The 54,570-nt window shown below is 71.8% G+C and carries 57 protein-coding genes (2 of these 57 only partly in view); 37 read left to right on the top strand and 20 right to left on the bottom strand.

Annotated features, from left to right (window positions below):
* From ABD140_RS16230 to ABD140_RS16215, 4 genes are all read left to right on the top strand, one after another.
* Positions 1–725, top strand: partial view of a S1C family serine protease gene (locus tag ABD140_RS16230; RefSeq protein ID WP_344241584.1) — the 3' portion only. 169 nt of this gene lie to the left of the window's left edge; only the last 725 of its 894 coding nucleotides appear in the window; the start codon falls outside the window, past its left edge; the stop codon is at positions 723–725.
* A gap of 54 nt (positions 726–779) precedes the next feature.
* Positions 780–1,268: a DUF2617 family protein gene (locus ABD140_RS16225; RefSeq protein ID WP_344241582.1), complete on the top strand. Its 489-nt coding sequence runs from the start codon at positions 780–782 to the stop codon at positions 1,266–1,268.
* Between the two features lie 56 nt (positions 1,269–1,324).
* Positions 1,325–2,467, top strand: coding sequence for an acyl-CoA dehydrogenase family protein (locus tag ABD140_RS16220; protein WP_344241580.1), 1,143 nt, complete (start codon positions 1,325–1,327; stop codon positions 2,465–2,467).
* A 368-nt stretch (positions 2,468–2,835) separates the two neighbouring features.
* Entirely contained in the window at positions 2,836–3,648 is an 813-nt protein-coding gene (locus ABD140_RS16215; RefSeq protein WP_344241578.1) for a mycofactocin-coupled SDR family oxidoreductase, read from the top strand.
* 159 nt (positions 3,649–3,807) lie between these two features.
* Here ABD140_RS16215 and ABD140_RS16210 read toward each other — a convergent pair whose 3' ends face one another.
* Together ABD140_RS16210 and ABD140_RS16205 are read right to left on the bottom strand one after the other, a co-directional pair.
* Entirely contained in the window at positions 3,808–4,401 is a 594-nt protein-coding gene (locus tag ABD140_RS16210; RefSeq protein ID WP_344241576.1) for a pyridoxamine 5'-phosphate oxidase family protein, read from the bottom strand.
* Positions 4,402–4,763: 362 nt separating this feature from the next.
* Complete coding sequence (locus tag ABD140_RS16205) at positions 4,764–4,901, bottom strand: hypothetical protein (protein WP_344241574.1); 138 nt, start codon at positions 4,899–4,901, stop codon at positions 4,764–4,766.
* Positions 4,902–5,344: 443 nt separating this feature from the next.
* Here ABD140_RS16205 and ABD140_RS16200 point away from each other — a divergent pair, with 443 nt between their 5' ends.
* Entirely contained in the window at positions 5,345–5,662 is a 318-nt protein-coding gene (locus tag ABD140_RS16200; protein ID WP_344241572.1) for a hypothetical protein, read from the top strand.
* 162 nt (positions 5,663–5,824) lie between these two features.
* Entirely contained in the window at positions 5,825–7,723 is a 1,899-nt protein-coding gene (locus ABD140_RS16195) for a protein-arginine deiminase family protein (RefSeq protein WP_344241570.1), read from the top strand.
* Between the two features lie 30 nt (positions 7,724–7,753).
* Here ABD140_RS16195 and ABD140_RS16190 read toward each other — a convergent pair whose 3' ends face one another.
* On the bottom strand, positions 7,754–9,229 hold the full coding sequence (locus ABD140_RS16190) for a flavin-containing monooxygenase (protein WP_344241568.1): 1,476 nt from the start codon (positions 9,227–9,229) through the stop codon (positions 7,754–7,756).
* A gap of 82 nt (positions 9,230–9,311) precedes the next feature.
* Here ABD140_RS16190 and ABD140_RS16185 point away from each other — a divergent pair, with 82 nt between their 5' ends.
* The 3 genes from ABD140_RS16185 to ABD140_RS16175 all read left to right on the top strand — a co-directional run bounded on the left by ABD140_RS16185 (position 9,312) and on the right by ABD140_RS16175 (position 11,203).
* Entirely contained in the window at positions 9,312–9,953 is a 642-nt protein-coding gene (locus ABD140_RS16185; RefSeq protein ID WP_344241567.1) for a TetR/AcrR family transcriptional regulator, read from the top strand.
* Between the two features lie 75 nt (positions 9,954–10,028).
* Positions 10,029–11,057: a hypothetical protein gene (locus ABD140_RS16180; protein WP_344241565.1), complete on the top strand. Its 1,029-nt coding sequence runs from the start codon at positions 10,029–10,031 to the stop codon at positions 11,055–11,057.
* Positions 11,057–11,203, top strand: coding sequence for a hypothetical protein (locus ABD140_RS16175; protein ID WP_344241563.1), 147 nt, complete (start codon positions 11,057–11,059; stop codon positions 11,201–11,203). The genes ABD140_RS16180 and ABD140_RS16175 overlap by 1 nt, the downstream gene beginning before the upstream one ends.
* A 16-nt stretch (positions 11,204–11,219) precedes the next feature.
* Here the strand turns inward: ABD140_RS16175 and ABD140_RS16170 are convergent, their stop codons facing one another.
* Positions 11,220–11,795, bottom strand: coding sequence for a TetR/AcrR family transcriptional regulator (locus tag ABD140_RS16170; RefSeq protein WP_344241561.1), 576 nt, complete (start codon positions 11,793–11,795; stop codon positions 11,220–11,222).
* Positions 11,796–11,879: 84 nt separating this feature from the next.
* On the opposite strand from ABD140_RS16170, the gene ABD140_RS16165 reads away from it, so the two are divergent.
* Together ABD140_RS16165 and ABD140_RS16160 are read left to right on the top strand one after the other, a co-directional pair.
* The gene (locus tag ABD140_RS16165; protein ID WP_344241559.1) at positions 11,880–12,788 is read left to right on the top strand and encodes a zinc-binding dehydrogenase; all 909 of its coding nucleotides are present in this window, start codon (positions 11,880–11,882) and stop codon (positions 12,786–12,788) included.
* A 75-nt stretch (positions 12,789–12,863) separates the two neighbouring features.
* On the top strand, positions 12,864–13,733 hold the full coding sequence (locus tag ABD140_RS16160; protein WP_344241557.1) for a helix-turn-helix domain-containing protein: 870 nt from the start codon (positions 12,864–12,866) through the stop codon (positions 13,731–13,733).
* On the opposite strand, the gene ABD140_RS16155 is transcribed toward ABD140_RS16160, so the two are convergent.
* Positions 13,620–14,807: an MFS transporter gene (locus ABD140_RS16155; RefSeq protein ID WP_344241555.1), complete on the bottom strand. Its 1,188-nt coding sequence runs from the start codon at positions 14,805–14,807 to the stop codon at positions 13,620–13,622. The two genes, ABD140_RS16160 and ABD140_RS16155, sit on opposite strands and share 114 nt — an antisense overlap.
* A gap of 119 nt (positions 14,808–14,926) precedes the next feature.
* On the bottom strand, positions 14,927–15,571 hold the full coding sequence (locus ABD140_RS16150; protein WP_344241554.1) for a hypothetical protein: 645 nt from the start codon (positions 15,569–15,571) through the stop codon (positions 14,927–14,929).
* 27 nt (positions 15,572–15,598) lie between these two features.
* Between ABD140_RS16150 and ABD140_RS16145 the strand changes: the two genes are divergently transcribed.
* A complete protein-coding gene (locus tag ABD140_RS16145) occupies positions 15,599–15,934 on the top strand; it encodes a hypothetical protein (protein ID WP_344241553.1) in 336 nt (111 codons plus the stop codon).
* A gap of 138 nt (positions 15,935–16,072) precedes the next feature.
* Here ABD140_RS16145 and ABD140_RS16140 read toward each other — a convergent pair whose 3' ends face one another.
* Together ABD140_RS16140 and ABD140_RS16135 are read right to left on the bottom strand one after the other, a co-directional pair.
* Positions 16,073–16,732 (bottom strand): LuxR C-terminal-related transcriptional regulator, encoded by a 660-nt coding sequence (locus ABD140_RS16140; RefSeq protein ID WP_344241551.1) that lies wholly within the window; start codon positions 16,730–16,732, stop codon positions 16,073–16,075.
* On the bottom strand, positions 16,732–18,162 hold the full coding sequence (locus ABD140_RS16135; RefSeq protein ID WP_344241549.1) for a sensor histidine kinase: 1,431 nt from the start codon (positions 18,160–18,162) through the stop codon (positions 16,732–16,734). Before ABD140_RS16135 ends, ABD140_RS16140 begins: the two co-directional genes overlap by 1 nt.
* Positions 18,163–18,271: 109 nt before the next feature.
* Here ABD140_RS16135 and ABD140_RS16130 point away from each other — a divergent pair, with 109 nt between their 5' ends.
* Together ABD140_RS16130 and ABD140_RS16125 are read left to right on the top strand one after the other, a co-directional pair.
* Positions 18,272–19,177 (top strand): ABC transporter ATP-binding protein, encoded by a 906-nt coding sequence (locus ABD140_RS16130; RefSeq protein ID WP_344241547.1) that lies wholly within the window; start codon positions 18,272–18,274, stop codon positions 19,175–19,177.
* A complete protein-coding gene (locus ABD140_RS16125) occupies positions 19,174–19,908 on the top strand; it encodes an ABC transporter permease (RefSeq protein WP_344241545.1) in 735 nt (244 codons plus the stop codon). The genes ABD140_RS16130 and ABD140_RS16125 overlap by 4 nt, the downstream gene beginning before the upstream one ends.
* Positions 19,909–19,944: 36 nt before the next feature.
* Here ABD140_RS16125 and ABD140_RS16120 read toward each other — a convergent pair whose 3' ends face one another.
* Positions 19,945–20,481 carry a copper chaperone PCu(A)C domain-containing protein gene (locus ABD140_RS16120; protein WP_344241543.1) on the bottom strand — a complete coding sequence of 179 codons (537 nt, stop codon included), beginning with the start codon at positions 20,479–20,481 and terminating at the stop codon, positions 19,945–19,947.
* A gap of 87 nt (positions 20,482–20,568) precedes the next feature.
* Entirely contained in the window at positions 20,569–21,711 is a 1,143-nt protein-coding gene (locus ABD140_RS16115) for a phosphatidylinositol-specific phospholipase C1-like protein (protein ID WP_344241541.1), read from the bottom strand.
* Positions 21,712–21,921: 210 nt separating this feature from the next.
* Between ABD140_RS16115 and ABD140_RS16110 the strand changes: the two genes are divergently transcribed.
* The 11 genes from ABD140_RS16110 (at position 21,922) to ABD140_RS16060 (ending at position 31,406) form a co-directional block, all read left to right on the top strand.
* Positions 21,922–22,905 carry an urea transporter gene (locus ABD140_RS16110; RefSeq protein ID WP_344241539.1) on the top strand — a complete coding sequence of 328 codons (984 nt, stop codon included), beginning with the start codon at positions 21,922–21,924 and terminating at the stop codon, positions 22,903–22,905.
* A gap of 34 nt (positions 22,906–22,939) precedes the next feature.
* Positions 22,940–23,248, top strand: coding sequence for an urease subunit gamma (locus ABD140_RS16105; RefSeq protein ID WP_106399441.1), 309 nt, complete (start codon positions 22,940–22,942; stop codon positions 23,246–23,248).
* Positions 23,248–24,051, top strand: coding sequence for a sirohydrochlorin chelatase (locus ABD140_RS16100; RefSeq protein WP_344241535.1), 804 nt, complete (start codon positions 23,248–23,250; stop codon positions 24,049–24,051). Before ABD140_RS16105 ends, ABD140_RS16100 begins: the two co-directional genes overlap by 1 nt.
* Positions 24,044–24,484, top strand: a complete 441-nt coding sequence (gene ureB / locus ABD140_RS16095; RefSeq protein ID WP_425544120.1) for an urease subunit beta — start codon at positions 24,044–24,046, stop codon at positions 24,482–24,484. The genes ABD140_RS16100 and ureB overlap by 8 nt, the downstream gene beginning before the upstream one ends.
* A 5-nt stretch (positions 24,485–24,489) precedes the next feature.
* Complete coding sequence (ureC, locus tag ABD140_RS16090; RefSeq protein WP_344241533.1) at positions 24,490–26,211, top strand: urease subunit alpha; 1,722 nt, start codon at positions 24,490–24,492, stop codon at positions 26,209–26,211.
* Positions 26,208–26,951, top strand: coding sequence for an urease accessory protein UreF (locus tag ABD140_RS16085; RefSeq protein WP_344241531.1), 744 nt, complete (start codon positions 26,208–26,210; stop codon positions 26,949–26,951). The genes ureC and ABD140_RS16085 overlap by 4 nt, the downstream gene beginning before the upstream one ends.
* Before the next feature lie 11 nt (positions 26,952–26,962).
* Positions 26,963–27,598, top strand: a complete 636-nt coding sequence (ureG, locus tag ABD140_RS16080; protein ID WP_344241529.1) for an urease accessory protein UreG — start codon at positions 26,963–26,965, stop codon at positions 27,596–27,598.
* A 74-nt stretch (positions 27,599–27,672) separates the two neighbouring features.
* Complete coding sequence (locus tag ABD140_RS16075; RefSeq protein ID WP_344241527.1) at positions 27,673–28,548, top strand: urease accessory protein UreD; 876 nt, start codon at positions 27,673–27,675, stop codon at positions 28,546–28,548.
* A 43-nt stretch (positions 28,549–28,591) separates the two neighbouring features.
* Positions 28,592–29,107: a fluoride efflux transporter CrcB gene (crcB, locus tag ABD140_RS16070; RefSeq protein WP_344241525.1), complete on the top strand. Its 516-nt coding sequence runs from the start codon at positions 28,592–28,594 to the stop codon at positions 29,105–29,107.
* Entirely contained in the window at positions 29,104–29,460 is a 357-nt protein-coding gene (crcB, locus tag ABD140_RS16065) for a fluoride efflux transporter CrcB (protein ID WP_344241523.1), read from the top strand. Before crcB (ABD140_RS16070) ends, crcB (ABD140_RS16065) begins: the two co-directional genes overlap by 4 nt.
* Before the next feature lie 17 nt (positions 29,461–29,477).
* Entirely contained in the window at positions 29,478–31,406 is a 1,929-nt protein-coding gene (locus ABD140_RS16060) for an FUSC family protein (protein ID WP_344241521.1), read from the top strand.
* Positions 31,407–31,416: 10 nt separating this feature from the next.
* Here ABD140_RS16060 and ABD140_RS16055 read toward each other — a convergent pair whose 3' ends face one another.
* Both ABD140_RS16055 and ABD140_RS16050 read right to left on the bottom strand, forming a co-directional pair.
* Positions 31,417–32,100: a YoaK family protein gene (locus ABD140_RS16055; protein ID WP_344241519.1), complete on the bottom strand. Its 684-nt coding sequence runs from the start codon at positions 32,098–32,100 to the stop codon at positions 31,417–31,419.
* Positions 32,101–32,119: 19 nt separating this feature from the next.
* Positions 32,120–33,334 (bottom strand): ammonium transporter, encoded by a 1,215-nt coding sequence (locus ABD140_RS16050; protein ID WP_344241517.1) that lies wholly within the window; start codon positions 33,332–33,334, stop codon positions 32,120–32,122.
* Positions 33,335–33,497: 163 nt separating this feature from the next.
* Here ABD140_RS16050 and ABD140_RS16045 point away from each other — a divergent pair, with 163 nt between their 5' ends.
* The 4 genes from ABD140_RS16045 to ABD140_RS16030 all read left to right on the top strand — a co-directional run bounded on the left by ABD140_RS16045 (position 33,498) and on the right by ABD140_RS16030 (position 38,492).
* Positions 33,498–34,667 (top strand): acyl-CoA dehydrogenase family protein, encoded by a 1,170-nt coding sequence (locus ABD140_RS16045; RefSeq protein WP_344241516.1) that lies wholly within the window; start codon positions 33,498–33,500, stop codon positions 34,665–34,667.
* Positions 34,668–34,688: 21 nt separating this feature from the next.
* On the top strand, positions 34,689–35,846 hold the full coding sequence (locus ABD140_RS16040) for an acyl-CoA dehydrogenase family protein (protein WP_344241514.1): 1,158 nt from the start codon (positions 34,689–34,691) through the stop codon (positions 35,844–35,846).
* Between the two features lie 10 nt (positions 35,847–35,856).
* Positions 35,857–36,585 (top strand): 3-oxoacyl-ACP reductase FabG, encoded by a 729-nt coding sequence (gene fabG, locus ABD140_RS16035; RefSeq protein WP_344241513.1) that lies wholly within the window; start codon positions 35,857–35,859, stop codon positions 36,583–36,585.
* Positions 36,586–36,860: 275 nt separating this feature from the next.
* Positions 36,861–38,492, top strand: coding sequence for a GMC oxidoreductase (locus ABD140_RS16030; protein ID WP_344241512.1), 1,632 nt, complete (start codon positions 36,861–36,863; stop codon positions 38,490–38,492).
* A gap of 52 nt (positions 38,493–38,544) precedes the next feature.
* Here the strand turns inward: ABD140_RS16030 and ABD140_RS16025 are convergent, their stop codons facing one another.
* The 3 genes from ABD140_RS16025 to ABD140_RS16015 all read right to left on the bottom strand — a co-directional run bounded on the left by ABD140_RS16025 (position 38,545) and on the right by ABD140_RS16015 (position 41,069).
* Positions 38,545–39,024: a carboxymuconolactone decarboxylase family protein gene (locus tag ABD140_RS16025; protein WP_344241510.1), complete on the bottom strand. Its 480-nt coding sequence runs from the start codon at positions 39,022–39,024 to the stop codon at positions 38,545–38,547.
* Positions 39,021–40,103 (bottom strand): NAD(P)H-dependent amine dehydrogenase family protein, encoded by a 1,083-nt coding sequence (locus ABD140_RS16020; RefSeq protein ID WP_344241508.1) that lies wholly within the window; start codon positions 40,101–40,103, stop codon positions 39,021–39,023. The genes ABD140_RS16025 and ABD140_RS16020 overlap by 4 nt, the downstream gene beginning before the upstream one ends.
* A gap of 327 nt (positions 40,104–40,430) precedes the next feature.
* Positions 40,431–41,069 (bottom strand): TetR/AcrR family transcriptional regulator, encoded by a 639-nt coding sequence (locus tag ABD140_RS16015; RefSeq protein ID WP_344241506.1) that lies wholly within the window; start codon positions 41,067–41,069, stop codon positions 40,431–40,433.
* Positions 41,070–41,126: 57 nt separating this feature from the next.
* On the opposite strand from ABD140_RS16015, the gene ABD140_RS16010 reads away from it, so the two are divergent.
* Both ABD140_RS16010 and ABD140_RS40130 read left to right on the top strand, forming a co-directional pair.
* Complete coding sequence (locus ABD140_RS16010) at positions 41,127–41,873, top strand: SDR family NAD(P)-dependent oxidoreductase (protein WP_344241504.1); 747 nt, start codon at positions 41,127–41,129, stop codon at positions 41,871–41,873.
* 265 nt (positions 41,874–42,138) lie between these two features.
* Positions 42,139–42,450 (top strand): hypothetical protein, encoded by a 312-nt coding sequence (locus tag ABD140_RS40130; protein ID WP_425544119.1) that lies wholly within the window; start codon positions 42,139–42,141, stop codon positions 42,448–42,450.
* 87 nt (positions 42,451–42,537) lie between these two features.
* On the opposite strand, the gene ABD140_RS16000 is transcribed toward ABD140_RS40130, so the two are convergent.
* Together ABD140_RS16000 and ABD140_RS15995 are read right to left on the bottom strand one after the other, a co-directional pair.
* Positions 42,538–42,729: a DUF397 domain-containing protein gene (locus tag ABD140_RS16000; RefSeq protein WP_344241502.1), complete on the bottom strand. Its 192-nt coding sequence runs from the start codon at positions 42,727–42,729 to the stop codon at positions 42,538–42,540.
* A complete protein-coding gene (locus tag ABD140_RS15995; protein ID WP_344241500.1) occupies positions 42,726–43,607 on the bottom strand; it encodes a helix-turn-helix domain-containing protein in 882 nt (293 codons plus the stop codon). Before ABD140_RS15995 ends, ABD140_RS16000 begins: the two co-directional genes overlap by 4 nt.
* 334 nt (positions 43,608–43,941) lie before the next feature.
* Here ABD140_RS15995 and ABD140_RS15990 point away from each other — a divergent pair, with 334 nt between their 5' ends.
* Positions 43,942–44,391 carry an ATP-binding protein gene (locus ABD140_RS15990; RefSeq protein ID WP_344241498.1) on the top strand — a complete coding sequence of 150 codons (450 nt, stop codon included), beginning with the start codon at positions 43,942–43,944 and terminating at the stop codon, positions 44,389–44,391.
* Positions 44,392–44,455: 64 nt separating this feature from the next.
* Here the strand turns inward: ABD140_RS15990 and ABD140_RS15985 are convergent, their stop codons facing one another.
* The gene (locus ABD140_RS15985; protein WP_344241496.1) at positions 44,456–45,778 is read right to left on the bottom strand and encodes a glycosyltransferase; all 1,323 of its coding nucleotides are present in this window, start codon (positions 45,776–45,778) and stop codon (positions 44,456–44,458) included.
* The gene (locus tag ABD140_RS15980; RefSeq protein ID WP_344241494.1) at positions 45,771–46,829 is read right to left on the bottom strand and encodes a TetR family transcriptional regulator; all 1,059 of its coding nucleotides are present in this window, start codon (positions 46,827–46,829) and stop codon (positions 45,771–45,773) included. Before ABD140_RS15980 ends, ABD140_RS15985 begins: the two co-directional genes overlap by 8 nt.
* A 248-nt stretch (positions 46,830–47,077) precedes the next feature.
* Here ABD140_RS15980 and ABD140_RS15975 point away from each other — a divergent pair, with 248 nt between their 5' ends.
* The 3 genes from ABD140_RS15975 (at position 47,078) to ABD140_RS15965 (ending at position 51,111) form a co-directional block, all read left to right on the top strand.
* Positions 47,078–48,922: a PstS family phosphate ABC transporter substrate-binding protein gene (locus tag ABD140_RS15975; RefSeq protein ID WP_344241492.1), complete on the top strand. Its 1,845-nt coding sequence runs from the start codon at positions 47,078–47,080 to the stop codon at positions 48,920–48,922.
* A gap of 76 nt (positions 48,923–48,998) precedes the next feature.
* Entirely contained in the window at positions 48,999–49,478 is a 480-nt protein-coding gene (locus ABD140_RS15970; RefSeq protein ID WP_344241490.1) for a MarR family winged helix-turn-helix transcriptional regulator, read from the top strand.
* A 52-nt stretch (positions 49,479–49,530) separates the two neighbouring features.
* Positions 49,531–51,111, top strand: a complete 1,581-nt coding sequence (locus ABD140_RS15965; RefSeq protein WP_344241488.1) for an MFS transporter — start codon at positions 49,531–49,533, stop codon at positions 51,109–51,111.
* A gap of 61 nt (positions 51,112–51,172) precedes the next feature.
* Here the strand turns inward: ABD140_RS15965 and ABD140_RS15960 are convergent, their stop codons facing one another.
* Positions 51,173–52,180 (bottom strand): sugar phosphate isomerase/epimerase family protein, encoded by a 1,008-nt coding sequence (locus ABD140_RS15960; protein ID WP_344241486.1) that lies wholly within the window; start codon positions 52,178–52,180, stop codon positions 51,173–51,175.
* 217 nt (positions 52,181–52,397) lie between these two features.
* On the opposite strand from ABD140_RS15960, the gene ABD140_RS15955 reads away from it, so the two are divergent.
* A complete protein-coding gene (locus ABD140_RS15955) occupies positions 52,398–53,906 on the top strand; it encodes a sugar ABC transporter ATP-binding protein (RefSeq protein ID WP_344241484.1) in 1,509 nt (502 codons plus the stop codon).
* On the top strand, positions 53,903–54,570 hold the 5' portion of the coding sequence (locus tag ABD140_RS15950) for an ABC transporter permease (protein WP_344241482.1). Its footprint extends 328 nt past the window's final position; the window shows 668 of its 996 coding nt (coding positions 1–668); the start codon lies at positions 53,903–53,905; the stop codon falls past the right edge of the window. The genes ABD140_RS15955 and ABD140_RS15950 overlap by 4 nt, the downstream gene beginning before the upstream one ends.

The raw sequence follows: 54,570 nt of genomic DNA, 5'->3' as shown, positions 1-54,570 counted from the left end.
GCGAGATCATCGCCGAGCTGCCGGGGCTGCCGCCGCGGCCCGCGAAGGCCGTCGGAGCCGACCGGCTCACCGACCTGGCCGTGCTGGAGCTGGAGGGGGAGGTCCCCGGGCACCTGGAGCTGCGGCTGGAGCCCGCGCGGCTGGGCGAGCTGTGCCTGGCGCTGGGCTCGCCGCTCGGCCTGTACCCGGAGTCCGTCTCGCTGGGGATCATCAGCGGGCTGGCCCGTTCGCTGCCGACCCGGGGCGCCGCGCGGTCCCTGGAGCGGGTGCTGCAGACCGACTGCGCCATCAACCCCGGCAACTCGGGCGGGCCGCTGGTCGACGTCCGGGGCCGGGTCCTGGGCGTGAACACCGCGATCCGGGCGGACGGGGCGGGCATCGGCTTCGCCGTCCCGGCCGGGACGGTCCGCGCGATCGCCGCCGAGCTGATCGCGCACGGACGCGTCGCCCGCGCCTCGCTGGGCGTCGCGATCGCCGAACGGCACGTGGAGATCGGCGGGCGGACGGTCAAGCGCCAGGTCATCACCCGGATCGGCCGGAACGTCGACCACGGCCTGCGGGTCGGCGACGCGCTGCTGGCCGTCGACGGGGTGGAGATCGACGGGCGGGCCGCCCTGTACGACCAGCTCGGCGGCGACCGCGTCGGCCGGGAGCTGACGCTGGCCGTGCACCGCGAGGGCCGGATCCGCAACGTCCGGGTGGTGCCCTCCGCGCTGGAGGACTGATTCCTCCCCGGACGCCTACAATCCGGGGGAAATCCGAGATTTTGGAAGGTTCCCATGCTGGAGCTGGTTCGCCCCGCCGTCGACGTGCGCGCCGACGGCCTGGCGTTCACCCTGGACGCCGCGCCGGAGGAGGCGCTGGCCGTCCGGTCCTGGCGGGTGGCCGGGGTCGCGGTGGAGGCGCGCCTCCTGGGCAACGGCCACCAGGTGGTGGCCGGCGAGGTCGTCGAGACCGTCGCCCAGCTCCCCGGCCGCGACGGGCCGCTGCCGTACAAGCTGCACCGCGACGTGGGCGGCTGGTCGTACGGCTTCACGGCCGACGTCTACAAGCGCGACTACGTCGACTTCGACCGTGCGGTGAAGTTCCTCCGCGGCTACCTGGACGGCCGTGACGACACCGTCGCGGGGGTCTTCGTCCGCGACCGGGACGAGCTCAGCGGGGTGCTGGTCCGGCAGATCAAACGGGGTCTGGAGTGGCGCGCCTGGCAGACCTTCCCCCGGACGCGACAAATTGTCAGTACCCGGACCCGGATGCTGATCGGGTGAGGAACCGGGTGCTACCCTGACGCTGTCAGTAAGCACTTACCTTGGGAGAGTGGCCCGTGGCGCGCGAGATCTTCAACGAGGAGCACGAGGCGTTCCGCGACATGGTGAAATCCTTCATCGAGAAGGAGATCGCGCCGTATCACGAGCAGTGGGAGAAGGACGGCATCGTCTCCCGCGACGTGTGGCTGGCCGCGGGCCGGGCGGGCCTGCTCGGCATCGACATGCCCGAGGAGTTCGGCGGCGGCGGCAACGACGACTACCGCTACTACGTCATCTTCAACGAGGAGCTGGCCCGCGCCGGCGTGCACGGCCCCGGCTTCGCCGTCCACAACGACATCAACGGCGGCTACCTGCGCCAGCTCGCCAACGACGAGCAGAAGGCCCGCTGGTTCCCCGGCTACTGCTCCGGCGAGATCATCACCGCCATCGCGATGACCGAGCCCGCCGCCGGCTCCGACCTCCAGGGCATCAAGACCACCGCCCTCAAGGACGGCGACCACTACGTCCTCAACGGTTCCAAGACCTTCATCTCCAACGGCATCCTCTCCGACCTGGTCATCGTCGTCGCCAAGACCGACCCGTCGGCCGGCGCCCGCGGCGTCTCCCTCCTGGTCGTCGAGCGCGGCATGCCCGGCTTCGAGCGCGGCCGCAACCTGGAGAAGGTCGGCATGCACGCCCAGGACACCGCCGAGCTCTTCTTCGACAACGTCCGCGTCCCCGCCGCCAACCTCCTCGGTGAAGAGGGCCTCGGCTTCATCTACCTCATGCAGAACCTCGCCCGCGAGCGCCTGTCCATCGGCACCACGGCCCTGGCCGGCGCCGAGACCGCCTTCGAGCAGACCGTCGAGTACTGCAAGACCCGCACCGCCTTCGGCAAGCCCATCGGCGCCTTCCAGAACACCCGCTTCAAGCTCGCCGAGATGAAGACCGAGCTCACCTTCGCCCGCGCCTTCACCGACCAGTGCATCATGGCCGACACCGCCCACGCCCTCACCCCCGAGGACGCGGCCATGCTCAAGTGGCGCAACACCGAGATGTGCAAGACCATCGTCGACACCTGCGTCCAGCTCTTCGGCGGCTACGGCTACATGACCGAGTACCCCATCGCCAAGGCCTACCAGGACGTCCGCATCCAGACCATCTTCGGCGGCACCACCGAGATCATGAAGGAGATCATCGGCAGGAGCCTGTTCCGCTGACGCCGCCCGGACGGGACGCCGGTCGGCGTCCGGGTTCTGGAACAACTCGTGCGCACCGGAGTGCGGGGGAACCGGAACCCCCGGTCTTCCTCCGATGGGCTGTGACGAAGGGCCCGGCCGCCGACCAGCGGCCGGGCCCTTCGCGGTGTCGGCGGCCGGGTTCCGGCGGGCTCCCCGCGGACCGCCGCCCGCCGGGGCCGGACGACGACCGGCCAGAGCCGGACGACGGCCGGCCGCGGGGCCGGGGGGCGCGTCGGCGTGCCGGCGGCTACGGTTGCTCTTGATCAACTCCATGCGTCAGTGCTCGACCCCGAGAAGCAGCCCCCGTAGAGATCGCACGTGATCGCTTCTGAGCAGCAAGGATCGTCATGAACAGAGTGCAGGGCAAAGTCGCCTTCATCACCGGTGCCGCGCGCGGCCAGGGCCGTGCGGAGGCGGTCAGGCTCGCCGAGGAGGGCGCCGACCTGATCCTCACGGATCTGTGCGCGTCCGCCACTGAGACCGACTACGCGGCGGCCACGCCCGAGGAGCTGGCCGAGACCGTGGCGCTGGTGGAGAAGCTCGGCCGCCGCGTCGTCCACGGCATCGCCGACGTGCGCGACCTCGACGCGCTGGAGGAGCTCGTGCGGCGCGGCGTCGAGGAGTTGGGCCGCCTCGACGTCGTGGTCGCCAACGCCGGCGTCGTCAACTGGGGGCGCTTTTGGGAGATGAGCCCGCAGCGCTGGCAGGACATGATCGACATCAACCTCACCGGCGTCTTCAACACCCTGCGCGCCGCCGTACCGGCCATGATCGCCGCGGGTAACGGCGGCTCCGTCATCGCCACCAGCTCCGTCGCGGGCATCAAGTCCCTGCCCGGCCAGTCCCACTACAGCGCGGCCAAGCACGGCGTCGTCGGCTTCGCCAAGTCCGCGGCCATCGAGCTCGCGCCCTACCAGATCCGCGTCAACACCATCCACCCGTGGGGCGTGCGCACCCCGATGGGCGAGATGGGGCCGGAAGCCCAGCAGATCTTCACGGACCACCCCTCCTACGGGGCCTCCATGGGCCAGGTCCTGGCCGACCCGGTCTTCTCCGAGCCCGAGGACATCGCCAACCTCGTCCTCTTCCTCGCCTCCGACGAGTCCCGCACCATCACCGGCGCGCAACTCCCCATCGACCACGGCGCGACCAAGGTCTGACCCGGGCCTCGCCTGTCCCGTTCCCGGCCGGGGACGGGACGGGCACGCGCGTGGCGCCGGCCGCCGGACCGTCCGGGACCGCGGCGGCCCTGCCGTCGCTCCGCACGCGCGTCCTCGTGATCGGCGACCGCCGGCGCGGAGGACCGGTCGCGGCCGGTGTCACGGGGCGGGCGGGAGCGGGGGCAGCGGCAGGGGCAGGCCCGGGAGGCCGTCCATGCTGGTCGCTATGTACTCCTTCTTGTGGAAGTACGCGTCGAGCGTGTCGTCGGTCTCGCGGGCGAAGCGCGAGGCGTGCAGCGGGCGGTCCTCTTCGTAGGTCATGAACGGGACGGCGTATCCGCAGGTGTCGCGGATCTTCTCGGCGGTCACGACGATGATCGCGCGCAGGCCGTGCGGGGCGGGGTCGATGTCCGGGAAGCGGGCCAGCAGTTCGGCCCAGCGCGCGTCGTCGCGGAAGACGGGCTCCCCGCGGCCGTGCACGCGCACGATGTTGGGCGGTCCGTCGAAGGCGCACCACATCAAGGTGATGCGGCCGTTCTCCCGCAGGTGGGCGATCGTTTCGGCGTTGCTCCCGGCGAAGTCGAGGTACGCGACGGTGTGCTCGTCGAGCACCGCGAACGAGCCGTTCAGCCCCTTGGGCGACAGGTTGACGGTGCCGTCACCGTCCAGCGGCGCCGTCGCGGTGAAAAAGATGTGCTGCGCCTCGATGAAGGCGCGCAGCCTGCCTTCGATCCGCTCATAGCTCTTCCCCATGAACTGATTATGGCGGAATGTCGCCTTCTGCGTGGAAGGGGCACGCGCGTCCGACGTGCAGGACAGGGGCCGGAACACCGGCCGAACCCGGCCGCCACGGGGAGGACGGCTCTGGTCGGGCGCCGCCTCGCGGCGCGAAAGTGGAATCAGAACTCTGCGGCCGGAGGGAGAAGTGCCGTTTCCTCTCCATGTCCTTGGACGTGCCCGCCGAAGAGGACGGCGACCACTTCGCCGGACCCGGCGAAGTGGCTCGGGGATATTCCGGTGCGCGGAAATGAAATACCGATATGGCGGTGCCGATAACGGTTTCCGGTCGATGGGGTTCTTCACATGATCGACACAGGGCGGCCGGGGGCCGGGGGTCAGTAGCGGCGGCTCCAGCGCCTGTCCTCGTCGGGGCGGCTCTGGGGGTCGTCGAAGTAGAAGGCCATGACCAGGACGAAAATCGTGATGGTCAGCACGGCGAGGAAAGCGGCCGGGGGGAGAATGGAGCCGGTCATCATGCCCTTCTCTCATGGGTCGAGGTCGGAACGGATGTGCTTTCTTCTATTGTGCGCGTTCCGGCGGGGCGGCCGTGCCGTGCCGGAGTCGGGGGGGCGGAGACGGCGGTCACATGATTGGCGGAATGGTCCGAGGGGTATATGCGGTGACCTGCCCCGTTCCGTATGGCGTGTGACGGGCCGCACAGGAAAGGCGCGGTCCGGTTGTAACGAAGACCACGTAAGAGGTTTCGGCCATCGGGCCGAGGCGCCATCGGCGGCCGTTCCGGGCCCGATCGCAGAACGGTTTTCGTGCGCATTGTGCACGTTTTGAGCAGGCTCGAAGACCGGGTCCTCGGCCGCCGGTGGGGCGCGGCCCCTCGGGACGTGGACGAAATGTGTCTCTTGTCGCGTTGGTCGGCAGTCCTTAGGCTGGGCCGGTTCGCCGATCGAGGAGGATGGCCGTGTCCGAGGAAGCCCGCGAGTTCCGTGCCCGCTATGAGCGGCATGTTCAGTTCGTTCTGGACGGTGACCTCACCTCCGCCCTGGCGGACATGGTGCAGGAGAACATGCCGAAGATGTTCGAGGGCGTCACCGTTCCCGGCGGGAACGTCGTCTCGCTGCGCGTCCTGGACGTGCGCAAGGAGGGGGAGGCCTGGGTCGGGGACACCGTCTACGTCACCGAGGACGGGCCGATCGGGCTGCGCTCGTTCTGGGAGTCGCGCGACGGGGTCTGGCTGGCGGCCGCGCTGGAGAACTTCCCGGTCCCGCAGGACGCCTGAGCGGGGAGGCTCCCACCGAGAAGCGCGAGACGGAGGCGCCCGGGTGGGCGGGCGCCTCCGTCATGCCGGTGGTCCGCCTCGAACCGGGCGCGGTGACCGCTGGTGAAAGATCTGCCGAACGGCAGATGTCCCGGTAAGGCGGCGGGTCCGAGGCTTGACCCCATGAGAGATCACAAGCGAATCGCCGGGATCGGGACCTGCGCGGTCGTGCTGGCCCAGCTCACCGCGTGCGGTCTGACGGCCGCCGCCACACCGGCCGAGGTGCTCCTGCGCGCCGACACCGACCGCGACGGGCGGCTGACGTCCGCCGACGACGACCGGCGGGACGGCTGGACGGACGCCCGCGGCGCGATCATGTTGCCGAACCTCGACGACGACACCTCGCGCTGTCCCGTGAAGGGCCGGGGCGGCGAGCGGCTCACCGACGCGGCGCTGGCGGCCTGCAACGACGCCGCGGACGAGGTGGTGAACGGCGAGGACGACGCCGCCGACCTGGCACCGCTGGAGATACCGGCGGTCAAGGGCGTCTCGTCCGCCGCGCGGGCGACGCTGCTGCCCGACGCCTCCTCGCGGGACAGGGTCAGAATCTTCATCGACCGCGGCGGGCGTCTCACGGCGCTCGGCGCGGACGGCGGGATCCGCGCGGACGAACTGCGCCGTGGGGTCCGGCTGGCGGTCGAAGCACGGGACTTCGTCCGCGACACGGCCGTCTGGTCCGGATTCGGCGACCTCACCCTCACCCTCACCGACGGCGGCCGGACCCGGAGCGACACCGTGCGGCTGCGCGTGGCCCCGGTGCTCTTCCAGCACGACCTCCTGCGCCTGGACCAGGCCGTGGTGGCGAGCCCCGCGGCACCCGTGACCCTCGAAGGCGGGAACGCGCCCGCCGAGCGCACCCCGGGAGCGAAGGAGTACCGGCGCGACCTGCGCCGCGGCCTCAACGCCGAGGGCCTGCGGAAACCGTTCATCGAGTCGCCGGCCGGCGGCGACCAGTGGATGGGCGACATGTTCAAGTCCGGCTACGCGTCCATGCCGGGACCGGACGGCAAGGAACACCACATCGTGGTCAATCTCCGCTCCCCGGCCGTGCCCCCGGACTTCCCGGCGCGCGACCGCCCGCTGCGCGACGCCTCCCGTCCCGTCTTCACGATGATGCGGGGACCGGGCGTCGCGGGCCTCCAGCAGTTCGACGCCGAGGCCGTCGACCGCCCCGACGACAACCTGTACTACGGCTCGGCGAGCTCCAGCGGCAACTTCGGGACGATCCCCCCGTACGGCGAGTACCCCACCGGCCGGATCCTCTACGGCGGCGAAGGCGACTTCACCCCGGACAAGACGTTCATCCGGATGCTGGAAGCCCAGGGCCATCAGGCCCCGCTCGCCGTCGACACCAGCTGGCTCGGCGTGGGGCACCTCGACGAGTTCCTCCACTTCGTCCCCCGGCAGGGCGGCAAGGGCTGGTCCATGATCGTCGCCGATCCCCGGCTGGGCATGGACCTCCTGAAGCAGGTCGCCCGCGACGGCGGAGGCAGCCAGCCGCTGGTCGGCGGCATCGCCCCGGCCGACACGCCGTTCCCCGGCCTCACCGTCGCCCAGGCGCTCACCAAGCCGGAACTGGTGAACGGCACCCGCATCGCCACCGCCGGCGTCGAACGGGCCCTGCGGCAGCTCCGCGACGGAGCGGGCATCACCGAAGCGGACATCATCCGCCTCCCGGCACTGTTCACCCGGCTCGACCTGCCCGACGACTACCCGCGCAAGGACCTCACCGTCACCTACCTCCCCGATGTCGTCAACGGCATCAGCACCGGAACCGGCGGCTACCTGGCCCCCGCCCAGCACGGACCGCGGCACGACGGGCGGGACGTGTTCCAGCACGCCACCGAGCGGGCCCTGGAGCGGGCCGGCGTCCGCGTCCACTGGATCGAGGACTGGGACTACTCGCACAACGTCGGCACCGCGGGCGGGGACATCCACTGCGTCACCAACGTCCAGCGCGACCTGACCGGGACCACCCCCTGGTGGCGCTCCACCGGCGGACGGACCCCCGCGAAGAACTGAGCAGAAGCCGCCCGGAACCCCCTGAACCGCTCAGGCGTAGGTGTAGTCGGTCAGGGGGAAGCCGACGGCTTCGCGGTGGGCGTTGACCGTCGAGGTGGGGCGGAGGAGGGTGGCCTCGCCGTGCTGGTTGAAGTAGTAGCTGTTGGCGGTCGCGCACTGGCCGAGGGCGAAGACCGACTGGCCGACCTTCTCGGTCATGCGGGCGAGGAAGTCGTCGTTCGCCCGCTGGGTGACCTCGAAGACGCGGGAGCCGCGGCGGCGCATGGCGGTGAAGAGGCGGTCCATGTGCTTCATCTGGGATTCGATGGTGGTGAAGTACGAGAGGCCGCTGTAGGAGTAGGGGCTGTTCAGGGACAGGAAGTTGGGGAAGCCGGGGACGGCGACGCCCTCGTAGGCCTGGAAGCGGTTCTCCCGCCACCATTCGCCGAGGTTCTTGCCGTCGCGGCCGATGATCTCGAAGGCGGGGAAGTTGACGTCCCAGAGGTTGAAGCCGGTGGCCAGGACGAGGACGTCGATGTCGGTGCGGCGGCCGTCGGCGGTGATGACGCCGGTCTCGTCGATGCGGGAGATGCCGGACGTCTCCAGGTGGACGTGCGGCCGGGTGAAGGCCGGGAAGTAGTCGTTGGAGAAGGTGGGGCGCTTGCAGCCGAACGAGTAGTCGGGCAGGAGCTTGCGGCGTAGTTCGGGGTCGCTCACCTGGCGGCGCAGGTGGGCGCGGCACCAGCGTTCGGCGAGGCGGTTGGCGAGCCGGAACCGCCTGTAGTGGATCACGCCCGAGATCATCATCAGTTCGAGGACGGCGCTGCCGAGCAGGCGGACGAGGCGCTGGGTCTGCGGGATCCGGGCGAACGCCGTCTGCAGGGCTCGGGGGACGGCGTAGTCGGGCTTCGGGCTGACCCAGATCGGGGTGCGCTGGTAGACGGTCAGCTCCGCGGCGGCCTTGGCGAGTTCGGGGATGAGCTGCACGGCGGTGGCGCCGGTGCCGATGATCGCCGCCCGCCTGCCGGCCAGGTCGCAGGCGTCGTCCCAGGCGGCGGTGTGGACGACGTCGCCGCGGAAGGTGTCGATGCCGTCGATGTCGGGAGTCCTGGGCTGGGAGAGGAAACCGGTCGCGGCGAGGAGGTACGTCGCGGTGACGGTCTCGCCGCCGTCGAGGCCGACGGTCCAGCGCGATCCGTCCCACTCCGCCCGGGTCACGGTCGCGCCGAAGCGCATCGACCGGCGCAGGTCGTACTTCTCGGCGACGTGCAGGGCGTAGTCCTTCAGCTCCGCCCCGGGCGCGAACAGCCGCGACCAGTACGGGTTGGGCTCGAACGAGTAGGAGTACGTCGACGACGGGATGTCGACGGCGAGGCCGGGGTAGCGGTTCACGTGCCAGGTGCCGCCGAGGTCGTCCTCGCGGTCGAGGATGAGCAGGTCGCGGTAGCCGAGCCGGCGGAGCTGGATCGCGGCGCCCATGCCGCCGAAGCCGGCGCCGACGATGACGGCGTCGTACTGCTTGCTCATGCGTCACTCCCGGGGGGCGGAATCGTGTGTCAGCAACGGAACCGTATGTCATTCTCCGGGCGCCGACAATAGACTGCGGTCCATGAAGCCCAGCGCAGGACCCGTCAGCCGCGCCGAGCGCAAGAAGGAGGAACTGCGCCGCGAGATCATCGACGCGGCCTTCGACTGCTTCGCCGAACGCGGGTACCACGCGACCGGGATCGCCGACATCGCCGCCCGGCTCGGCATCGGGCACGGCACCTTCTACCGCTACTTCGCCAACAAGCGGGACATCGTCGACCACGTCATCGACGACCTCGTCGCACGGGTCGTCGCCGCGCTCACCGAGGAGAACGCCCCGGATGCCGTGGCGACCCTGCGCGACTACCGCGCGCAGGCCGCGCGCATCGGCGAGTCCCTCATCCGCATCTTCGGCGCCGACCCCCGCGTCCCGCGCCTGCTGCTGTTCGAGGCGCCCGGCATCGACCGGGCCATGGCCGAGCGCGTGCTCGACTTCTTCGAGTCGGCCACCTCCCTGACCGCCGCCTACCTGACGCACGGCGTCGACCTCGGCTACCTGCGCGCCGACCTCGACGTCGACGGCACCGCCCGCGCCATCAACGGGATGATCCTCTCCTCGGCGATCGCGATGCTCCGGCACCCGGAGCCCGCGGACCAGCGCCGCCTCGGCGAGGCCGTGCTGCGCGTGATGTACGACGGGATCGCGGCGCCCGGAAGCCCGTGATCACGGACCGGATCCGGACAAAAGCCGTGGAAGTTCTGCGGTTTTGCTAGGAAGTTCGGGGAGGGGGTGATCCGCGTGCTGAGAGAGCTGGCGAAGAACCTGTTCTCACCGGACGACACCATGGCGCATCTGGGCGAAGAGGACCATGACCCGGTGCTGGATCCCGACCTCCCCGAGGCGGCGAAGCGGCGGATGTGCTTCGTGTCCGGCGGGCTGCATCCGGCGGGCGGGCCGCCGCGCAGGCGGCTGCTCGGCGGGCGCAGGGCCGCGGACGCGCTGTTCTGCCTGTGGGTCGCGCCGCTGGTCGTGTACCTTCCGGTCGCGGTCTCGTCGCTGGTCGGGGTGGTCGGCGAGATGTATCCGCGGCGGACCGCGTACGCCGGCCTGGCGGCGCAGGCCGCGGTCGTCGCCGGGTTCGTCCGGGCTCCGGCCGAGACGCTGGCCCTGCTGATGTTCCTGCTCCAGCCGATCGTCTTCGCCGTGCTGCTCTACCGGTGCGGGGAAGGGCCGGTAGGGCGCCTTTCCCGGAAGCACTACGGACGTTACGTGCGGCCGCAGGACCTCGACGCGCACTGCGGAGCACGGCTGAAACGCGCTCGCGCGGCGGTCCGCGCCGTGTCGCGTTCCCGGGTCGACGAGGAAGGGCTGCTCGACGACATCCGCAATGCCGTCACGCTGCCCCGGCAGCTCTGGGAGATCGCGCAGACGCTGCAGGAAGTGAGCGTCCTGGCCTCCCACCACAGCGACGCCGACCTGTCCGACCCCCAGGTCGAGCGGCTGCTCGCACCCCAGCTCCAGGTCCTGGACCTGGCCACGCGGTCGGTCCTCACCCGTATCGAGGCGCTGGAGCGGTACGCCGCCCAGGTCCAGGCCGCCGACCGCGCCCTCGAGCAGTGGGAGATCGTGCGGCGGGCCGCGGCGCACCACGACGCCTACCAGGAGCTCCTGGCCAGGACCGTCCGCGACGAGCTCGCCGTCGCCGAGATCGACGACCTCACCGGGCAGGCGGCGATCATCGAGCGCGCCCTGCACGCCAGCGTCGCCGACGCCCGCCGCGCGGGCCTCGCCCTGGTCCCCGGCATCCCCGAACGGAAGGCGGGCTGATGTCCCGGAAACTCACCCTGGGCACATTCTCCGTCTCCCTCGGCGCCTACGTCCTCTTCCGCCGCGTTTCGGCCGGCCTCATCACCCTGGGCGCCCTGATGGCCTTCTTCCAGATCCTCCTGATCATCGTCGCCTTCCTGATCTGAGGGCGCCGGGGCCGGTTCAGGGACCGGGGGCCGGAGCCAGGAGGGCGGAGGCCAGGTCGCGCACCGCCGTCCGCAGCCGGGCGGTGCCGCCGCGGGAGGTGGTCCGCCGGACGAGGTCGCCGTCGAACGAGCCGAGCAGGACGTGGGCGAGGAACTCGGCGTCGGCGTCAGGGCGCAGCTCGCGGACGAGTGCCGTGAGGTGGTCGTGCCAGCGGCGGTAGGTCGGGTCGGCGTGCTTGTCGGACGCGCATGCCTGTTCGTGCGCGGCGATCAGGGCGATGTTCCCGGCGGCGAGCACGGCCAGCGCGTCCAGGAAGGCGGAGAGCCGGTCATGGGGCGGGGCGCCGGGGCCCAGCGGCGGCGGGCCGGTGGCGACGGCCTCCCCGATGCGCGCCGCGCGCTCGGCCAGGAGCTCCTGGAACAGGCCGGTGCGGCTGCCGAAGCGCCGGAAGATCGTGCCCTTTCCCACGCCCGCCGCCGCGGCGACGGCGTCGAGCGAGACGCGGTCCGGGCCGTGCGCGGTGAGCAGCTCCTCGGTGGCCCGCAGGATCGCCTCGCGGTTGCGGGCGGCGTCCGCGCGTACTCCGGGCATCGGACCCCCTTCATATCGGACCGTCGGTCCGTATAGTATCCGGCACCAAGCGGACTAACGGTCCGGTTATTTGCGGGAGGACGCATGCGGGCGCTGATCGCCTCACCCCGGACGGCCCGGGGATTCGCAACGGCCGAGGTCGCCGAACCGGAGCCGGAACCCGGCCAGGTCCTGGTGGAGATCCACCACGCGTCGGTCAACCACGGCGAGGTCCGCCATCTGGGGCTCCGGCCTCCCGGTGAGGTGCTGGGCCACGACGCGGCCGGGTATGTCGTGCGAGCGGCCGCGGACGGCACCGGTCCGGGCGTCGGCGAGCGGGTCGTCGCCTTCGGCGCGGGCGCGTGGGGGCGGCGTGCGGTGTTCGGCACCGGCAGCGTGGCCGTCGTTCCCGAGGAACTGGAGCTGGCCGAGGCCGCCGCGCTGTCCATGGTCGGCGTCACCGCGCTGCGGACGCTGCGCGCCGCCGGTCCGGTCCTGGGCCGCAGGGTCCTGATCACCGGGGCGTCGGGGGGCGTCGGACGGATCGCGGTGCAGCTCGCCCGGCACGGCGGCGCCCACGTCATCGCCTCGGTCGGCTCGGCCGCACGGGGCGCGGGGCTGCGGGAGCTCGGGGCGGACGAGGTCGTGGTCGGGCTCGACGGCGTCGGCGAGCCCGTCGACGTCGTCCTGGAGAACGTGGGCGGCGCCCACCTCGTGGCCTCGTGGAACCTGCTCAAGCCCGGCGGGGTCCTGCAGAGCATCGGCTGGGCGTCCGGCGAACCCGCGGTGTTCCCGGTCAACTCCACCTTCGCCCCCGGACCGGCCAGGTCGTTGCGGTCGTTCGGGGACGCGTCCGACCCGGGGGCGGACCTGGCGGTCCTCGTCCGCCTCGCCGCGGAGCGCGCCATCACGTCGCAGATCGGCTGGCGGGGGTCGTGGTCGGACCTCGGAGACGCGATCGACGCCCTGCTCGGCAGGCGGGTCGCCGGAAAGGCGGTCCTCGACCTCGACTGATCTGAGGCCTTTCCGCCGGAGAACGTCGGAATATCCGGGGGCGGCGGGCGTGCTGCACCCCGTGTGGCAGAGATCATGGAACGGGAGCGGTCCGCTTCCGCATGGGAGATGTCGGAGGTGCGCCACGTCGTCCTGGCCGGGGGCGAGGTGCTCACCGAGCTCTCCGGGGCGCGGTGGGCGCTGGTGCTGGACGGGGCGGTCGCGCTCGAGACGGCGGCCGGGACCGAGCCGCTCGGCGGGGGCGACGCGGTGCTCGTCGACGCCCGCACCGCGCACCGGATCATCGCGGCCGAGCGCTCCGAGCTGGTCGTCGCCGACCTGCGGCAGGCCGTCTCGGTGCGCCGGCTGCCCAGCCCGCTGGTCGTCCGCGACTTCGGGACCCGGCACGCCGGGGTCGCGGCGCTCGTGGGGAAGTGCCAGATCGGGGACGCGCGCCGCAGGCCGCTCTTCGCCGCGAGCTACGGCGGTCTCATCGGTTCGGTGATGGCCGAATCCCGGCCGGAGGAGGGCGACGGCGCGCCGGATCCCGTCGTCGACGCCGTGATGGCCGTCGTCGCCGCCCGGCCGGGCGAGCCGTGGAGCGTGGAGGAGATGGCGCGGCTGGCGCATCTGTCGCGCTCGGCGCTGGGCGAACGGTTCCGCCGCGCGCTCGGGCGCAGCCCCGTGGAAGCGCTCCGCGAGGTGCGGATGGGGGAGGCGCGCCGCCTGCTCGGCAACGCCTCCCTGTCGGTGGAGCACGTGGCGTTCGCCGTCGGCTACGGATCCGCCGCGGCTTTCAGCCGGGCTTTCTCCGCCCACCACGGGGTCGCGCCGCAGGCGTGGCGCGGCGCCTCACCCACGCGGGATCCGGAGCGCGGCGAAGACGGCACCGGCCGCGACGGCGGACACCGCCCCGAGCAGGATCGCGGACGTGACGCCGTACGCGTCGAGGAGCACGCCTCCTGACGCGGAGCCGAGCGTGATGGCCACCTGGAAGGCGGTCACCTGCAGCGAGAGGGCGGACTCGGCGCGCTCCGGCTCGACGCGGGTCACCCACAGCTGCGTGGCGACCGGGACCATGTTGAAGGCCAGGCCCCACAGCACGACCGCCACCGCCAGGAGGGGCAGCGCCTTCGCGGTCACGGTGATGAGGAGGGCGGCGCCGAGCAGCACCGGCGCCGTCGCGGCGACCACCCGCAGCCTGCCCGCGAACCGGCCGGCCGCCAGGTTGCCGGCCAGGCCGCCCACGCCCCAGGCCAGCAGCAGCCAGGTCGCGCTCCCGGCGTCCACCTTCTCGATGACGACGCGGATGTACGGGTAGGCGGCGAAGTTGCCGAACGCGACGAGGACGACGCCGAGCACGCCGGCCATCAGCCGCCGGTTGGCGACCGTCTGCCGCAGCATGGCGAGGCCGGCGGACGGGTGCGCGGGCACGGGCGGCAGCGCCGCGGCGACGGCCGCCGCGCTCAGGGCGCTGAGGACGGCCGCGCCGACGAACACGGCGCGCCAGCCGACCTCGTCGCCGACCAGGGAGGCCAGGGGCACGCCCGCGATGGTCGCGATGGTGACGCCGAGCGCGATGGAGGTCGAGACCGTGCTGTCCCGGCCCGGCACGGCGCGGACGCCCGCCCCGAACGCGAACGACCAGTACCCGGCGATCGCGATGCCGAGGACGAGCCTGCCGAGGAGCAGCACGGCGAAATTGGGCGCGGCCGCCACCGCCAGGTTCGCCGCGACCGCCGCGACCAGCAGCCAGACCAGCACCGTACGGCGGTCGGTCCGCGGCAGCAGCACCGCGATGCTGGGCGCGGTGACCGCTCCGGCGATCGCGGTCGCCGCGACCGCCAGTCCGGCGGTGCCCTCGCTGACCCCGACGTCGGCGGCCATGGCGGGCAGCACGCTCGCCGGCAGGAACTCGCTGGCGACGAGCGCCCCGATCCCGGCCGCGAGCGCGGCGAGGGGGACGGCCGCGGGGCGCGAAGCCGGTGCCTTCGCCTGGAGTGAGGAAGAGGAGGGAGGTGAGGATGACGATGTACGCATGCGTACTAGCGTCGCCGTCCCCGCCCCGCAGCGGTTGATCGTGTGACGCCTCCGGTTGATCGCACGACCGGTCCGGCGGCCGCCGGCCTCGGCCGGGCGTCAACGGGGGGAGGCGGACGTCATCGAGGGGAGGCGGCCCTGCGCGGCAGGGTCCGCGGCAGCGGCTTGTACGCGGTTCTGAGGGTGATGCCGTCCCGGACGCCGCCGTCCGGGGTGGCGCGGGGCGAGACGCCGGTGGGGGTGCCGGGGCGCTCGATGGCCGGGACGACCCAGTCGGGGCACCTGGCCGCCGACTGCGGGTTGATGCAGTACATGGTCTGCAGGCCGAGGACGCCGTTGACCGGCCAGCCGTGGAGGCTCGCCATGTGCACGCTGGTGTAGATCCCCCTGACCTCGCGCTGCTCCACGAGCCTGCACGCCGATCCCGAGCAGCGGTAGCGCCCGGCCCACGCGCGCAGGACGTAGCTGGTCCCCTGCTGCTCGATGTTGGGGGACATCAGCACCCGCTTCTGGGCGTAGATGGAGGAGATGTTGTGCTTGTGCCGGACCTTGTCGTACCCCCAGCCCTTGTCGGTGTCGGCGTCCCAGAAGCCGCGGCGGATGGAGATGCCGCCGAGCGTGGGGTGGACGGCCGTCGCCAGGACCTGGTCCGTCCGGTAACCCGGTGGCGGGGGAGCCGCCGTCGCCGCGGTGTCGGAGACGACGAGCAGGCAGGCCGCGGCGAGTGCGGTGAGGAGGGAGCCGCCGGTGGATAGAGTGCGCATGGTGACCGTCCTTGACCTGGAGGTGTGGTGAACGCTGCCGCCGAGAGCGAAGAAGTGCTGCGTTTCTTCTGGGAAGAGCTGCAGGTCGTCGATCCGCAGCGGAAGGAGGTGTCCGTGGAGCGTGCGTGGCCGTACGGGCGCACTTCCGTGGTGGTGCTCTACCGCTACCGCGGAAGCGAACGAATCGGATATTTTCGCGATTTTTCAGATTGCGGACACGAAGACGCGCGTTCCCTCGGCGCGGCACTCGCCCGGGACATCTCCGAACCCCTCGGAGGTGCCAGGACCGACGTCGATCCCGTCACGGGGATCCGCTGGGCAGGTCTGGCGGGCAGGGAGTTCCCGCCGGTTCCCGAAGGCTAGGACGCTTCGGCCGCGCAGTTTCATGACGGCGATTCTTGCGGTGAGAAATCTTCCTGTCACTGCGTGTGACGGATGTGGAGCCGTCCCGCGCCGGACACACATTTCTGTCTTCGGCGCGGCCGAGCCGACCGGACGGCCTCAGGAGGACTGGCGGCTGTCGAGGTGGGCGAGGACCGCCAGGACGCGGCGGTTGTCGTCGTCGGAGGGGGCGAGGCCGAGTTTGGTGAAGATGCCCGCGGTGTGCTTGGCGACGGTGCTCTCGCTCAGGTGGAGGCGCTGGGAGATGGCGGCGTTGGAGCGGCCCTCGGCCATCTGCTCCAGCACTTCGCGTTCGCGCGGGGTGAGCGCGGCCAGCGGCTCGTTCCGGGCGTTGCCGGCGAGGAGCTTGGCGATGACCTCGGGGTCCATGGCGGTGCCGCCCGCGGCGACCCGGCGCACCGCGTCGACGAACTGCTCGGCGTTGAAGACGCGGTCCTTCAGGAGGTAGCCGATGCCGCCCGAGCCGTCGGCCAGCAGTTCGCGGGCGTAGAGCTGCTCGACGTGCTGGGACAGGACCAGGATCGGCAGGCCGGGGACCTCCCGTCGTGCCCGGAGGGACGCCTGGAGGCCCTCGTCGGTGAAGGTCGGCGGGAGGCGCACGTCCACGATCGAGACGTCGGGGCGCAGTTCCAGCAGGCCGCGCAGCAGTTCGGGCCCGCTCTCCACGGCGGCCACGACCTCGAAACCGTGGGCCTGCAGCAGGTGGACCAGTCCCTCCCGGAGCAGGTAGAGGTCTTCGGCGATGAGTACGCGGTTCATCAGGGGAACAGTACGTGCCGCGGGACGTTCTGGCACATGTACGCCTCACGGTTGTGGAGGGCGGGGAGGGTGGCGGCCACCACGTACATGACGGTGCCGAGCAGGATCATGAAGGCGACGCACGGCCACTGCCACGGCTGCGGCAGGTACAGCGCGAGGAACCAGCTCCTCTCCTGCGAGCCGAGCGCCTTGGCCGCACCGGCCACGATGCCCTGGGGGAACAGCGGGAGCCACGACGTCGACCACAGGAAGACCACCGTCGCGGTCTTCCAGCGCGGCAGCTTCACGATGTCCCCGGCCCAGTACTCGGGCAGCACCCGGGGCAGCTCCAAGGCGACCGTGGTCGGTCCGCCCGGCGGGCTGTCGATCGCCACCACCCCGTCGAAGGCCGCCAGCCTGCGCTCGATCCCGTTCAGGCCGCTGCCCTTCGACGGGTCGGCGCCGCCCCACCCGTCGTCGACGACCAGGACGCGCAGGTTCGGTCCGTCGCCGCTGATGTCGATCCGCACCGACTCCGCCCCGCCGTGCCGGGCGGCGTTGGCCAGCAGCTCGCTGACCGCGAAGTAGGCGGCGGCCTCCACCGGGGCCTCGGGCCGGTGCGGCAGGTCCACCTCCACCGACACCCGCAGCGGGCTGTCCATGGCCAGAGCCCGCACGGCGTCGCCGAGCCCCCGCTCGGCCAGCACCGGCGGGTGGACGCCGCGGATCAGCCGGCGCAGCTCGGTCAGCGTCTCCGCCGACGCCTCCTTCGCCTTGGCCATCAGCGTCCTGGCGGCCGCGAGGTCGGAGTCCATGAGCTGTTCGGCGGCGCCGATCGTCATGCCGAGCGCCACCAGCCTGGCCTGGGTGCCGTCGTGCAGGTCGCGCTCGATCCTGCGCATCTCGACGGCCTGCGTGTCGACCGCGAGGTTGCGCGCGCGGTTGAGGCGCGCCAGCCGTCCGGCCATGCGGCTGGCCGGGGTGGCGGCGAGCAGCAGCTCGCACCAGGCCGCGTACAGGCGCAGCCCCCGTCCGGGGAGCAGCACCAGCAGCGGCAGCAGGGCCGCCTTGACCACCGGGTCCAGCAGCAGCCAGAGCATGTCGCGCCAGGTCGCCGGGTCGGTGACCATCCACTTCCAGCGGTCGTTCCAGGCCGGCAGCCGAGGCGTCTTGTAGAGGGTGCGGTGCGAGCGGTACAGCCCGTCGGCCTGCGGTTGCGGGGGAGGCGGCTCCGGGAGGTACGGCGGTTCGATCACCATGTCGGCGGCACCGCCCGCCAGCCGCCTCGCCGTCCCGGTCACCCACCTGACCATCCGCACCTGCGGCGGGAGCAGGAACACCATGCCCAGGCCGAAGGTGCCCAGCAGGCACAGGAACGCGGACACGAGCGTGACGAGCTCGGCGACGCCGAGTGCGAGCAGCGCCAGGACCTGACCGTACTTCCGCAACATGCCTTCAGTGTGGATGAAGGTTGCTGATCCACATATGGCACCTAGATACACCTTGGTCCGGCATCCAGCCCGCTTCACCGGAAAGTGTGGCGTTCCTAGCGTTGAAGCCATGAACGTCATCGAGGTCGAGAACCTCCACAAGCGCTACAAGGACCAGGTGGCGGTGGACGACGTGTCGTTCGAGGTGAGGGCCGGGGAGATCTTCGGCATTCTCGGCCCGAACGGCTCGGGCAAGACCACCACCGTGGAGTGCGTGTCCGGGCTGCGGACCCCCGACCGCGGCGCGATCCGCGTCGCCGGCATCGACCCCCTCCGGGAGAGGGACGCGCTGCGCCGCGTGCTGGGCGTCCAGCTGCAGAGCGCCGCGCTGCCGGAGAAGATGAAGGTGTGGGAGGCGCTCGACCTGTACGCCTCCTTCTACCCCGAACCGGACGACTGGCGGGAGCTGCTCGAACGGGTCGGCCTGGGCGCCAAGCGGGACAGCATGTTCGGCAAGCTCTCCGGCGGCCAGAAGCAGCGGCTGTCCGTCGCCCTCGCGCTGGTCGGGAAGCCGCGCATCGCGGTGCTCGACGAGCTGACCACCGGCCTGGACCCGCAGGCCCGCCGCGACACCTGGGAGCTGGTCGAGCACGTCCGCGACTCCGGCGTGACCGTCGTGCTCGTCACCCACTTCATGGAGGAGGCCGAGCGCCTCTGCGACCGGATCGCGCTCATCGACTCGGGCCGGGTCATCGCCATCGACACCCCCGACGGCCTCATCGAACGGGTGGGCGGCGGGAAGCGGATGCGCTTCCTCCCCTCCGCCCCCGTCGACGACGCCGTGCTGCTGGCCCTGCCGGAGGTCGCGGCCGTCACCCGCGACGGCGGGCAGGTGGTGGTGACCGGCACCGGCGACCTCGCCGTCGCCGTCACGCTCGCCCTGGCCGAGCACAAGATCGTCCCCGGCGCCCTGCACATCGAGGAGACCACGCTCGACGACGCGTTCGTCGCGCTCACCGGAAGGAAGCCGGAGTGAAGAAGATCCTGCTCGTCGAGACCAAGCTGATCCTGCGCGACTGGGGCACCGTCCTGTTCGTCGTCCTGCTGCCGGTGCTCCTCGTCGTGGGCATCGGCCAGATCCCCGACCTGCGGAAGGCGGATCCGGCGTTCGACGGCCAGCGTTTCGTGGACGCCCAGCTGCCCGCCCAGATGATCCTGCTCGCGCTGCTGACGATGGCCTTCACCGGCCTGCCCAGCATTCTGGCCACCTACCGGGAGCAGGGCGTGCTCCGCAGGATGTCGACGACTCCGGCGCACCCGGCCCGGCTGCTCGGCGCGCAGCTCCTGCTCAACCTGGGCATCGCCGCGTTCAGCGCGGCCGTGGTGATCGTCGTGGGCCGGCTGGTCGTCGGCTCCCAGATCCCCGCCCAGTTCCTCGGCTTCGTCCTGGTCTTCCTGCTGGGGGCCGCCGCCATGCTGGCCTTCGGCCTGGTGATCGCCTCGATCGCCCCCACCGCCAAGTCCGCCCCCAGCTTCGGCACCCTCGTGATGTTCCCCCTGCTGTTCCTCGCCGGCATGTGGATCCCCCGCGAGGTCATGCCCGACGCCATGCGCACCGTCAGCGACTACTCCGTCGTCGGCCCCTTCGTCAACGCCATGCGCGACACCTGGGCCGGCGACTGGCCCCAGCTCTCCCACCTGGCCGTCATGACGGCCGGCCTCGCCCTCTTCTCCGCGCTGGCCGTGAAGCTCTTCCGCTGGGAGTAGCCGATGCCGCCGCTGCCGCCGGCCCCCCGTCCCCGGTCAGGGGGCGGGGGAGAAGGTGGTGTAGCTGCCCTGGCGTTCGATGACCGGGGCGCTCAGGGTGACCGAGCCGGCCTTCTGGAACTTCAGGGTGATGGGGATGTAGGCGTCGCTGTCGAGCTCCTTGGTGAGGCCGCGCAGGACGATGCGGGCCTCGGGGCCGATGCGGACGTCCTGGCCGGGCGGGAGCCGGACGGGGCCGCCGATGATCTCGGCGGATCCGGCGGCGGTGGAGGAGACGGACTCCAGGGTGTCGTCCTCGGCGGCGGCGGTGCCGCCGGTGGGGTCGGGCTCGTCGCCGGCGGGGCGGTTGATGAGGGTGAGGTAGACGGGGGCCGAGCCGCCGGCGGGGACGTCCTGCGCGTCGCCGCCGCCGAGGACGAACAGGTCGCGGATGTCGACCTGCCCGACCTCGCCGGAGACGCCGGCCTCGGGGGAGACGTCGGACGGCTGCTCCTTGTCGTCCTCCTCGCCGCCGCATCCGCCCAGGAGCGTGGTCGCCAGAAGCGCGGCGGCCGCCGCGCGGGTGAGCCTCATGGCTTCCTCATGCCTGGAAGGAAGTCGCGAAAAACACCTCGCCCGCCATGTGCGGGTAAAACGACGCCCGCGCCACGCCGGAGCGGGTCAGTCGGCGACGGCGCAGGCCTGCGGTGCGCTGACCGGGTTGCAGCGGACGTCCGCGAAGCCGGGCAGGGCGGTGTAGTAGCCGGTGGCGAAACGTGCGGCCAGGCCCGGGACGGGGTAGTCGGTGCTGACCCACTGGGCGCCGCTCGCCAGGGCCCGGTCGCGCAGGGCGGTGGAGCCGGAGCGGGCCTCCTCGGTCTCGGAGTCGGCGCGGGTGCGCACCATGTAGCCCCGGGCGACCAGGTCGGGGATGGACGCGGAGGCCGCGTCGTTGCGCTGGACGAACGCGGCGTCGGCCCGGCCGGGCGCGGAGGCGGTGAAGAGGAGTCTTCCCTCCAGGGAGGGGTTGCCCTCGACGTAGCGGTCGCGCTGCGTGGCGTTGGAGTCCTGCAGGAACATCACCTTGCCGCGGGCCTCGTCCAGCAGCGGCCAGCCGTCCTGCAGGACCGACTCCTCCAGGGTCTTGCCGGGCCTGCGGACATCGTCGGGCGCCACGATCCGCTCGCGGGGGAAGACCGAGAGGATCTCCTGCTCGGCGGCGAGCATGCGCTCCCGCGTCCACGTCACCAGCCGGATCGGCGGAAGCCCCTGCACCGGGATGTCCAGGGTGTCCTTGAACTCCAGCAGGATCGCGATCGGGACGTGCGACGGGCGGCCGTCCGACCACCGCTTCACCGTCTGCAGGCACTCCACGAGCGACAGGCAGGTGCTCCGGTAGTCGACGCCCGCGATGTGCAGCACCTTGGTGCCGGGTTCATCCATCCGGGGGTCGTATCGAGGTTTCTGCCCCGTCAGCGGCCGGATGGCGGGCTTGGCGTACGCGCCGCCCTCGGGGTCGGCGTAGAGGTCGAGTTCGATGTGCCGTACGTGCTGTCCCGCGAACTGCTGGTCCAGGGGGGCGTGGCTGTACTGCAGTCCCTGCGCCGCGCTTCCGGCGACCGTCGAGATCGGCCCGTACTCCTTCTGCGGGGGCTCCAGGTGGTAGCTGTTGTGGCTTCCGACCGTCTGGATCTGGTTGAGCCGCAACTGCGGCGCGGCGGCCTCGGAGGGCGGGGCGGACCAGGACGCCAGCGCCAGCGCGGCGGACACGGTGAGGGCGGTGAGGCCGGCGGCGGCGGCGGGACGCGGGGGGCGACGGATCATGGATGCGAATGAATCTCACCTTCTCCTCCGCCGTCAAGGGCCCGGCTCGGCCGCGTCCGGAATCCCGGAAAGCGGGATGTTTGACCGGAGCATGGCCCTGGCGGGCATTTGCCAAGCCGAAATCCCGGATACCAGCCGAATGTCTACATGTTGATTCCGTGCTGAAGGCGTGAGCTCCTCACGCCACCGTGGCTGAGGGAGTTGGCGTCTTTGGTATCGGCATCCGCGTCCCCGGACCCGTCCGGGCAGTCACCGCACCCGCCGGAGAAGAGGGGCGCCGAGGACCTGCTCACCATTCCCAAAGGGGTCGCGCAGGTCGACTTCCAGTCCAATCCCTGGACCGGGTTGATCTTCATTCTCGCGCTGTTCGTCGGCGGCTGGCAGTTCGGCGTCTTCGGCCTGCTGAGCACGGTCGTCGCCACGCTCACCGCGTACCTGCTCGGCGTCTCGTGGAAGGACCGGATCTCGCTCGGCCTGGAGGGCTTCTGCGGCACGCTGATCGGCGTCAGCCTGGTGCTCTACCTGGACGTCGGCTGGATGACGGTCCTGGTCGTCATCCTCAGCGCGATCGCCGGGAGCGTGCTGACCTCGGCGATGAACGTGTGGCTCACGCCGTACAACCTGCCCACCTTCACCGCGCCCTTCTGCGTGATCACCACCGCGGTGGTGGTCGCCGCGCCCGCCTACGCCAGGGTCTGGTCCCACCACGCGGGCGCGGCGCCGCCTTCGGCCTCCGCGCCGGGCACCGAGATGACCTGGAAGTACCTGTGGCAGGGCACGTTCAACGGCGTCGGCCAGGTGTTCTTCCAGGACATGTGGTACGTCGGGCTGATCTTCCTGATCGGGCTGTTCGTCGCCGGCTGGATGACGGGACTGGTGGCGCTGGTCTCCAGCCTGGTCGGCCTGCTCACCGGCTGGGTCCTGGGCGTGCAGGCGGCCGACCTCGGAGCCGGCCTCTACGGCTACAACTCCGTCCTGACCGGGCTCGCGCTGTTCGGCATCTTCGTCGCGCTGAGTCCGGTGGCCGGCGTCTACGCCCTGATCGGCGCGGTCGCCGCCGCGGCGGCGACCGCCACCATCGGCAACCTGCTCCAGGTGGCCGGCGGCCACACCCTCACCTGGCCGTTCGTGCTGGTGACGTGGGTCTTCCTGCTGGCCGTCCCCATGTTCCGCAAGCTCCGCCGCGCCGGATGAGCGTCCGGCGGCGACACGACCGAGAGGAACCTCGATGAATCTCACTCCCAGGGAGATGGACAGGCTGACCATCTTCACCGTCGCGCAGATGGCCATCAGGCGCCGCGACCGCGGCCTGAAACTCAACTATCCCGAAGCGGTGGCGCTGATCACCCACGAGATCGTGGAGGCCGCCCGGGACGGCAAGAGCGTCGCCGACTGCATGAAGCTGGGCAAGGAGGTGCTGGGACCCGACAAGGTCCTGCCCGGCGTCCGCGAGATGCTTCCGCTGCTGCAGGTCGAGGCCGTCTTCGAGGACGGTACCAAGCTGGTCTCCTGCCACGACCCGGTGGGCGGGAAGTAATGCCGGACGGCCGCACCGTCCTGCTGCTCGGCGGGCACGAGAGCCGCGGCGGAGCGGTCCTGCCCGCGCTGGTCGGTCCGGACGGGCCCGAGGCCAAGGGGCCGGGCCGCGAGCTGCACGCCGCGCTGCGCGGGCACGGGCGGGCGGTCGCGGTGCCGATGACGTTCGGCCGGGATCCCGACCTGGCGGCCACCGCGGCCCAGACCCTGGGCTGGGCGGCGCGCGACCGGGCGGCCGGGGCGCTGCTGCTGGCCGGGCCGCTGGGCACCGCCGAGCACCTGGTCTCCTGGATCAGGGGCGCGGTGACCCGGGCGCTGCGCGAGGGACCGCCGGACCAGGCGGTGCTGCTGGTGGCGCCCGCGGCGGGGCTCGAGGCCGACGCCGAGCTGTTCCGGGTGGCCCGCCTGGTGTGGCAGTACCTGCCGGTGCGCTGGGTGGAGGTGGCGCTGACCGGGGGCGAGCCGGAGGTGGACGAGGGGATCGAGCGCTGCCGCCGGCTGGGCGCCGGCGGCGTCGTGCTGGTGCCCGCCTCCTTCGTCCCGGTCCCCGAGCGGCCCGGGACCCGGTCCGCCGGGCCGCTGCTGGGCCGGGCGTCGCTGACGGCGCTGATCCGCGACCGGGTGGCCGAGGCGGAGCGGCGGTGGGACCGGTACGGCGACGACGGGCTCGCGGCGGCCCGCCACGGCCACGGCCACGGGCACGGGCACGGGCACGGGCACGAGAACGACAACGAAGACGACCGTCGTGACGGCTTTCCCGCGGCGCTGACGGTGATCCAGAAAGGGGTGGCATCGAATGCCTGAGTACATGTACGGCGAGGGCGACATCGAACTGAACGCCGGCCAGGAACGCGTGACGATCACCGTGCGCAACACCGGGGACCGCGCCGTCCAGATCGGCTCGCACTTCCATTTCTTCGAGACGAACCGCGCGCTGAGCTTCGATCGCGAGCGCGCGTTCGGAAAACGCCTGGACATCCCCGCCGGCACCGCCGTCCGGTTCGAGGCCGGGGACACCAAGCAGGTGACGCTGGTGGAGTACGGCGGCGGTCAGCGGCTCATGGGTTTCGGCGGCCTGCTCAACGGGAGCATCCGCTCCGCCGAGGCGCGCCGCAAGGCGCTGAAGCGCATGCGTGAGCGCGGCTACCTCGACGAGCCCGAGCAGGGCGGGGCCGCGGAGCGGGGCGGCAAGGCAAAGGGCGGCGACAAGAAGCCGAAATCCTCCAAGAAGGGCTGAGCACGATGACTTCGATAAGCCGTGAGAAATACGCGTCCATGTACGGCCCGACGGTGGGCGACCGCGTCCGCCTCGGGGACACCAACCTCGTCATCGAGGTGGAGCTGGACCACACCGAGGGGCACTACGGAGACGAGACCCAGTACGGCGGCGGCAAGACCGTCCGCGACGGCATGTCGAGCGACCCCGCCACGACCGGCTCGATCGCCCTCGACGTGGTGATCACCAACGCGGTCGTCGTCGACCCGATGATCGGCATCGTCAAGGGCGACATCGGCATCAAGGACGGCAGGATCGTCGGGATCGGCAAGTCCGGCAACCCGCACACCCAGAACGGGGTGGACCGGCGCCTCATCGTCAGCGCGGACACCGAGGTGATCTCCGGCGAGAACCTCATCGCCACGCCGGGCGCGATCGACACCCACGTGCACTTCCTCGCTCCCGAGCAGGCCAGGCACGCGCTGAGCAACGGGATCACCACGCTGGTCGGCGGCGGCACCGGCCCCGCCGACGGCAGCCGGGGCTGCACCACCACGCCCGGCCCGTGGAACCTCGCCCGCATGCTGCAGGCGTACGAGGACATCCCCATCAACGTGGCGGTGTACGGCAAGGGCAACAGCAGCCTGCCCGGGGCGCTGGAGGACCAGCTCCGGGGCGGGGCCGCGGGCCTGAAGGTCCACGAGGACTGGGGCAGCACGCCCGCGGTCATCGACTGCTCGCTCTCGGTGGCCGACGAGTACGACATCCAGATCTCGATCCACACCGACACCCTGAACGAGGGCGGGTTCGTCGAGGACACGATCAACATGATCAACGGTCGCTCGATCCACACCTACCACTCCGAGGGCGCCGGCGGCGGCCACGCGCCCGACATCCTGCGGGTGACGGGCGAGCCGAACGTCCTGCCGGCGTCCACGAACCCGACGCTGCCCTACACCGTCAACTCGGTGGACGAGCTGCTGGACATGACGATGGTCTGCCACCACCTCAGCTACAGCGTGCCCGAGGACGTGGCGTTCGCCGAGAGCCGGGTCCGCGCCGAGACCATCGCCGCCGAGACCGTGCTGCACGACCTCGGCATCATCAGCATCATCGGGTCGGACTCCCAGGCGATGGGCCGGGTCGGCGAGTCGTTCACCCGCGCCTTCCAGGTCGCCCACCACAACAAGGACAAGCGCGGGCCGCTGCCGGAGGACTCCTCCCGCAACGACAACTTCCGGGTGCTGCGCTACCTGGCCAAGCTCACCATCAACCCGGCCCGCACCTGCGGGATGGCCGACGCGATCGGCTCGCTGGAGGACGGCAAGCTCGCCGACGTCGTGCTGTGGCAGCCCCACTCCTTCGGGGCCAAGCCCTTCATGGTGGTCAAGGGCGGCGCGATCAGCTGGTTCCCGATGGGCGACCCGAACGCCTCGCTGCCGACGCCGCAGCCGGTCGTCTACCGGCGCACGTTCGGCGCCCGCGGGACCGCGCTGGCCAACAGCTGCGTCACCTTCATGTCCCAGGCGGGGATCGCGGCCGGGGTGCCGGAGAAGCTCGGCCTGCGGCGCATCATCGAGCCGATCCGCCAGTGCCGCACCGTCGACAAGCGCCACATGATCTACAACTCGACGATCGCCGACATCATGGTCGACCCGGAGACCTACAAGGTCACGGTGAACGGCGAGGTCGCCAACATCGAACCGGCCAAGAAGCTACCGCTCAACAAGCTGTTCTTCCTCACATGAGCGTGCGCGCACCCGAGGCCGGGCCGGCCGGGCGGGCCGGGCCGGCCGAGGAACTGGGCACGCTGCTGGCCCAGTTCCAGCTCACCGACTCGGGTTTCCCCAGCGGTCTGTACACGCTCTCGCACGGGCTGGAGGGCTACGTCCAGCTCGGGCTGCTGAGCGGGCCGGAGGAGATCTCCGCCCTGCTGCGCGACCTGCTGTACCACTCGGTCGGCCCGGGGGACGCCACGGCGCTGGTGCTCGCCCACCGCGCCGTCACCGGGGGCGACTGGGACCGGCTGGCGCAGGTCGACCACCGGCTGCACGCGGTCAAGCTCAACCGCGAGCAGCGCACCGCCTCGGTGCGGACCGGCCGCCAGGTGCTCGACACGGCGGCCTGGGCGTTCGCGCTGCCCGAGGTCGAGCGGCTCGCGTCCCTGGTGGCGCGGAAGGCGGTGCCGGGCAACCACGCGGTCGTGGTGGGGGCCGTCCACGCCGGGCTCGGGGCTCCCGTCGAACGCGCGGTGGCCGGCGACCTGTACGCCTTCGCCGCGAGCTGGACGGCGGCGGCGGTGCGGCTGGCGCGGGTGGACTTCCGCCGCGCCCAGGCGATCCTGCGCGAGGTCAGGCCGGACCTCGCGCGGGTGGCCCGCCGCGCCCTCGCCGCCGAGGACCTGCTCGACCTGCACGGCGCGGTACCCGTCGCCGACACCGTCTCGGCCGCCCACGAGCGGGCCCCGGCCCGGCTGTTCATCACCTGAAGGGACAAGGCATGGAACTGGAGAAGGTCTTCAAGGTAGGGGTCGGCGGCCCGGTCGGCTCCGGCAAGACCGCCCTGATCGAGGCGCTGGCGCCGCTGCTCATCGAGCGCGGGCGCAACCTCGGCGTGATCACCAACGACATCTACACCCAGGAGGACGCCCAGCACGTCCGGCGCACCCTGGCCGGGGTGCTCGACCCCGAGCGGATCGTGGGCGTGGAGACGGGCGCCTGCCCGCACACCGCCGTCCGCGACGATCCGACCATGAACCTGGCGGCCGCCGCCGACCTGGTCGACCGGTTCCCCGACATCGACCTGCTGCTGTTCGAGAGCGGAGGCGACAACCTGACGCTCACCTTCAGCCCGGCGTTGGCCGACATGTACATCTTCGTCCTGGACACCGCCGAGGGCGAGAAGATGCCGCGCAAGCGGGGGCCGGGCACCACGGACTCCGACCTCCTCGTCATCAACAAGATCGACATCGCGCAGTACGTGCGGACCGACCTCGGGGTGATGGAACGCGACGCGCGTGCGGTGCGCGGTGCGGGCCCGGTGGTGCTGACCGACTGCCTGGCCGGCACCGGGATCGCCGAGGTGGCCGACCTCATCGAGTCGCGGGCGGGGGCGGCGTGTACCTCTCCGGCCTAGAGGAGCCAGGCGGCGCGGGGGCCGGCGACCGGCTGGCCCCCGGGTGGTACGAGCCGGCGTGGGTGCCGCCGGCGGTGCGCAGGCACTCCGCCACGCCGGACACGCTGCCGGTCGGCAGCCCCGGCAAGGTCGGCGTCCTGGAACTGGCGTACGAGCGGATCGGCGAGCGGACGGAGCTGACCGGGCACTACCAGAAGTCGCCGCTGCAGATCACCCGCCCGCTGTACCACGACCCCGCGCTGCGGCACATGGCGCACACGATGGTGATCGCGACCGGCGGCGGCACCCTCCAGGGCGACCGCTACCGCGTCGACGTCTCCTGCGGGGCGGGTGCGTCCGTCCACCTCACCACCCAGGGCGCCACCCGGATCTACCGGATGGAGCAGGACTACGCCACCCAGCTGGTCAACCTCACCGCCGGGCCGGGCTCCTACCTGGAGTACCTGCCGGACACCACGATCCCCTTCGCCGACTCCCGGTACTACCAGCGGATCGGCGTCACCGCCGACCCGGAGGCCACGGTCGTGCTGGGCGAGACGATGCTGGCCGGCCGGCTGGCCCGGGGGGAGCGGCACGCCTACACGGCGTACTGCAGCGACATCGAGGTGCACGGCCCCGACGGCGGGCTGCTGTTCGCCGACCCGCTCCGGCTGGTGCCCGAGGAGGAGGGGGTGACCGGTCCCGGGGTGATGGACGGCTTCGGGGTCCTGTCCTCCCTGTACGTCGTCACCGGCGCACGGCCCGCGCAGGAGGTCGCCGACGCCCTGCACGAGGCGCTCGCCGGCACCGGCCTGCGGACCGGCGCCAGCGTCCTGCCGGGCGGGCGGGGAGCCTGGGCGCGGATCCTCGGCGACACCTCGCCCGAAGTGGAGGAGGCCTTCATGCGGGTCTGGGACGCAGCCCGCAGGCTGCTCCTGGGAGTGCCCGCGCCCGACCGCCGCAGGGCGTGACCCTGCACCGTCCGTCGTAGCGAGAGATACGGAGGCACCGGCAGTGGAGGACACGGGAGGGACAGGGGGGCACCTGCTCCATCGGGAGCAGGCCGAGGCCTCCGCACTGGACCGGAACAAGACGGGGCCTCCCCGCCATCCGGGGCTGCAGTCGCACGCGTTCCTGGACATCGCCATCGGCGGCGCGGTCGGCGCCCTGCTGCGTTACCTGATCACCGAGGCGATGCCCGGGGCGCAGGGCGGCTTCCCCTGGGGCACCCTTCTGGTGAACGTCCTCGCCTGCCTTCTCATGGGCCTGCTGACGACGTACCTGCTCAAGGGGCGGCCGCATCCTTCGGCCCGGCTGTTCCTGGTCACCGGCTACCTGGGCGGCTTCAGCACGTTCTCCCACCTCATCGACGGGATCGAGTCACTGGCCCGCGACGGGAGCTGGGTCCTGAGCGTCACCTACGCGGTGGTCAGCGTGCTGGGCGGCCTGATCGCCGTCGTGGCGGGGCTGCGGCTGGGCGGGATGATCCCGCATCCCGCCGACCGGTCCGGAGGGGGGAGGACGGCATGACCTTCCTGCTGGTGCTCATCGGAGGCGCGTTCGGCGCCATGCTGCGCTACGTCGTCGACGCGAAGGTCAAGAAGCGGTTCGGCAAGGCTTTCCCCTGGGGCACGCTGACGGTGAACCTCATGGGCGCGGGCTTCCTGGGCGCGCTGCACGGCGCGGGCACGGGAACCGCGGTGGAGGCGCTGCTGGGGACGGGCTTCTGCGGCGCGCTGACCACGTTCAGCACCTTCGAGCTCGACACCGTCCACCTCATCCAGAACGGCGAGCACGACAAGGCCGCCGTGAACATCTTCGTCTCCCTCCTGCTCGGCGTCATCGTCTTCGCGATCCTCTACGCGCTGTTCCGCTCGTTCTGACGTCTGCTGGAGGCGGTATGGCCACAGGGGGACTGCGAGCCGACACGCGAGGCTGGCTCAGCCGGACGCTCTCGTTGTCCCAGGACCCGCTGCCCTGGCCCGAGGCGATCCGCGCGGCGACCGGGTTCGCCGCGGTGATCGCGGTGGCGATGGCCCTGGGGAGGCCCGACGCCGGGCTGCTCGCGGCGGCCGGCATGGTGCAGGGCGTGATGCGGCCGGACGTGGGGCCCTACCGGTCGAGGGTGCTGGGCCTGCTCGTACCGCAGCTGGCCGGCGCGGCGGGCCTGGTCATGGGCCAGCTCCTGCACGGGCACGGCTGGTGGACCGTGGCGATGATCACGCTCGTCGCGCTGTTCTCCGGCCTGATCAGCTCGGTCGGCAAGGTCCTGTCGGGAGCCGCGCTGAGCCTGCTGTTCATGAACGTGCTCGGCGCCGGACTGCCCCCGGTCGGGGAGCTGTGGCTGCCGCCGCTGCTCCAGTTCGCGGGCGGTCTCTTCTACATCCTGCTGGCGCTGCTGAGCTGGCGCATCACGGACTCCGGCGCCGATCCGCAGCGCGAGGCCGTCGCCGCCGTGTACGCCGGGGCCGCCGACCTCCTGGACGCGTCCCCCCACCCGGGCGAGGCGCGCCTGGCGCTCAGCCGGGCCATGGACACCGCCCAGGACGCGCTGCTGCGCCACCAGATCCGCGGGGAGGGCAACTGGGACGCCGAGACGCGGTGGCTGGTCGGCATGCTCAACGCGATCACGCCCCTGACGGAGGCGATCTCGGTGCTCGTCCGCGCCGGACGTCCCGCGCCTCCGGGGCTGGCCGGGACGGTGCGGCGGATCGCGGAGGCGGTCCGGACCGGCCGCAGGGACGCGGAGATCCCGCCGTTCACCGGCGACCCGGCGTTCGCCCGGCCGGTCGGGTACATCCTGAGGCGGCTGCCGAGCACGGAGCTGGGCGGCCCCGACTGGCTCGGCCTGCCCGCGCCGCTGCGGACCCGGGCGGCCGAGGCGACGCGGCTGGCCCTGACCTCGGGGGCGGCCTGGCGGTACGGGCTCCGGCTCGCCCTGTGCATGGCCGTCGCCTCGGTGATCACGGAGGTCCCAGGTGTGCCGCACCTGCTGGGGATCCCTCAGACGCACTCCTTCTGGGTGTCGCTGACCGTGGTCGTCGTGCTGAAGCCCGACTTCGGCTCGGTCTTCGGCCGCGCCCTGCTGCGCGCGGTCGGCACGATCGTCGCGGCCGTCCCCACCCTGCTGGTGCTGGTCGTGGTCCCGCGCGGCTGGGCCGCGGTACCGCTCGCGGCCTTCTTCGGCGGGCTGATCCCGCTGCTCAAGGTCAAGTCGTACGCGATGCGCACGGCCGCGGTCACCCCGCTGATGCTCTTCCTGCTCGACATGGTCGCCCCGGTGCCCTCCGGGGAACTGGTGGCCGCCCGGCTGGTCGACACCGTCCTGGGCAGCCTGATCGTGCTGGTCTTCGGCTACGCCCTGTGGCCGGAGAGCTGGCGGATCCGGCTCGGCGACCGGATCACCGCCGGTTTCGAGGCCGCCGCCGACTACCTGGACGAGGCCTTCACCGGCTCCCAGGACGCCAGGTCCCGCGACCGGCGGGCGCTGCACCGCAGGCTCAACGCCATCCAGAACGGCCTGCAGCAGATGCTGTCCGAGCCCCCTCCGGCCAGCCGCCGGGCCACCGCCTGGTGGCCGGCGCTGATCGAGCTCGACCACCTCGTGGACGCCATCACCGCCGCCGCCGTCCGGGTCGGGGGCGGCGCCGAGGGGCCCCCGCCGGAGCGGAAGGTGCACGCGGTCTCGGCGGAGCTGCGCGAGATGGCGACGGCGGTCCACGAGGACCGGAGACCGCGGGCCGGGAACCTGCCCGACCCCTCCGCCGAGGACGTCCTCGGCGACGTCGTCACCCAGACCCGCTCCCTGCGCGGCAGCCTTCCGCCGTGAGGGGAGGGGCTCAGCGCCACCGCTCGGCGCCGGGGCGCCGGGCCGCGGCGTAGGAGACCACGGCGCATCCGGCGAGGAGGAGGACGGCCGCCCACAGCGGGGCCACCGGGAAGAGCGCCCGCCGCAGCAGGCCCGAGACGAGGGCGCCGGTCAGCAGGGCGCAGATCGAGACGAGGCGCCGCTTCTGCCGGTAGGGGGCGACGGACTCGGCGAACAGCGTGGTGAGCGTGGTCGTGACGACCGTCGTGTTGAGGTCGGCCACCTTCACCCTGCGCACGACCGCGTAGCTCCAGCCCATCGAGAAGGCGAGCAGCACGATGACGAGCCGCCGCGTCCAGGGCTCGGCGAACCCGTACCGGGCGGCCAGCAGCGCGCCCCCGCACACTAGGAGCGCCTGGGTCGCGATGCCCGCCGCCAGCAGCAGCCCGCGGTGCCGGTGCACGCCCCGCGGCAGCACGACCTGCCCGCCGCAGCCCGCCCCCACCGCGAAGGACAGGATCGACAGCAGGGACGACAGCGCCGTGCCGTACCCGGCGAGGCCGAGGCCGAAGATGATGGTGTTGCCGGTCATGGCCGCGACGAAGACGTGGCCGAGGTCGAGGAAGCTCGTCGCGTCGATCATCCCGGTCGTGAAGGCGAGCACGGTCAGCAGGGGCGGCAGCGGCCCGTCGCTCCGGTCGCCGTCGCCGGTCATGGCGCCGTGCCGGTGGAGCTCAACCGATGCGCAGCTCGGTGTCGAGGCCCGCGGCCTCCTCCTTGGCGGTCGGGCGGAGGCGGAACAGCCCGTCCACGACCTTGCCGATGAGGTAGGTGAGCACGAACGTGTAGCAGGCGACGGCGAGGACCGCGACGATCTGCTTGCCGAGCAGGGAGATCGAACCGCCGTAGAAGATCCCGGCGTGGGGGCTGGCGTACTTGCCGGTGGCGAAGAAGCCGAGCAGCACCACGCCGACGATGCCGCCGGCGCCGTGGATGCCCACGACGTCCAGGGTGTCGTCGTAGCCGACCGTCGTCTTGACCTCCACAGCGTAGGTGCAGACGATCGCGACGACGATGCCGATGATGGTGGCGCCGAACAGGTTGACATAGCCGCAGGCCGGGGTGATGGCGACGAGGCCGGCGAGCGCGCCGGTCGTGCCGCCCAGCCGGGAGAACCGCCCGAACCGCACGCGCTCCAGGATCATCCAGACCAGCATCGCCACACAGCCGCACATCATGGTGTTGACCACCGCGTTCGCCGCGAGCGCGCCGTCGGTGAGCGCCGAGCCGCCGTTGAATCCGAACCAGCCGAACCACAGCAGGCCCATGCCCGTCATGACGAGCGGGATGTTCTTGGGCTGCGGCGGACCCTCCCGCCGGAAGCGCAGGGAGGGGCCGAGCACGATGGCCAGCGCCAGTCCCGCGATGCCGGAGTTGAGCTCGACGACCAACCCGCCCGCGAAGTCCAGCACGCCCCATTTGTTGATCCAGCCGCCGGAGGAGAACACCCAGTGGGCGATCGGCAGGTAGACCAGCGTCACCCAGATCGCCCCGAAGATCATCCAGGGTCCGAGCCGCACCCGGTTGGCGACCGACCCGCTGACCAGCGCGAGCGTGATGATGGCGAAGACGAGTTGGAAGAGCGAGTAGACGTACAGCGGTATGACCCCGCGCAGGGTCCTCGGCGTCACCTGGAAGAGCTGCCAGTCCCCCCACCCGATGAGGCCGACCCCGCCCGCGTCCTTGCCGAACGCGATCCCGTACCCGTAGACGAACCAGATCACGGTCACCACGGCGATCGAGACGAAGCTCATGTAGAGCACGCTGATGAGGTTCTCCGCCCGCACCATGCCGCCGTAGAAGAGCGCCAGCCCCGGCGTCATGAGCAGCACCATCGCGAAGCTGACGAGCACCCACGCCGAATCCCCGGTGTTCAACCCATACGACATGCCCGCACTCCTGACCTCGGTTCGTCACCTTGGGCATAGGCGATCTCCGAGTCCGCGAAACCCTCCGTGATCAGCGACGGGGCAAATCTTTATCCGTTCTGTCCTCAACGGGCGGTTGAGGAAACTAGCGGCGGTAGGTTAGCGTGCGCGATAGAAACTAGCAGTGCTCATCAAGGGAGCCGGGATGGACTTCACCCTCAGCGAAGAGCAGGAGCGGTTCCGGGAGCTGGCGCGGGAGTGGGTGGACCGGGAGGTCGTGCCGTACGCGGCGGAGTGGGACCGGGTCGAGCAGGTGGACGCCGGGATCGTGAGGAGGCTCGGCGAGGTGGGGTTCCTCGGGATGGGGATCGACGAGGAGCACGGGGGGTCGGGGGGCGACCTCCTGGCGTACTGCCTGCTGATGGAGGAGCTGGGGCGCGGGGACACCTCGGTGCGGGGGATCGTGTCGGTGTCGCTCGGGCTGGTGGCCAAGAGCGTGCAGAAGTGGGGGAGCGAGGAGCAGAAGCGGCGGTTCCTGCCGGGGCTGTGCGCGGGGGAGTCGCTCGGGTGCTTCGGGCTGACCGAGCCGGGGACGGGGTCGGACGCGGCGTCGCTGGCGGCGAAGGCGGTGCGGGACGGCGACGACTGGGTGATCAGCGGCACCAAGATGTTCATCACCAACGGGACGTGGGCCGACGTGGCGCTGGTGTTCGCGCGGACGGGCGGGCCGGGGCCGCGGGGGATCACCGCGTTCCTCGTGCCGACCGACAGCCCCGGGTTCGGGCGGCGGGAGGTCAAGGGCAAGCTCGGGCTGCGGGGGCAGGCCACCGCGGAGCTCGTGCTCGACGGGGTGCGGGTGCGCGACGGGCTGCGGCTGGGGCCCGAGGGCGCCGGTTTCAAGATCGCGATGACGGCGCTGGACAAGGGGCGCATCTCCGTGGCCGCCGGATGCGTGGGGCTGGCCCGCGGGTGCCTGGAGGCGGCCGTCGCCTACGCGGGGCAGCGCACGCAGTTCGGGAAGCCGATCGCGTCCTACCAGCTCGTCCAGGAGATGCTCGCGGAGATGGCGGTCGAGACGGACGCCGCGCGGCTGCTGACGTGGCGGGCCGCCGACCTCGCCGAGCGGGGCGAGAGGTTCGGGACCGAGGCGTCGATGGCCAAGCTCTTCGCGACCGAGGCGTCGGTCAAAGCGGCCAACCAGGCCGTCCAGGTCTTCGGGGGCTACGGATACGTTGACGAGTTCCCCGTCGGCAAGGCGCTGCGGGACGCCCGCGTCACCACCCTCTACGAGGGCACCAGCCAGATCCAGAAACTGCTCATCGGCCGGGCGCTGACCGGTGTCAACGCCTTCTGAAAGCCTGAAAGGACAACGACCATGCGCCGTACCGTCTTCAACGAGGACCACGAAGCCTTCCGCAAGACCCTGCGCGCCTTCATCGAGACCGAGGTGTCGCCCCACTACGAGCAGTGGCTCGCCGACGGGCAGATGCCCCGGGAGTTCTACTACAAGCTCGGCGAGCTGGGGACCTTCGGCATCGAGGTGCCCGAGGAGTACGGCGGGGCCGGCATCAGCTCGTTCAAGTTCTCCGCGGTCCAGTACGAGGAGACGGCGCGGGCCGCGGTGTCGTTCGGCGGCTCCAGCGTGCACGTCGCGCTGTGCCTCCCCTACATCCTCAGCCTGGGCACCGAGGAGCAGAAGCAGCGCTGGCTGCCGCCTTTCGCCTCCGGCGAGACGATGTTCGCCATCGCGATGACCGAGCCGGGCACCGGCTCCGACCTCGCGGGCATGACGACCACCGCGAAGCTGTCGGAGGACGGCACCCACTACGTACTGAACGGCGCCAAGACGTTCATCACCGGCGGTGTGCACGCCGACCGCGTCATCGTCTGCGCCCGCACCGCGCCGCCCAAGGCCGACGACCGCCGCTTCGGCATCTCGCTGCTGGTCGTCGACACCAAGGCCGAGGGCTACTCCATCGGACGCAAGCTCGACAAGCTCGGCCTGAAGGTCTCCGACACCGCGGAGCTGTCGTTCCAGGACGTGAAGGTGCCGGTCGAGGACCTTCTCGGCGAGGAGAACAGGGGCTTCTCCTACCTCGGCCAGAACCTGCCTCAGGAGCGTTTCAGCATCGCGTACGGCGCGTACTCGCAGGCCGTGGCGGCGGTGGAGTTCGCGAAGAAGTACACGCAGGAGCGCCTGGTGTTCGGCAAGCCGGTCGCCTCGTTCCAGAACACGAAGTTCGAGCTGGCCGCCTGCCAGGCCGAGGTGGACGCCGCGCAGGCCGTCGTCGACCGCGCGCTGGAGGCGCTGGACGCCGGCGAGCTCACCCCGGCCGAGGCCGCCTCGGCCAAGCTGTTCTGCACCGAGGTCGCGCACCGCGTCATCGACCGCTGCCTGCAGCTGCACGGCGGCTACGGCTTCGTCAACGAGTACCCGATCGCCCGGCTGTACGCCGACAACCGCGTCAACCGCATCTACGGCGGCACCTCCGAGGTCATGAAGATGATCATCGCCAAGGACATGGGTCTGTAAGGGAGACGTGATGGGAAGGTTCGACGGAAAGGTCGCCGTGGTCACCGGCGCCGCGCAGGGCATCGGCGCCGCCACCGCGCGGCGGCTGGCGTCCGAGGGCGCGACGGTCGCGGTGGTCGACCTGAAGGAGCCCGCCTGGGCGGGGGCGGGCCGCGCGTACGCGTGCGACGTGTCCGACCACGCGGCGGTCCGGGAGGCCTTCGACCGGATCGCCGAGGAGCTCGGCGGGCTGCACGTCCTGGTCAACAACGCCGGGATCACCCGCGACAACCTGCTGTACAAGATGCCCAAGGCCGACTGGGACAGCGTCCTGGAGGTCAACCTGACCGGCGTCTTCAACTGCGTGCAGGCGGCCCAGCGCCACATGGTCGCCCAGCGCCACGGCAAGATCGTCTCGCTGAGCAGCCGTTCGGCGCTGGGCAACCGGGGCCAGGCCAACTACGCCGCCGCCAAGGCCGGCATCCAGGCCCTCACCTCGACCCTCGCCATCGAGCTCGGCCCCTACGGCATCAACGTCAACGCCGTCGCCCCCGGCTACATCGCCACCGCGATGACCGCCGCCACGGCCGAGCGCATCGGCGCCTCCCCGGCCGAGCACCAGGCCATGGCCGCCGAACGCACGCCCCTCGGCCGCGTGGGCACCCCCGAGGAGGTCGCCTCCGTCATCGCCTTCCTGGCGAGCGAGGACGCCTCCTACGTCAGCGGCCAGACCCTCTACATCAACGGCGGCGCCCGCTGACGGACGGGGTCCGGACGTCCCGGGAGCGGCGGCTCCGCGCCCGGGACGTTCCCGGCGCGGAGCCGCCGAAGGCCGCCGTCCGTCTCGCTTTCCCGCAGGCCGGCGGGGCCGGGGAATCGGTCGTGTAATTCCAGAGATGAGACTCTCTGCTCGGATGGGGCGCACGGGGAAATCGGTACGTCGGCGGACGCAAAGTTACTCAAGGGTAGGTAGTGACTTGGCTCACCCAGCCATGTAGAACAAATTCTATTCCACCCCTGAGTGAGGAGCGTCACTTGAGTGACAACACCGTGTACAGACCGGGATTGAGCGCGGTCTCGCGTCGCGGGTTCATCGTTGGAACAGGTTCTATCCTGGGTGCCGCGGCGTTCGGCCTGCGCTCGGCGTCGGCCGCGCCGGCTCCCGCGCCGATCGCGTCCGGATCCCGGGTCCCGGCCCTGGTGATCGGCACCGGTTACGGCGGGTCCGTCGCCGCCCTGCGCCTGGCGCAGGCGGGCATCGACGTGCACATGGTCGAGATGGGCATGTCGTGGGACACGCCCGGCTCGGACGGGAAGATCTTCGCCAACACCAAGTCGCCCGACGACCGGTCGTTCTGGTTGCGGACCCGGACCAAGCAGCCCCTGAGCAGCTTCCTGGGCTTCCCCATCGACAAGAACGTCAACAGGTACACCGGCATCCTGGACGCCGAGGATTTCGCCGGGATCACGGTGTACCAGGGGCGCGGCGTCGGCGGCGGCTCGCTGGTCAACGGCGGAATGGCCGTCACGCCCCAGCGCGACCGCTTCAGCGGGATCCTCCCCTCGGTGGACGCCGCGGAGATGTACAGCAAGTACTACCCGCGCGCCAACGCCGGGCTGGGCGTCGCCGACGTCCCCCTGGACTGGTGGGAGAGCGCCGCCTGCTACAAGTACGCCAGGGTCGGCCGCAAGCACGCGGAGCGTTCCAACTTCCCGCACATCTTCGTCCCCAACGTCTACGACTGGGACTACATGGCGCAGGAGGCCGCGGGGAACGCCACCAAGTCGGCGCTGGACGGCGAGGTCATCTTCGGCAACAACCACGGCAAGAAGACGCTGCCCAAGACCTACCTGGCGCAGGCCAAGGCGACGGGACGGGTGGCGATCTCACCGCTGCACGAGGTCACCTCGGTCAGCCCGGCGTCCGGCGGCGGCTACACCGTGGCCATCCGGCAGCTGGACACCACCGGCGGCACCGTGGCCACCAAGACCGTGACCGCCGACCGGGTGTTCTTCGCCGCGGGCAGCGTCGGCACCAGCAAGCTGCTGGTCAAGCTGCGGGCCACCGGCGCGCTGCCGAACCTGAACGGCGAGGTCGGCAAGGGCTGGGGCGACAACGGCAACGTCATGTGCGGCCGCGCCAACCACATGTGGGACCCCACCGGCACGGTCCAGTCCGCGATGCCCTCCACCGGCATCGACAACTGGAACGCCGGAGGCGCGTTCGCCGAGGTCGCGCCGGTGCCCACCGGCATCGAGACCTACGCCTCGCTCTACCTGTCGATCACCAACACCCCCCACCGCGCGGAGTTCTCCTGGAACGCCGCGGCGGGCAAGGCGGAGCTGAGCTGGCAGCGGGCGTGGAAGGAGACGTCCATCGGCATGGCCAAGACGATCTTCGACAAGATCAACAAGAAGGAGGGGACGATCTACCGCACCGACTTCTTCGGCGGCACCAAGCAGTGGAACGACAGCCTCACCTACCACCCGCTCGGCGGCGCCGTGCTGAACAAGGCCACCGACAACTACGGCCGCCTGCACGGCTACGCCGGCCTGTACGTCATCGACGGCTCGCTCATCCCCGGCAACACCAGCGTCAACCCCTTCGTCACCATCACAGCGCTCGCGGAACGCAACATAGAAAAGATCATCGCCACGGACCTGTGACGATGATCTGAGGGAACAGCCGGCCGCGGGCGCGTGTGGCCGGCCTTTTCTCTTAGTGCCCGGGGATGACGCACACCGCGTCGAGGCCCAGCACGTGGTTGAGGCGTCCGAACGCCAGCCACGAGCCCAGGCACATGCTCAGCTCCACGATCTCCCGCTGGCTGTACCGGGCGGCCATCCGCCCCCAGAACTCCTCGTCCAGTCCGTGGTGGTCGAGCGCGTAGCGCTCGGCGTACTCGGCGGCCAGGCGCGTGCGCTCGTCGAACGCCTCGGTGGTGCGCCAGTGCGTGACGGCGTCCGCGAACTCCTCCTCGACCTTCTCGCCGTCGCGGTCGGTGCGCCAGTCCAGGCAGAAGAGGCAGCCGTTGATCTGGGCGATCCGCAGCCGGGCCGCCTCGAACTCGCGCAGCCCGAGCGTCGTGTGCTCGTACACCGACAGCGAGAGGGCCGCGGCGGCGGGGCCGATGCCCGGGACCAGCTCGCCCCAGACGTAGCCGATGGGCTCCTTGCCCTCGGGGATGTCGATGTTCATGACTGCTTCCTTCCGAGTCGGCCGGCCGCGGGGCGCAGCGGGACGTCGAGCGCGTCGTAGAGGCCGGGCCCGGCCTCGGCGAGCCAGTCGATGGCGTTCACCAGGCGGCCGACCGCGGTGGCGTTGCCGCCCGCGGCGCGGTTGCCGTCCTCGTCGACGGCCTCCACGGTCACCTCGATGCGCGGGCGGCCCTCGATGATCACCCGGTGGGCGCCGTCGCCGCCGTCCGGGGCCACCGGCCAGTCCGGTGCGCAGGAGGCGTGGATGCGGGTGACGTGCTCGACGACGATCAGGGGCTCGCCGCCGACGATCCCCTGCACCTCGAACCGCACCGCGCCCTGCGTGCCGGCCGCGAACTCGCCCATCGCCGCGGTGGTCACCGAGGTCTCCAGCGGGCGCCGCTCCAGGGTCTCGCGCACCTCGTCGAGCTCGACGCCCAGCGCCCGCGCCATCAGCCGCACCTGCCCGCCCCACACCATGGACGGGACGGTCGGCGAGAGCATCGGCGGCTCGTAGTCCATCGGCTGACCCATGCCGACCAGGTACCGGACGGAGTCCTCCTGGTCGTAGGTGGTGTAGTCGAAGATCTCCTGGCAGCGCACCGCGTCGATCGCCGAACCCACCCCGCTGACCAGCAGCGGCAGCACGTCGTTGCCCCACCCCGGGTCGACCCCGGAGACGAACAGCGACCCGCCGCCCTCCTTGACCGCCGCGAGCAGCGGCTCCCGCATCTCCGCGGGCGCGTTCTGGATGTCGTAGAGCGCGTACAGGGAGGGCGTGACGACCACGGCCCCCGCCCGGACCGCCCGGATGATGTCGCCCAGCGCGTCGTCCGGCCGGATGTCGCCCGACGCCGCGTACACCACGGCCCCCGGCCCCGCGGCCAGCACGCCCTCGATGTCGTCGGTCGCCGCCACACCCAGCTCGCGATCGAGCCCGCCGAGCGCACCCGCGTCCCGGCCGACCTTCTCGGGGTTGTGAACGACCACCGCTGACAGTTCCAGTCCCGGATGGGCGTCGACGGCCCTGATGGCCAGCCGTCCCACATTGCCGGTACCCCAGACAACCGTAGAGATCATGCCCCGGAGACTAACAAGCGCTAGGTTTTGTGAACAGGGTCACAGGCCGTCCGATTCTTCGTTCTGCGCCTCCCGGCCCGCCGCGCGGCCCCGCCGGGCGGCGGACAGGAGGACGAGGGCCGCGTCGCGGGCCTGGTCGGCGGCGGCGCCGGGCATGCCGAACCGGTCGATGCGCAGCAGGGTCCCCTCTGGGTCTGCGAGCAGGTCGATCGCCCGTCTACGAGGAGCTTCCCCCCTTCGAGGGCGCAACACGCCGTACGGCCCTGATCGGCAGGTTCACCCAGGTCGGCAAGGCTTGGTAGGAACGGTCCGTTCGCGCCTGTCGGTTCAGTCGCCGGAGTGGTCCGGCAGGAGCCGATCCGCGAGTGATCGCGCCGTGGCAGTGAGTGCTGCCGCGTCCAGCCCGGTCCGGCTCATGAACACGAGGCCTTGTTGCGCGGCCAGGAGGGCCCGCGCCAGTGCGATCGGATCCTCTCCGGCCGGCAGGTCGCCCTCCCGTTGGGCGCGGGCGACGCAGTCACCGATCAGCGCGGTGGACGTCTCGTAGGTGCGGTGGGCGTGGTCGAGGACTTCCGGATCGGCGTTGCCGAGTTCGCAGGTGCTGTTGGCCATCAGGCAGCCACGCCGCGTGTCGGCGTCGGTCGGGTCGTCGATCGGTGCCTTGAGGAGCATGCGGAGTGCGTCCAGGGCCCGTGGAGTCTCGGTGAGGGCCTTCCGAAGATGGCCATGGCTCTCGTCGGTGTAGCTGCGCAGCGCCCGGAGGAAGAGCTGACGCTTGTCGCCGAACGCCGCATACAGGCTGCCCTTGCCCAGGCCGCTGATCCGCATCAGGTCTTCCAGCGAGGTCCCGGCGTAACCGGCGTCCCAGAACCGATCACGGACGGCGTTCAGCACCTGCTTCTCGTCGAACGATCGCGGACGTGCCATGCGAACAGAATACAGATTCTTGACCGCGCGGTCCACCATGCCTATAGTGGACTGTACGGTCAAGAACTCCGTTGCACCTAGGGAAGTGGGAAGCACATGGGAAAGCTGGACAACAAGGTGGCGATCGTGACCGGCGGGTCGCGGGGGATCGGGGCGGCGTCGGCGCTGGCGCTGGCCGACGAGGGAGCCGACGTCGCGATCAGCTACTCGTCCTCGGCGGATCAGGCCAAGGCCGTGGTCGCCGACCTGGAGGCGAAGGGAGTGCGCGCGGCGGCCTTCCAGGCGGACCAGTCGGACGCGGCACAGGCGGCGGGCCTGATCCACAGCGTGGTCCAGCAGTTTGGAAAGCTGGACATCCTGGTCAACAACGCGGGCGTCACCGTCGCCGGTCCGATCGACGGCGAGCTCGCCGACGAGTCCGCCTTCGACCGCCAGCTCGCCATCAACTACACCAGTGTGGTGGCCGCGATCCGGGCGGCGTTCCCGCTGCTGCCCGATGGCGGGCGGATCATCAGCATCAGCTCGGGCGTGGGAACACGGGTGGGCTTCCCCGGGATGGCCGACTACGCCGGCACCAAGTCGGCCCTCGAGGGCTACAGCCGGGGCGCAGCCCGCGATCTGGCCCACCGGGGCATCACGGTCAACGTCGTCCAGTCCGGGTTCGTCGACACCGAGATGAACCCCGCCGACGGCCCGGGCGCACCGATGTTCCTTCCGACAACGGCGATGGGGCGGTACGGCAGGCCGGAGGAGATCGCCGCAGGCGTCGTCTTCCTCGCCAGCCCGCAGGCCTCCTACGTCACCGGCACGGTACTGAGGATCGACGGCGGATACGGCGCATAGCCCGAACGCGCAGCTGACGGCGGGCGACCACGGACAGCGGGCGGCCACGGACGGCGGTGGCGCAGGAGTACGGTTCCCCTCCATGGCGGATTCCCGGGCCACTTCTGTCACGCAGCCGTCCGTGGCCGGCGTCGCCTTATGCATCTCCCTATGCATCTGGAACTGAGCGGATCCGGATGGCGCGCCGGGCTCATGGACGCGTTGCGGGAGGCCGTGCGCACCGGGCGGCTCGTGTCGGGCATCCGGCCGCCCTCGGCCCGATCCCTTGCCGCTGATCCAGGCATGGCCCGTAACACCGTGGCCGACGCCTGCACAGAACTGGTCGCCGAGGGCGACTCACCGCACAGCAGGGGTCCGGGAGCCGGGTGGCCAGGCGGGCCGAGCCGCGCAGAGCCGCGCCCGCTCCTCCTCGCACAAGAGACGTGAACGAAGCCTCACGCCCGCCGCCGCGGACCCCGGCGAGCGGGTCGACGCCGAGCTGAAGAACTGGAGGATCCTGCGCAAGATCCGCTCCGGCCCCGACAACGCCGACGAGCTCATCGCCGCAGTCCAGGCCCTCGTGATCGCCAGTGCGTGATGAGGTCGGCAAAGGCTCACTGAGATCACCTCATTGCCACGGAAGCGGATGAAATCCGCACGGTGCCGCCGTCCGGAACCGGTGCTTTCAGCCGCGGTCGCGGAGCCGCCGGGTGAAGGCGGCCCATGCGGTGCGGGTGAATTCCAGGGTGGGTCCGGTGCCGTTGTCCTTGGTGTCGCGGACGCCGACGGTGCGGGAAGCGGAGCGGCCGACTTCGACGCAGTCACCGTTGGCTTCGCTGTGGTGGGATTTGCGCCAGCCGCTGTACTGCTGGGTCATTCGACCGCTCCCGTCTCGCGTGAGATGTGGGTGGCGATTTCTTCAAGCATCGCCAGGCTTGCCTCCTCTGATAGTGCCTCATCTCGCACGAGTTCGTAGCGGTGCACGTGTCGTGCGACTTCTGCTCGGTCCGTGTGCATGACGTCGGTGGACGTTGTCTCCGACATGGCCAGGGGTGGGTCCGCAGGGTCGACGAAGGTGAACAGCTTGATCTGCCTCATCGGCCAAGGGATGCGGGTCCATCCTGTGAGGAAGGGGAGGATCCGGACGGTCAGCCGGGAGTGCTGGTGCGCCAGGTCGACGATGTGCCGGAGCTGCCGCTGCATCACGTCCGGTGCGACGTTGAAGCGGCGGAGGCCAATCTCGTCGAGTACGGCCTCGTAGGAGGGGCCGTCCTCTCGGAAGACGGCGGCCTGCCGCTGCCCGCGGGCTTCGACCAGGAGATCCGGGGTGTAGGTGATGTCGTGCTCGGCTTGTTCCCGCTGGATCAACACTCGCGTGAACTCGGGAAGCTGCATGAGGCCCGGCACCAGGCCGGGGTGGTACTCGCGGATCGTGGCGGCGCCGGACTCCAGGTCGGCGTAGAGGCGCTGGCGGTCGCCCATGGCGGCGCCGTAGGCGTCCCACCAGCCTCGGGCGGCCGCCTCGCGGGCGATGCGGAGGATCTGGGCGCGTTTCGCCTCGGGGGGTTCCAGGAGGTCGAGGAGGTCCATGATCTCGGCGAGGTCGGGGCGGACCTGGGCGTTCTCCAGGCGGGTGATCTTCATGCGGGAGCGGTGGAACATCGCGCCCAGCTGCTCGGTGGTCAGGTTCCTGCTCAGGCGCAGTGCGCGCAGCTCCGCGCCGAGCCGTCTGCGCCGTACGAACGGGCTGGACACGGGTGCCTCCTTCGCAGGGCGTCGCCCGCTCCGGCGCGGGTCGCCGAGCATGACGCTCTGACTGCACACCGCATCGAACCCCGCCGTCCGGCCTGCCGCAATCGGTTCCGCTCGGTTCCTCGAATCGGTTCGCACCGCCTCCGTGCGCACGCCCGCCGTGCCCTTCGCCTCCGTGCGCACGGTGCGCGGGTCGCGGCCGGGGCCCGTGCGGGCAGGCGGCGTTCGCACGGGGTGGGTGCGAACTTTCTTACCGTCTGGCGGGGTTTTCGGGGGCGGGAGTGGGCACGGGGTGTGACCATGGGTGCTGTTTCGGTCTCCCTGCGTGAGGAGTGTCGTGTTCATCGAGCTCGTCGAAGAGGATGACGGCGACCGCTGGCGGCGGGAGTTCGCCGGGGTGCCGGAGGAGGCGCGGGAGGTGCGGCGGTTCCTGCGGTCGCTGCTGGCGGAGTGCGCGTTCCTGGACGACGTGCTGCTCGGCGTGGACGAGCTGGCCGTCAACACGATCCGGCACACGCGTTCGGGGCGGCCGGGAGGGAGGTTCGTCGTGGAGGTGCGCTGGCGGCAGCGGGACCCGGAGGAGAAGGAGGGAGAGCGGGTCGTGGTCTGGGTCCGCGACGAGGGCGGTCCGCACGAGCCCGCGATCCCGGTCGGCGACGACGAGTTCGCCGAGGGCGGGCGCGGGCTCCTCACGCTCGCGTGCACCGCCGAGACCTGGGGCTGGTTCGGCGACGCCTCCGGCCGGACGGTCTGCGCGGTCTTCGCCGAGCCGGGGTGCGCCGTGTGAGGCCACGGCCGTACGCGGCTTCACACGGCGCCCATGCCCGCCGAGGCGGAACCGGCGGGGCCGGTCAGGTCCGTGTCGGCCCGGAGGCCGCGTCGGGGCCGGGGGCGCGGCCGCTTCCGGCGGGAGCCCGTTCGGCGAGGGACTCGATCTCGGCGACCGCGTGGTCGGTGGCGGTCTCGGCGGCGATCTCGGCGGCCACGCGCTGGGCGGCGCTCCGGTAGGAGGGGCCGTTGAGGACGCGTTCGACGGCGCGGGCGATCGCGGCGGGCGAGGCCTTCTTGCCCACGGTGACGCCGGCGCCGACGCGGGCGACGTGGGAGGCGACCTCGCCCTGGTCGCGGCCCTGGGGGATGCAGACCAGGGGCACGCCGGCGGCCAGGGACTTGACGGCCGTCCCGTGGCCGGCGTGGGTGATCGTCACCGCGGCGCGGCGCAGTACCGCGTTGTGCGGCGCGGCGGCGGCGACCAGGACGTTGTCCGGGGCGTGGACCGTCGCCGGGTCCACGGCGGGGCCGGTCGTCAGCAGGGCGCGCACCGGCAGCGTGCCGAGGGCCTCGGCGATGCGCTCGAGTTGCCGCTGCTGGTTCATGAACGACGAGCTCAGGCTGACGAGCACCAGTGGCGCGTCGCCCGGCGGCAGTTCGGGTTCCCGCTTTCCGGCCCAGGCGGGGTCGTCGATGCGCGGCCCGACATGGCGGACGTGGGCGGGGAAGCGGCGTTCGGGGTGGTCCAGCGTGCGGGGGGAGAGCACGAGGCAGCGGTCGACGCGGTCGAACGCCTCGATGACGGAGTCCGTCGGGGGGAGGCCGCTCGCGGTGCGGGCGGCGTTGAGCGCGGGCAGCCCCTTCGCCCACGGCTTGACGGTCATCCCCGTCAGGATCCGGTCGCGGAGGCGGCCGAGCGGTCCGGTGGCGGGGGAGAGGCCCAAGCCGAACGGCGGGCCTTCGGGGGTGGGGAGCGGGTAGACGGTCGTGGCGAGCGAGACCACCGGGACGCCCGCGGCCTCGCCGGCGGTGAGCGCGCCGAGCAGCACGTACTCGGTGACCAGCACGTCGGCGGGATGGGCGCGCAGCTCCGCCAGGGTGTCCCGGGCGTAGTCGGCGGCGGGCCCGCAGACGATGCGGTCGCGCAGCCGCGCGAACTCGCCCAGCGGCGTGCGGGCCTCGAAGTCCCTGATGACGTCCTTGTCCGGGTCGGAGGGGTCGCCCTGGGGCGCGGTCGTCCAGCCGACCGGCTCCGCGCCGATGGCGGCGACCTCTTCGAGCAGCGACGCGTCGGCCAGCACCCGGACGCGGTGGCCGCGCTCGATCAGCGCGCGGGCGACCGAGAGGGCGGGTGGCACGGCACCGCCGCCGGCCCACAGTGCGAACAAGAAGTCCTTACCCATCGTCTCCCTTTCGCGGGTCGATCGAGGTCAGCAGGTCGCGCATGGCGCGTTCGGCGGCCGGGCGGGACAAGCCGAGGTCGCGCCGCCACAACTTCCACAGGTAGAGGTCGGTGGCGGCGTAGTGCAGGGCCAGCGCGTGCTCGCGTTCGGGGCCCTCGGCCGGGAGGCGGTCGGCGAAGACCTTCTCCAGCCACGCCCGGTGCTGGACGCGCGCGTGGGCCGCCGCGCGCGCGGCGGCCGGAACGCGGTCGATCTGCGCGATCCACAGCACGTTGGCGTCGCCGTGCTGCTCGTAGTCCTCGAACAGCACGGCGACGATCGCCGGCACGTCGCCGACCGGGGCCTGCCGGGAGTCGTCCGCCCGGGACGCCACCAGGTCGTCGGCGGCGTCGGCGAGCCCGTCCTTGCCGCCGAAGTGGTTGACGATGGTCTGCACCGACACGTCCGCCGCGTCCGCGATGTCCTGCAGCGTGACCTCGTCCTGCCACCTGTGCGTCCACAGCCCGAGCGCGGCCTCCAGGATCCGCGTCCGCGTGGCCTCCACCGCCGCGGCGCGGGCGCCCATGCGGTACGACCGCCTCTCCGCCTTTTCCATGGAGTGGAAGCTACATTCAATTGAGTGGCAAATCAAGCGAAAAGGGGGGAACGGTCCAAAGCCGGGCCCGGTCAGGGGCGGCCCGGAGGCGTGGGGGCAGAGGGCGGGAGGCTGGAGGCGGGCGGGGTCGTTGGCCTGGATGGCGAGGCTGACGAGGGAGTCCAGGAGGGAGAGGTCGCTGCCGGAGTCGAGGCGGACGCGGATCCAGGAGCTGTGCGGGGGGACGTCGACGCGGCCGGAGGCCAGGAGGGCGGGGGCGAGGCGGTGGATGAGGGGATGGGCGAGGCGGACCTCCGCGCGGTCGTCGTGGTGGAAGTGCACGATCTGGCGGCCGGCGAGGGCCAGGGCCTGGCCGGGCGGGGCGTCGGCGCGGCACGGGGTGAGAGGCCAGTCGCGGAAGCGGTCGACTGCCTGCTCGGTGAACGAAGCGGGGCTGGGGAGGCGTCCTCGGCTCATGCCGCCAGCGTGGCGGAAGCGGCGGCGCGGCGGTCGCCGGCGGGCCGTCTTGGTGCGGTCTCCCGGTTCCTGGTGCCTTCCAGGAAGCGCCGTACGGCTCCGGGAAGAGGCGGAGAGGCGACGGGGAGGTGGCCGTTGGGGGAACTCGCGGCCAAGCGGCCGGTCTCGCGGGGAGACCGGAGGCATCCTGATGTACCACATCGGGGTGGTACTGATTCGGCGACGGTGTGAGAGGCCTGGACAGGGCTTTGGATTCCTATCTCCACCTCAAGGCGGAGTTCGTCCGCGAGCTGGCCGCGGGGCTGGGCGGTGCCGCGCCGGACGCGCTGGCCGGGCGCGCCGGGCTGCTGGAGGCGACGGTCCGGGACCTGCTGGCCGGGGACGGCGAGCTGATGTCCTGGGAGGTCGTCAGCGCGTGTCTGGCCGCGGCGGCCGTCGACGGCGACGCCGCCGGACGGGTGCGCGAGCGGTGGTCCGCGGCCGAGCAGGCCATGTGGGACGAGCGGGGGGACGGGCCGCGCGCGGCGTTCGAGCGCGACCCGCGGGGCAGGCCGGCGCGGATCGTCGAGCTGTTCCAGCCGCGGGTCCCGTGGCGGCGGCTGACCGCGCGGCACCCCGTCACGTTCGAGCCGTGGGCCGAGCCGGTCTTCGACGCCGCCCGGAGCCTGCCCGACCCGGCCTCGGCCGGTGACCTCCGCGAGTTCTACGAGCTGCTCGCCCTGCTGCGGGCCTGGGCGGGCTCCCCGCGCCAGACCGAGATCGAACGCCGCTCGTGGGGCGCGCTCCCCGACGCGACCGTCAGCGCGATGCTCCAGAAGGACCGCTGGCGCACGCCCAACGACCGGGAGCGCCGCAGGATCGGCTACTTCACCGCGGCCTGCGGCCTCCCCGAGCAGGAGACGGCCCGCTGGACCGCGTGCTACGACCGCCTCCGCCGCCTCCCCCCGCCCGACGACCTGGCCCGCGCCCGCGCCGAGGCCGCCGAAGCGGCCGAACGCCTGGCCGATTCCCGCACCGAGAACACCGCCCTGCGCGAACGGCTCGCCACGATCCGAGCGGAAGCCGCCGGGCTGCGGGAGCGGCTCGAAGCGGGGACCGGAGCTCCGCCCGTCCCACGGCGCCCGTACGCCCGGAGGGCGGCGGCCGCGCTGGGCGGGGCGGTGCTGTTCGCCTCGGGCGCGCTGTTCGGCGGCGCCGTGCCGGGCGGGCCGCCGGAGCGTACGTGCTTCGACGGGACCCTTCGCCTGATCGGCTCGACCGCCTTCGAGCACATGGCCCGCACCCTGGCCGCCGGTTACGAGGAGCGGTGCCCCGGAGCGGCCGTCGAGGTGGAGGCGATCGGCTCCAACGAGGGGGTGCGGGCCCTGGCGCGTCCCGGCGCCGACGCCGCGGCCACCATCGCGATGCACGACGGGCATCTGGCGCCCGGCTCCGTCGAGGTCGGGGTCCACGGCTTCCAGGGGCTGGCGGTCTCCCTCGTGTCGTTCGCGGTCGTGGCGAACAAGGACACCGGCGTCACCGGCCTGACGGCCGCGCAGCTGCGCTCGGTGTACGCCGAGGACGCCGGGCCGGTGAGCTGGCGCGGGCTGGGCGGCGCCGACCTGCCGGTCCGCCTGATCGGCAGGACGGAGGGCAGCGGCACCCGCACGATCTTCGAGGAGCGGGTCCTGGCCGGGCCCGAGCCGCGCCTGTCGTCCCGCGACTGCCTGACCCGCGGCGAGTTCCACCGCGACGCCCGGCTCATCCGCTGCGAACGCAGCAGCCAGAGCCAGGTGCTCGACCTGGTCGGCAGCGTCCCCGGCGCGATCGGCTACTCCGAGCTGCGGGAGGCCGCCGACGCCCGCCGCCACCCGAACCTGCGCGTCCTCGCCCTGGACGGCAGGCGCCCGGACGCCTCCGCCGACCCCGCCCGCTACCCCTTCGTCGCCCCCGAGGTCTTCTACACCCGCAGCCTCCCCGCCAACGGCTCTCCCGCCTCGGCCTTCCTCACCTTCCTCGCCACCGCCTCCGCCCGCCCTCTTCTGGAGAGCCTCGGCGCGCCCCTGTGCATCGCCCCCACGGCACCCCTGGCCGCCCCGTGCGGACCCGCCTGACCTGGGAGAACGCGATGGAGGTCACATAATAGGTATTTTGACATACCTATCCCTCCATATCTTAATCTGGACATCCATGAGCGCTGATGAGCACGAGGCCGGGGATCCGGATCCGCGGGACGTCGCCTCCGCCCTGGCCCGGGCGCTGCCCGGGCTGCACCGGGCGATGGAGCGGCGGCTCGCGCAGGACTTCGGGCATCCCAAACCGCCGGAGAACCAGCTCGCGCTGCTGCGGCTGGTCCGCGCCCGCGACGGGATCACCGTGCGGGAAGCGGCCGAGGCGCTGCTGATGAAGCCGAACAACCTCAGCGCGCTGGTCTCCCAGATGACGGCCGCCGGGATGCTGCGCAAGGAGCAGGATCCCGACGACCGGCGCATCGTCCACCTCCACGTGGCCGAGGAGTCCCTCGGCCGTCTCGACGAGGTGGACGCGCTCTTCCGCGGCTACGTCGCCGCGGGGCTCGACGCCCTGGACGCAGGGAAGAGGGCGGACGTCCACCGGGCGCTGACCGCGCTCGAGGAACTCGCCCGGCACATCGACCCGGCCGCCGACTGACCGTCGCCGCCGCCTTCACTCTTCTCTCCACAGAACCACGAGGAGTTCCCCCATGTCCGCGAACGCTCCCGACCTCGTCGTCACCCCCGCGCACTCGCCCCCGAAGGGGAGGCGCCAGAACCCCTGGCTGACGCTGATCGCCGTCGCGTTCGGCCTGTTCATGGTCGGCCTCGACGGCAGCGTGGTCTCGATCGCCAATCCCGAGATCGGCCGCGACCTGCACGCCTCCACCGCCGACCTGCAGTGGGTCACCAACTCCTACCTGCTCGCCCTGGCCGCCGCGCTGATCCTCGGCGGCAAGCTCGGCGACCGGTTCGGGCGGCGCACGTACTACCTGATCGGCGTCGCCGGGTTCACCGTCGCGTCCGTGGCGATCGGCCTGGCCGGCTCCATCGAGGGCGTCATCGCCTTCCGGGCGCTGCAGGGCTTCTTCGGCGCGCTGCTGATGCCCAACACCCTGGGCCTGCTGCGCGCGGTGTTCCCGCCGAGGAAGTTCGGCATGGCGGTCGGCATCTGGGCGATGGTCTCGTCGGTGTCCACCGCGCTCGGACCGATCGTCGGCGGGCTGCTCGTGCAGCACGTCGACTGGGAGTCGGTCTTCTACATCAACGCCCCCATCGGCGTCGTGGCCCTGGTGTTCAGCGCGATGACGCTGCCGCAGAGCAAGAACTCCACCGGCCACCACCGCTTCGACATCCCCGGCGTCGTCCTGCTGGCCGCGGGCCTCATCCTGCTGGTCTTCGGCATCGTCAAGGGCGAGACGTGGGGCTGGACCGCGGGCGGCACCCTGGGCTCCATCATCGCCGGCCTGGCCGTTCTGGCCTTCTTCGGCTGGTACGAGAGCCGCCAGGAGCACCCGCTGCTGCCGATGCGGCTGTTCCGCAGCACCGCGCTGACCATCGGCGCGCTCATCACCGCCGTCAACTTCTTCGTCCTGCTCGGCGTGATCTTCTTCGTGATGCTCTACCTGCAGAACGTCCGGGGCTTCACCCCCGTCGAGGCGGGCGTGCGCACCCTGCCGCTCAGCCTGGCCTCGGTGGTCGCGGCGCCGCTGGGCGCGGCCCTCACCGAGCGCTTCGGGCCGCGCCTCACGATGCCGCTGGGCATGGCGCTGCAGGCGGCCGCCTCGTTCGGCGTCCTCACCTGGGGCGTCGACTCCTCCTACGCCGCCATGTGGCCGCCCTTCATCGCGCTGGGCCTGGGCGTCGGCATGGTGATGTCGGCTTCCTCGGAGGCGATCGTCGGCAACGCGCCCGTGAAGGACGCCGGTGTCGCCGGAGGGCTCCAGGCCACCGCCCTGCAGATCGGCGGCGCCATGGGAACCTCCGTCCTCATCTCCCTGATCGCGGGCCGGGTCGGCTCCACGCTGACCGGCGAGCTGCGTGCCGCGGGCGTCCCCGAACCCCTGGTCCCCGCCCTGGCCGAGGCCGAGGACGCCGTCACCATGGGCGTCTCCCCGGTCTCGCCCGACATGCCCCTCCAGCTGAAGACCGCCGTGACCGAGGCCGCGGGCAACGCCTTCATGAACGGCGCCCACACCGCCGTCCTCGTCACCGGAGTCCTGTGCGTCGCCGGTTGCGTCGTCGCCGCCGTCGGCCTCCGGTCCAACCCCAAGGCCGTCCCGGACGCCTGACGGCGAACCCCGCCGGCCCCCTCCCGAGACGGAAGGGGGCCGACGGTGTGTCCAGGGTCGGTCAGTCGCGGCTGAAGGCCGCGTCGAACGAGGAGGACGGGGGCTCGATGCCGCTGAGAGCGCGGATGCGGGCGAGGGCGTCGGGGGCGCCGGCGAGGCGGTCCATGCCCGCGTCCTCCCACTCGATGGAGACGGGACCGGCGTAGCCGATGGAGTTGAGGGCGCGGAAGCAGTCCTCCCAGGGGACGTCGCCGTGGCCGGTGGAGACGAAGTCCCAGCCGCGGCGCAGGTCGCCCCACGGCAGGTGGGAGCCCAGCCTGCCGTTGCGGCCGTTGCCGGTGCGGCGGCGGGTGTCCTTGCAGTCGACGTGGTAGATCCGGTCGGCGAAGTCCAGGAGGAAGCCGACCGGGTCGAGGTCCTGCCAGACGAAGTGGCTGGGGTCCCAGTTGAGGCCGAAGGCGGGGCGGCGGCCGATCGCCTCCAGGGTGCGGGCGGTCGTCCAGTAGTCGTAGGCGATCTCGCTGGGGTGCACCTCGTGGGCGAACCGCACGCCCACCTCGTCGAAGACGTCGAGGATGGGGTTCCAGCGGTCGGCGAAGTCGGCGTACCCGCGTTCGATCATCTCCGGCGGGACCGGCGGGAACATCGCGACGGTGTGCCAGATCGAGGAGCCGGTGAAGCCGACGACGGTGTCCACGCCGAGCTTCGCCGCGGCCCGCGCGGTGCTCTTCATCTCCTCGGCCGCCCGCCGCCGTACGCCTTCGGGCTCGCCGTCGCCCCAGACGCGCTCGTGCACGATGGCTCGGTGCCGCTCGTCGATCGGGTGGTCGCAGACGGCCTGCCCGGTCAGGTGGTTGGAGACGGCCCAGACCTTCAGTCCGTGCCGTTCCAGCAGGTCGCGCCGCCCCTGGACGTAGGCGTCGTCCTCCTGGGCGCGCACCACGTCGAAGTGGTCGCCCCAGCAGGCGATCTCCAGGCCGTCGTAGCCCCAGGAGGAGGCGAGCCGGCAGACCTCCTCGAACGGCAGGTCGGCCCACTGGCCGGTGAACAGGGTGATCGGGCGGGGCATGCGCACGGATCCCTTCGGGGGAGGGACGTGTGCGTCGACCACGTCACGGCGGATACGCGCCGGAGCCTCGGGCGTGCCACCGCCTTCCGTCCCGGTTCGCCGCCCATTGTCACCATCGGGCCGCCGCGGGGTCAACGGGTCGGGCCGAACCTCTTACTCCGATCATCGTCCCACTTACGTTGACAGAAATCATAAGTCGCTCTTATCGTCTCGAAACATGCCGGTCTTCAAGGAACCGCTGCTCGTTATGAGCGGGATCGTCAAGCAGTTCCCCGGGGTGCGCGCGCTCGACGGCGTCGACCTCGAGGTGCTGCCGGGCGAAGTGCACTGCCTGCTCGGCCAGAACGGGGCGGGCAAGTCGACGCTCATCAAGACGCTCGCGGGCGTCCATCGGCCCGACGAGGGCGTCATCCGCTTCGGCGGCGCCGAGGTGCGCCACGCGGGCCCGGTCGCCGCCATCAGGCTCGGCATCTCGACCATCTACCAGGAGCTCGACCTGGTGGACGGGCTGAGCGTCGCCGACAACATCTTCCTCGGCCACGAGAAGGCCAGGTTCGGCTTCACCCGCACCGCCGACGCCCACCGGGCCGCGAGCGGCCTGCTCACCCGGCTCGGCCACGGCGAGATCCCGCCGGGCACCGAGGTCGGCGCGCTCCCGCCCGCGGGCAAGCAGGTCGTCAGCATGGCCCGCGCCCTCTCCCACGACGCCCGCCTCATCGTGATGGACGAGCCCTCCGCGGCGCTCGCGCACGACGAGGTGGCCAACCTCTTCCGCACCGTCCGCGAGCTGACCGCCCAGGGCGTCGCCGTCGTCTACATCTCCCACCGGCTGGAGGAGATCCGCGAGATCGGCGACCGGGTGACCGTGCTCAAGGACGGCCGCACCGTCGCGGTCGGCCTGCCCGCCGACACCCCCACCCGCGAGATCGTGGCGCTGATGACCGGCCGGGACGTCGAGCACGTCTTCCCGCCGCGCCCCGCGCCCGGCTCCCACGAGGGGCGGCCCGAGGTCCTGCGGGTCGAGGGCCTGAGCGTCCCCGGCGTGTTCGAGGACATCTCCCTCACCGTGCGCGAGGGGGAGATCGTGGGACTGGCCGGGCTGGTCGGCTCGGGCAGGTCGGAGATCCTCGAAGCCGTCTACGGCGCGCGCAAGGCGTCCGGGAGGGTGCTGCTGGACGGCGCCCCCGTGCGGGGCGTCACCTCCGCGGTCCGGCTCGGCATCGGGCTCGCCCCCGAGGAGCGCAAGGCCCAGGCCCTGCTCCTGGAGGAGAGCGTCACCCGCAACATCACCCTGAGCGGCCTCGGCCGCTACGCCCGGCTCGGCTGGCTGGACCGCGGGCGCGAGCGCGCCGACGCCGGACGGCGGATCGAGGAGCTCGGCATCCGCCCGGCCGACCCCGACCGCCCGGTCCGCACCCTGTCCGGCGGCAACCAGCAGAAGGCGGTCCTGGCGCGCTGGCTGGTGGACCGGCGCCGGCTGCTGCTCCTGGACGAACCGACGCGCGGGGTGGACGTCGGCGCCCGCGCCGACCTCTACGCGGTGATCCGCCGCCTGGCCGACGAGGGCATCGGGGTCCTGCTGGTCTCCAGCGAGATCCCCGAGGTCCTCGGCCTCGCCGACCGGGTCCTGGTGATCCGGGACGGCCGCAACGCCCGGGAGTCCGACGCCCGCGACCTCGACGAGCACCGGGTGCTCGACCTGATCATGGAAGGAAGCGCGCTGTGAACGACACGCGCACACTGCCGGCCGGCAAGTCCCCGGCCCCGGTGCGGTCGCTGCGCGACCGCGGCGCGCTGCGCCACCTGGGCCTGGTGGGGGCGCTCGCCCTGCTGTGCCTGGTCGGGCTGGTCACCCGGCCCGACACCTTCGCCACCTCCTCCAACCTGGTGAGCCTGCTCGCGCTGGCCTCCACCATCGGCGTGATCACGGTCGGCATGACCTTCGTGATCATCGGCGGCGGCATCGACCTGTCGGTCGGCTCGGTGATGGCGCTGGCCTCGGTCTGGGCGACGACCGTGGCGACCCAGTCCTACGGGCCGTGGACGATGGCGCTCTGCGCGATCCTGGTCGGCACCGCGACCGGCGCGGTCAGCGGGCTGCTGGTCTCCTACGGCAAGGTCGTGCCCTTCATCGCCACGCTGGCGATGATGGCGGCGGCCAGCGGCCTGGCCCAGCGGCTGTCGGACCGCAGGACCCAACTGGTCGCACCCGAGAACGACGCGATCGTGGCGCTGTCCACGACCCGCGTGCTCGGGCTGCCGATCCTCGTCTACATCTTCGCCGCGGTCGTGGCGGCCGGCTGGGTGCTGCTCAACCGCACCACCTTCGGCCGCCGCACCTACGCCGTCGGCGGCAACGCCGAGGCCGCGCGCCTGGCCGGCATCGACGT

Source organism: Actinocorallia libanotica (assembly GCF_039525175.1).
GTDB lineage: Bacteria > Actinomycetota > Actinomycetes > Streptosporangiales > Streptosporangiaceae > Actinocorallia > Actinocorallia libanotica.
This window is presented reverse-complemented; position numbering and strand designations above follow the sequence as displayed.

Excerpts from the sequence above, each read along its gene's own strand:
- fabG (WP_344241513.1), top strand. The coding sequence starts at position 35,857 with ATGGGAAGGTTCGACGGAAAGGTCGCCGTGGTCACCGGCGCCGCGCAG.
- crcB (WP_344241523.1), top strand. The coding sequence starts at position 29,104 with ATGACCTTCCTGCTGGTGCTCATCGGAGGCGCGTTCGGCGCCATGCTG.
- ABD140_RS16205 (WP_344241574.1), bottom strand. The coding sequence starts at position 4,901 with ATGACCGGCTCCATTCTCCCCCCGGCCGCTTTCCTCGCCGTGCTGACC.
- ABD140_RS16025 (WP_344241510.1), bottom strand. The coding sequence starts at position 39,024 with ATGAACATCGACATCCCCGAGGGCAAGGAGCCCATCGGCTACGTCTGG.
- ABD140_RS16055 (WP_344241519.1), bottom strand. The coding sequence starts at position 32,100 with ATGACCGGCGACGGCGACCGGAGCGACGGGCCGCTGCCGCCCCTGCTG.
- ABD140_RS16040 (WP_344241514.1), top strand. The coding sequence starts at position 34,689 with ATGCGCCGTACCGTCTTCAACGAGGACCACGAAGCCTTCCGCAAGACC.
- ABD140_RS15955 (WP_344241484.1), top strand. The coding sequence starts at position 52,398 with ATGCCGGTCTTCAAGGAACCGCTGCTCGTTATGAGCGGGATCGTCAAG.
- ABD140_RS16010 (WP_344241504.1), top strand. The coding sequence starts at position 41,127 with ATGGGAAAGCTGGACAACAAGGTGGCGATCGTGACCGGCGGGTCGCGG.
- ABD140_RS16190 (WP_344241568.1), bottom strand. The coding sequence starts at position 9,229 with ATGAGCAAGCAGTACGACGCCGTCATCGTCGGCGCCGGCTTCGGCGGC.
- ABD140_RS16215 (WP_344241578.1), top strand. The coding sequence starts at position 2,836 with ATGAACAGAGTGCAGGGCAAAGTCGCCTTCATCACCGGTGCCGCGCGC.
- ABD140_RS16140 (WP_344241551.1), bottom strand. The coding sequence starts at position 16,732 with ATGAACCGCGTACTCATCGCCGAAGACCTCTACCTGCTCCGGGAGGGA.
- ABD140_RS16130 (WP_344241547.1), top strand. The coding sequence starts at position 18,272 with ATGAACGTCATCGAGGTCGAGAACCTCCACAAGCGCTACAAGGACCAG.
- ABD140_RS16185 (WP_344241567.1), top strand. The coding sequence starts at position 9,312 with ATGAAGCCCAGCGCAGGACCCGTCAGCCGCGCCGAGCGCAAGAAGGAG.
- ABD140_RS15980 (WP_344241494.1), bottom strand. The coding sequence starts at position 46,829 with ATGAGCCGAGGACGCCTCCCCAGCCCCGCTTCGTTCACCGAGCAGGCA.
- ABD140_RS15965 (WP_344241488.1), top strand. The coding sequence starts at position 49,531 with ATGTCCGCGAACGCTCCCGACCTCGTCGTCACCCCCGCGCACTCGCCC.
- ABD140_RS15960 (WP_344241486.1), bottom strand. The coding sequence starts at position 52,180 with ATGCCCCGCCCGATCACCCTGTTCACCGGCCAGTGGGCCGACCTGCCG.
- ABD140_RS16210 (WP_344241576.1), bottom strand. The coding sequence starts at position 4,401 with ATGGGGAAGAGCTATGAGCGGATCGAAGGCAGGCTGCGCGCCTTCATC.
- ABD140_RS16170 (WP_344241561.1), bottom strand. The coding sequence starts at position 11,795 with ATGCCCGGAGTACGCGCGGACGCCGCCCGCAACCGCGAGGCGATCCTG.
- ABD140_RS16060 (WP_344241521.1), top strand. The coding sequence starts at position 29,478 with ATGGCCACAGGGGGACTGCGAGCCGACACGCGAGGCTGGCTCAGCCGG.
- ureG (WP_344241529.1), top strand. The coding sequence starts at position 26,963 with ATGGAACTGGAGAAGGTCTTCAAGGTAGGGGTCGGCGGCCCGGTCGGC.
- ABD140_RS16115 (WP_344241541.1), bottom strand. The coding sequence starts at position 21,711 with ATGATCCGTCGCCCCCCGCGTCCCGCCGCCGCCGCCGGCCTCACCGCC.
- ABD140_RS16085 (WP_344241531.1), top strand. The coding sequence starts at position 26,208 with ATGAGCGTGCGCGCACCCGAGGCCGGGCCGGCCGGGCGGGCCGGGCCG.
- ABD140_RS16050 (WP_344241517.1), bottom strand. The coding sequence starts at position 33,334 with ATGTCGTATGGGTTGAACACCGGGGATTCGGCGTGGGTGCTCGTCAGC.
- ABD140_RS16155 (WP_344241555.1), bottom strand. The coding sequence starts at position 14,807 with ATGCGTACATCGTCATCCTCACCTCCCTCCTCTTCCTCACTCCAGGCG.
- ABD140_RS16015 (WP_344241506.1), bottom strand. The coding sequence starts at position 41,069 with ATGGTGGACCGCGCGGTCAAGAATCTGTATTCTGTTCGCATGGCACGT.
- ABD140_RS16105 (WP_106399441.1), top strand. The coding sequence starts at position 22,940 with ATGAATCTCACTCCCAGGGAGATGGACAGGCTGACCATCTTCACCGTC.
- ABD140_RS16020 (WP_344241508.1), bottom strand. The coding sequence starts at position 40,103 with ATGATCTCTACGGTTGTCTGGGGTACCGGCAATGTGGGACGGCTGGCC.
- ABD140_RS16195 (WP_344241570.1), top strand. The coding sequence starts at position 5,825 with ATGAGAGATCACAAGCGAATCGCCGGGATCGGGACCTGCGCGGTCGTG.
- ABD140_RS16135 (WP_344241549.1), bottom strand. The coding sequence starts at position 18,162 with ATGTTGCGGAAGTACGGTCAGGTCCTGGCGCTGCTCGCACTCGGCGTC.
- ABD140_RS16175 (WP_344241563.1), top strand. The coding sequence starts at position 11,057 with ATGTCCCGGAAACTCACCCTGGGCACATTCTCCGTCTCCCTCGGCGCC.
- ABD140_RS16000 (WP_344241502.1), bottom strand. The coding sequence starts at position 42,729 with ATGACCCAGCAGTACAGCGGCTGGCGCAAATCCCACCACAGCGAAGCC.
- ABD140_RS16165 (WP_344241559.1), top strand. The coding sequence starts at position 11,880 with ATGCGGGCGCTGATCGCCTCACCCCGGACGGCCCGGGGATTCGCAACG.
- ABD140_RS16150 (WP_344241554.1), bottom strand. The coding sequence starts at position 15,571 with ATGCGCACTCTATCCACCGGCGGCTCCCTCCTCACCGCACTCGCCGCG.
- ABD140_RS16120 (WP_344241543.1), bottom strand. The coding sequence starts at position 20,481 with ATGAGGCTCACCCGCGCGGCGGCCGCCGCGCTTCTGGCGACCACGCTC.
- ureB (WP_425544120.1), top strand. The coding sequence starts at position 24,044 with ATGCCTGAGTACATGTACGGCGAGGGCGACATCGAACTGAACGCCGGC.
- ABD140_RS16225 (WP_344241582.1), top strand. The coding sequence starts at position 780 with ATGCTGGAGCTGGTTCGCCCCGCCGTCGACGTGCGCGCCGACGGCCTG.
- ABD140_RS16160 (WP_344241557.1), top strand. The coding sequence starts at position 12,864 with ATGGAACGGGAGCGGTCCGCTTCCGCATGGGAGATGTCGGAGGTGCGC.
- ABD140_RS15970 (WP_344241490.1), top strand. The coding sequence starts at position 48,999 with ATGAGCGCTGATGAGCACGAGGCCGGGGATCCGGATCCGCGGGACGTC.
- ABD140_RS16100 (WP_344241535.1), top strand. The coding sequence starts at position 23,248 with ATGCCGGACGGCCGCACCGTCCTGCTGCTCGGCGGGCACGAGAGCCGC.
- ureC (WP_344241533.1), top strand. The coding sequence starts at position 24,490 with ATGACTTCGATAAGCCGTGAGAAATACGCGTCCATGTACGGCCCGACG.
- ABD140_RS15985 (WP_344241496.1), bottom strand. The coding sequence starts at position 45,778 with ATGGGTAAGGACTTCTTGTTCGCACTGTGGGCCGGCGGCGGTGCCGTG.